Raw genomic sequence first — 52480 nt, 5'->3', positions numbered from 1 at the left:
TTTCGTTTTCCTCTCATTTCCTAACCAATCTATCAATGAACTTTCCGTGTTTTGCGGGGTGCAAATGTAACATCTGTTTTCAAATCTCACAAGCTTTTTGAAATCTTTTTTTGAAAATAAATTTTCGCCTTGATCTCGTATGCTTGTCAGTATTTCAGTGAACGTCTATCGCTGTTGCGGGTGCAAAAGTAGTCTCTTTATTTACATTCACAAGCTTTTTCCTTATATAATTTCAATGTTTTTCAAAACTTTCCCTTAACACTCTGATAACACTAAACTTAGAACTTTGTCCTTTTTATGATTTCTAGGAATTTTCCTTAACCAGATATACTTTTCGCAATAATCATATCCAATAAACACCCATTTTTAAAGACTTCTCTGCTTTAACGGGTATTTAATGACTTGTTTATAATAAGCCCGTTTTGGGTTGGATTACCACAAGAACACTAAGACACGAAGCTTGTTTTCGAGATTTATTAGTTCTCATCAAGATACTAAGCTCGAATTCCTTTTTTTTTTAATCGTGCAATCCCGATCGCTCGGAAGCAAAGGTGCTAAGTTTTTCCTTTTGGAGCATTTTTATCATTCTTTAAACCACATGCTCTTATGAAAACTATTGAGCCTCGATAGTAGTGGAAATCCTTTTGTGTCCGCCGCGGCGGACACAAAAGATCGGAACGGATAGCGGGAAATAGCTCCTAAACCAAAATCAAATTACAAATCCGAAACTCCAAATTCCAAAATTGCTTGTTCTTATATAGAATGAAATAAAAAACCCATCAACTAAAGTGACGGGTTATGAATTTTATGAATTACTAATCAAAACGAATGGCTTTGACTGGTGAGATTTTCGTTATTATATAGGACGGAATTAATAGGACAACAAAACAAACTGTAATGGTAAGTAAATTTAGCAAGGCGATATATCCCCAGTTTAGATAGACCGGTGCCTGGTTGACGTAGTAGTTTTCAGGATTTAACTGAACCACTCCAAATTGCTGCTGAATCAACAATATTGCGATGCCAATTAGGTTACCCCAAAACAATCCTCGTATAATAAGATAGAATGCGTTATATAAAAATATTTTGCGAACTGTCCAGTTGTTTGCGCCCATTGCCTTTAGGATTCCGATCATTTGGGTGCGCTCTAATATAAGCACTAATAATGCGACAACCATATTTATAGTAGCTACTAAGATCATAACCCCGAGAATAACGACGATATTGAAATCGAACAATTGTAGCCAATCAAAAATATAGCTGTATTTTTCGATGATGGTTTTTGTGTCTAAATTCGATGATGTTTGATCGTATACCTGAATTCCTGTTGTTTTGATATTATCGAAGTCTTTGACAAATACTTCAAAAGCTCCCACCTGATCCGGAGTCCATTTATTGATTCGCTGAATATGACGAATATCTCCTATTATATAGGTGGCATCGAATTGCTGAAATCCCGAATTGAAAATACCCGCAATTTTGAATCGACGGCTGTTTGGCATTTTGCCCTGTTCTTCTTTAATAAAGAAAGTATTGAAATTATCTCCTACTTTTAAATTAAGACGATCTGCGAGAAGTCTGGAAATTAAAACTTCTTCGTTTAGAGTTTTAGAAAAATCAGGCACTTTACCATCGACAATATATTCTTCTATATTATTCCAATCGTAATCTCCTCCTACTCCTTTGAAAACAATTCCTTCAAAAGCATTTTCGGTTCTAATAATTCCGGCTTTACTTGCGATGGCCTGAATATGGCTTACCTCCGGAACTGATTTGAAATTGGGATAAAAATCCTGTTTTTTTGAAATTGGCGTCAAAGTGACCTCAGAATTGTTATTATCAAAATTTGATATTATAATCTGGCCATTGAAAGCTGAAACTTTATCACGTATTTTTTGCTGCAACCCGATTCCGGTAGCAACTGAAACTATCATCATAATAATACCAATGGCAATGGCCGAAATGGCAATTTTTATAATTGGCGCTGATATACTGCTTTTATAGTCTTTGGCAGTAATAAGTCTTCTGGCTATGAAATATTCTAAACTCAAATTTTAGTTGTCTTTTATTAATTATCATTGGACTTTATTGATCCGAATCAAAAATACATTTTAAAAAGTAAAATTGAATGGCTTCTAAAAACAATTACAAAAGTTTTAAACCCTTATAACGGAAGTTTCTTTTTCATCTCTTCTACTATATTAAATGCCGCAGGACAAATGGCAACATTTTTCAAGGTAAGATCCGCAATTTGATGAAACTTTTTACGATCTGTATGCGGGAATTCTCTACAAGCCTTTGGCCGAACATCATAAATCATACAATAGTTCTCGCTATCCAGAAAAGTACAGGGAACACTTTTTAGCACATAATCTTTGTCTTCATCTACTCGAAGATATTGCTCAATGAATTGCTGTGGTTTCTGTTTGAATGATTTTGAAATTCGTTCGATATCTGCCAGAGTAAATAATGGCCCGGTTGTTTTGCAACAATTGGCGCATTGCAAACAATCTGTCTTTTTAAATTCGGCGTCATGCAAATCCTGCATTACGTAATCTAAATTCTTAGGTTGTTTCTTTTTCAGCTTATCGAAATACTTTTTGTTTTCGATATGCTTATCTTTGGCTAACTTATTTAAGTTATTTAAAATTTGTTTCAAGTTTACTTTTTAAAGTTGATATGCAAAATTAAACAACTTTAAACTTGAAACCCTAAACTTTGAACTAAAATACAATGAAAGATCTATTTGGGAAGGCGATGTTCGACTTTCAAACCAATAATTCGCCTGAAGATATCATTACAGAAACTACCATTTCTGAAGAAGACGAAATGAGTGTAGATTATTTATTCCGTTCTTATAACCAAATGCCTAAACTCGAGCAAAAAGCACTGCAATTGGCAAGTGGTAAAGTATTAGATGTTGGGTGCGGCGCAGGAAGCCATAGTTTATCCCTGCAAAATGATCGCAATTTAGACGTGACATCAATAGACATTTCAGCAAAAGCTATTGAAACTTGCAAACTTCGCGGCGTTAAGAATGCAAAAGTTCAAAATATACTAGATTTTGAAGGCGAAAAATTTGATACCATTATTTTATTGATGAATGGTGTTGGTATTTTTGGTAAACTGGAAAATTGCAATACATTTTTATCTAAGCTAAAGTCTCTTTTGAATCCGGGCGGACAAATTTTACTGGATAGCTCTGATATCATTTATATGTTTGATGAAGATGAAGACGGGGGAAAATGGATTTTGTCTAATAATGATTATTACGGAGAACTTGTTTTCAATATTTCGTATAAAGGAGAAAAAGAAGAACCTTTTGACTGGTTGTATTTGGATTACAACACACTTCAAAATGCAGCTGCCGCAAATGGATTAAATTGTGAGCTTATTTTAGAAGGTGAACATTATGATTATTTGGCTAAACTTTCGATTTAAAATTAAAAATTAAGGATCATGGAAGCATTAGATTTAGAAAAATTAAAATATCCGATAGGAAAATTTGAGTTTCCAACGGAATTTAGCCCTGAATACATTTCTGATAAAATTCATGAGATCGAATCTTTTCCTGAGAGATTGAAAAAAGAAACGATACATTTAACAGATGAACAATTAGATACGCCATATCGTCCGGATGGATGGACTGTTCGACAGGTGATGCATCATTGTGCCGAAAGCCATATGAATTGTTACATTAGAATAAAATGGGCTTTGACAGAAAATAATCCGGTAATAAAACCATATGATGAAAATTTATGGTCGTACTTGCCTGATAATTTAAAGATGCCCATTGAGCCGACTTTAACCCTGCTGGAAGGATTACATTTTAGACTTGCTTTTATTATGAAGAATTTGTCTTATGAAGATCTGGAAAAATCTTTTATTCATCCTGAAAACAATTCGGAATATAAAATAAAACTACTGATTGCCACATACGCCTGGCACGGCAATCATCATTTGGCACATATTACTACTTTAAAAAAATATAAAAACTGGAAATAAAAAAGCTGTTTCTTTTTTACACACTGTATATTATTTATCCTAAATAAAAAATCTCTTCGCTTGAAGAGATTTTTTTATATCCTTTAAGGAATATTCAAATATTTATGCGTTTGAAGTGAAACCCTCCACTTTGGATTGTTCATTACATAATCAACAATCAATGGCGTCATCTCTTCTTTTTTACTCCATTCCGGCTGAAGAAACAAAATTGCATTGTCGTTGACCAGCTCTGCTTGTTCTTCTGCAAAAATAAAATCGTGCTTGTTGTAGATAATCACTTTCAATTCATGCGCATTATCATACACCGTCTGTGTTGGTAATTTATTTTTTTTAGGCGAAAGACAAATCCAATCCCAAGTACCTGTTAATGGATAGGCTCCTGAGGTTTCGATATGAACTTTTAAATTTCTGTTTTTTAATTCCTGAGTTAACAAACTCATATCCCAGGTCAAAGGTTCTCCACCAGTTATTACAACAGTGTCTGCATGAGTTGCGGCATTATTTACAATTAAATCAACACTAGTTGGCGGATGTAATTCTGCATTCCAGCTCTCCTTCACATCACACCAGTGACAACCAACATCACAACCTCCAATTCGTATAAAGTAAGCGGCCGTTCCTGTATGAAAACCTTCTCCCTGAATGGTATAAAACTCTTCCATCAAAGGTAACATAGCTCCTTTATTTACTTCTAATTGTATTTCTTTTGATAACATTATTTCATTTTAAAGTGCAAAGATAGTCAATTAAATACGGAACAAAAAAAACCGATAGTTCAAAGAACTACCGGTTTTATATTTCAATAAAAGATCTTATACTATTTTAAAGCTTTTACAGATTGTGCAGCGTAAGCATTTGCAGGATCTAAAACTAAAGTTTTATTGAAATATTCAATTGCTTTAGCTTTATCAGTATTTGCATAACTAGCACCAATACTATTGTAAGCTTCTACTACTTTTTTAACTGTAGCAGGTTTTGCTAATTCCTCAGGACCTTTTGCAGTTGTTTTAGTTACATACTCTTCGTAGTTTTTGATAATCAAATCGTCTTTCTCAAGTAAGTTATTGATTCTTCCTTTGTATAAGTATGCTTCATCATAAGTTGGAGAAGCTTCTAAAACTCTGTCAAAAGCACTTTCAGCTTTTGCTAAAGCAGCAGCATCCGGAGCACCATCTTTTTTATTTGCGTTAGCATAATAAAGTGAAATACCATAATACACATTGTCATCTAAATAATTTTTAGATTCTTTGTTATTAACTGCAAGTTCAAAAACAGTTGCAGCTTGTGCAAATTGTTTTTTACCAAACAATGCTTTCCCTAAATCAGCAAGTTCTTCAACTACCAAAGGCTCTAATTCAATTGCTTTTTTAATATCAGCAATACCAGCATCAAAAGCAGCCTGATCTACAACTCCTTCAGCATTTGTTCCTTTTTTAATTTTTGATAATCCTAAATACAAATAATCTCTACCAATTACTTTGTTTGAAGGTACTTTGATAAAATCTTCGATAGATTTAATTGCTACATCAACATTTCCGTTTTCGTAAGCAGCATACCCTAAATATCTGTAGATTCTTGGGTTTACTTTATCCTCAGCAATCATTTTGTTTGCTACAGTCTCCAAAGTTTTGTAATCTTTTACTAAGATCAAGAAATCTGCGTGACGCATTTTAGAATCTAAAGAGTAATCTGTTAGACTTAAGTATTTCTCATAGTTTGTAATTGCATTTTGCATATTCACTTTAGCGGTAGATGTTTTGTTTCTTCCCCATTTGTAATATGTTTCAGCTAATTCTCTGTAAACCGGACCGTAGTTAGGGTTGATCGCGATAACTTCATTAAAAGATTTAATTGCTTCTTCGTATGATTTAGCTCCTTTTAATAAAACTCCTAATTGCATTTTTGCTCTTAAAAGAGTTGGATCAGCAGTAAATGCATCACGGTAAGCTTTGTAAGCATCATTTTGATTGTTTGAACCGTAATAAGCATCACCAATTGTCAAAAGAGCGTTTGCATTTTGAGGCTCGATTAATAAAGCACGTTTCAAAACAGCAATTGCAGCTGGATAATCAGGATTATTAGAGTTAATGTAAGCTCTACCGATGTAAATAAACTCTTCTACATCTTTACGTTTCATATCTTTTGTCGCTAAACCAAAGTTAGCCTGAGCAGCAGCAGCATTCTTATCATCAAGATCTATCTGACCTAATCCGATATAATTTAAACTTTTCTTATCAGATGCCTGTAATCCGTTTGCGTAATAAATTTTCGCTGAATCAACAATACTTTGATTTAAATATATATTACCTAAAACAAAATTAGCTTCTCCGTCAGAAGGTTTTGCCTTGATGATTGTTTTAAGCAAAGACTTTGCTTTTTGAAATTGCTCAGCATCGATTGCCTTTTTAGCTTCTTTGATGTCTTGCGCTTTTGCAACAGTAGCTGAAGCAACTAAGGCAAGACTAAAAATTTTAAATTTATTCATCTTTAATTGTAATTAATTTATTCTTTATCTTTAATAATTTGACTTCTAATCTTAAGATTTCTTCCTGGAGTTCTCACAGGCAATAATCCTGATTTTAAAACAATACGTTGTCCGATGTCTCCTGAAATGAATGAAGCAAAGCCCATTCCTAAACCGGTATAACCCTGACAATTTATAATAAACAAATCACGTGCCAAAGGATATTTCTTTTCACCAAGATCATTTTGGGTAGGACTATAATATCCGTCACCATTTAGACCTTTTACACTCATCACATTGATCTTTTTAACGATGTCAAGCATATTTGGAGATGGCTGATACAACCAATTTACTCCAACTACTCCAATCATACCATCATTCTCAGACACGAATTTAATAACTTCGTCGTTAGTTTTAAAAGAAAAAACGTTTTTTGATGGAATATCTTTCACCTTTGCCAATTCTTTCATGTATCGAACCGTACTTGAATTTGGATTATCAAAAACAAGTCCTTTAATTCCAGAATCTGATTTACCCTGCAAAAAATCAATCACGGTTTTCAACGCAATTAATGTATCATTATTGCTTTTATTAGTAACAAAAGCAATTGCATCTGATGCAAAAGGCGTTACTCTAGGATTAATCTTGCTTTTTTCAAATCTTGTTTTCTCTTCCTGAGTCAAATCTCTGGTGGTAACAACAACTTTTGCTTTTTGATTTAGCAAATCATTTATAAGCTCAGCTTCAGATTTAGGCTTTAGTGAAATCTTAGCATCATAGTAAGTACCTTCAAAAACAGCCACCATATCTTCTACAATAGGTTTTATTGTTTCATCGACAGTAATATCTATTGATCCTTTTAAAATTGTTTCATTCTCAGCTTCATTTTTACTTTTTTGGTTACACATGGCAAACAAAAAAACAAAAACTATCAAACCTACAATTTTACCATATTTGAACATAATTATTCTGCGTTTGAATTGATTAATCTTAAAAAACGAATTCCTGAATATACGATCAATAATCCGCCAAAAGCATATCTGTATTTAGGTTCCATATCCAAAGGAAGTTTCTTCCAGAACATAATCATTAAACCCAGTACAAGATATATTAAAAAAAACATTATTCCTAAAACAAGAAGAAATCGCTCTTTGAGCGATTTCTTCTGAATATTATTAAGCTTATCCTTTAACATTATTCTGCAGATTGAATAGTAATAGGAAGCGAGTAAAGTACCCTAACTTTTTTACCATTTTGTTCGCCGGGAGTCCATTTTGGACATTTTTTAAGAACACGAATTGCTTCTGCTCCTGTACCGTAACCGATATCCCTTAAAACTTTAATGTCGGTTAATGAACCGTCTTTTTCAACTACAAAAGTAACATAAACTTTACCTTTTAAACCTTCTTCTTCCGGAGTCTTGTAATTATTTCCTACGAATTTGTAGAACTTCTCAATTCCTCCAGGGAAATCTGGTTTTACTTCGATACCTGCAGTATTATAAACATTGTTATCTTCCTGAATGATCTCAGTAACTGGTCCTTTACCAACTGGCTCATCAACAGTTAAAACTGCATCCGGATCTCCTTTGATAGTTTCGTTACCTACTTTTTTATCTTTAAGATCCACAATTTTTGGTGGGTCTTCAGTAATTTCATTTGCTTTGGCAACTACCGGTTTCACAAACTTAACCTGGTCCACTTTTGGTGGTGGTGGTGGTGGTGGTGGTTGATTTGGCTTAATTTCCTCTTTTTTAGGAGGTAATTTTACTGTCGCGATTTTAATATCGTTGTTTACCACTTCTTCTTCAGAATCTGGTAAAAAGCTTGCAATAAGAGGAGCTGCAACAGCAACGCTAAAGATAAGCGAACCAATGATAAGAGCTTTTACAGTAGTCTTACCGTTAGATTTTCTTAACTCATATGCACCATATATCTTATTACGCCCTTCGAATACGATATCAAGCCACTGATTTTTAATTATATCTAATTTCATATTTCTTGATTATTAAGGATTAAAACAAGATTGCTCTTATTTTTTATCTATCAATTTCGTTTCTTCTGGACTAAACTCAGGAACAATAGCGTAAGTCTCTACACCTGAAATCGCCATTTCATCCAAAATATCAACCAAATTTCGGTAATTTGATTTTTTAGTTGGCTTGATAATAACTATAATTCCATTTTTAGGTTTCCCTAAAGCTGTAGAATAAGCTAAAACTGCTTTTTTCTGAGTTAATAATTCTTTACGAATTCCGTCTTTACCATAGGCAATATCTTTAGGTCCAATTTTAGGAGCCGAAAGTAATCCCATGTAATAAACCATTTTATTGTCTGGACCAAGCATTACAGTCATCGTACGATTTTCATCTACTTTTGTATCCTTAGGATCTTTATCATTAGGATCTTTATCTGGCAGAGACAAATCCATCGCTTGAGGTTTTGACAACGATGTGGTTAACATAAAGAACGTGATCAATAAGAATGCCAAATCCACCATTGCCGTTAAATCGACCTTAGAATTCTGCTTTTTACTTCTTACTTTACCACCTTTTCCGCCACCACCGTCGCCGGTATTTAATTCAGCCATTTTAGTGTATATTTTTTAATTAAAAGTCTTTTCCTCTCGTACCTGTAACTAAGTTAAAGGAATTGATTTTCTGATCTTGTAAAATATCCATTATCTTTTTGATTTGTGGATATTGTTCTTTAGCATCACCTTTTATTGCAATTTTCAATTCTTTATCATCAAGATCGATCGAAGCTCTTCTTGAAACCAAAAGCCAGTCTTTTAATTGATTATCTAATGAATCTATTGGAATTCCAGGTTGATTTGCTTTTGTTCTGTCAGCCGCTTTCAGATCGATGATTTGTTTCAAATTTGTCAATGGCACACCAAAGTCATCCATTAAAGCAAATTTAGTTTTATCGTCTTCTGTAAAAGTCACACCGTATTTTGCCCCCATACCTTCAAGAGTTCTTTTACGAATCTCTCTACCTTTTAGGTCAAAAAACACTTTGCTTTTTCCATCTGCACCTTTTCCTATTGTAATGATAGCTAAATCCGAATCAGGCAATTTAGTCTGAGCAACAGAAGAAGGCATATCTACAGGAAGTGCTTCTGGCACTTTAGCAGTAGCGGTCAAAATAAAGAACGTAAGCAAAAGGAACGCAACATCACACATGGCAGTCATATCTGTCGATGTTGACTTTTTTTTCATTTTTATTTTAGCCATTATCTTTTATTTTATTTTGATATAATTAATTGTAATTAATACTAATCAAAAATTAATTATTGTTTCAAACTTCCTCTGAATCTTCTGTAAGTATTTACAATTGTAGTACCAGCCTCATCGATAGAGTAAGTTAAATCATCAATTTTAGCAGTAAAGAAGTTATAAGAAACGATCGCTAAGATTGAAGTAGAGATACCTGTTGCAGTGTTGATAAGTGCTTCAGAGATACCTGTTGCAAGAGCAGCCTGGTCTGGAGTTCCAGCAGAAGCTAAAGCACCAAACGCTTTAATCATACCTGATACAGTTCCTAATAATCCTCCTAAAGTTCCTAATGATACTAAAGTAGAGATAATAGTCATATTTTTTTCTAACATTGGCATTTCTAATGAAGTTGCCTCTTCGATTTCTTTGTGGATTACTTCTGCAGCCTCTTCACTGTTGAAACCTTCTTTTTTAACATCTTGGTATTTTACCAAAGCCGATTTAATTGCATTTGCAACTGAACCTTGTTGTTTGTCACATGAAGCGATTGCAGCCTCGATGTTTCCTTCTTTAATGTTTCCTTGTACATTTTTCATAAATGTATCTAAGTTAGCTTTACCAGCAGCTTTACCAATAACGATAAATCTTTCAATAGAAAACACAACAACCATTAAAAACATACCTAATAATACCGGTACGATAAAACCTCCTTTATATACTTGACCTAATGTATTGATCGGGTGACCTGTTTCTGGATTACCTCCTTCGAAGTTAGCAGCATCTCCCATGATAACTTTCCAAATAAACACCCCAACTAAAATACACGCTACAATAATGATTCCTGTAATCATTCCTCCTCCATTTGAAGTGCTTTCTTTTTTAACTTTAACGTTTGCCATTTTTTTTAATTTTAATAGTTTTAAATAATTTTTATTTTTTAGTTATATTTAACTTGTAGAGGAGCAAATTTATACGTTTAGTTTAAATAAAAAAACTTTTTTTAATTTAATTGAATGAAATTTAACGTCAATTTAAAAAATATCTCATTAAATTGCCGCCGTCATTTTTTTGATAAAACAAAAAACAGGGCTATTAATGGGAAAATTACAACGTTTTAGTAAATATTCAAACATTCCGTTGATATCTTCTTAAAAAGTTGCGAAATTATTTTTTATATAATTTTCAACCCTTAAAAGCTTTTTCTTACTAAAAAAAACGAATGCAAAATGTTAAAAAACCAAGCAATACTCTTATAATCATCTAAATTACAAATAAAACATGAATAAAAAAGACAATTTCATTCAAGATATAAACAATGGTTATTCCTCTAAAGGCGATAGTATAACTCTGGGCGGAGCCATTCTTGACGGAGAACCGCTTGCTGAAGCTCATGTCAAAATCCCGCTAAAAACTTTAAATCGTCACGGACTTATAGCCGGCGCAACCGGAACCGGAAAAACAAAGACTATTCAGGTTTTTTCTGAGCAATTGTCAAATGCCGGAATTCCTGTTTTAATGATGGATATAAAAGGGGATTTTAGCGGAATTGCAGAAGAAGGAAAGGAAGAAGGTTTTATTACAGAGCGACATGCTAAAATAAATATCCCTTATAATGTTGCTTCTTTTCCGGTTGAATTAATGTCTTTATCCAAACAAAACGGAGTTCGTTTAAGGGCTACAGTTTCTGAATTTGGCCCTGTTTTATTTTCCCGAATTTTAGATCTTAACGATACTCAGGCGGGCGTTGTTGCAGTTATTTTTAAATATTGCGATGACAACAACATGCCGTTGCTGGACTTAAAAGACATCAAAAAAGTAATCAATTATATTACCGAAGAAGGCAAAGACGAAATCTCTGCCAATTATGGCAAAATTTCGACGGCAACAACAGGGACTATTTTAAGAAAAATAATAGAATTAGAACAACAGGGAGGCGATATCTTTTTTGGGGAACTATCTTTTGAAATTGATGATTTAATGCGAATTGATGAAAACGGAAAAGGATACGTAAACATCATTCGATTGACTGATATTCAAGACAAACCAAAACTGTTTTCGACTTTTATGCTGAGTTTATTGGCCGAGATTTATCAGCAAATGCCGGAGAAAGGAGATGTGTCGCAACCAGAATTGGTGATCTTTATCGACGAAGCGCATTTGATTTTTAATGAAGCCAGTAAAGTTTTATTAGAACAAATTGAAACGATTGTAAAACTGATCCGCTCCAAAGGTGTTGGTATTTATTTTGTTACTCAAAACCCTATGGATGTTCCTAGCGGTGTTTTGGCACAATTAGGTCTAAAAATCCAACATGCTTTAAGGGCTTTTACTGCAAACGATCGTCAGGCGATTAAAAAAACAGCAGACAATTACCCTACTTCACAATATTATAAAACAGATGAATTGCTAACGAGCTTAGGAATTGGAGAGGCACTGGTTACAGCACTTAACGAAAAAGGAATTCCAACCCCGCTTGTTGCTACTATGATGCGTGCACCAATGAGCCGAATGGACGTTCTGACTTCTGATGAAATCGAAGCCATTAACAGCAAATCAAAGCTAGTAAAAAAATATGCCGAAGAAGTTGACCGTGAAAGTGCCTATGAAATACTAAACAAAAAAATTGCCGATGCAGCTCAGGCCAGCGCACAACAAGAACAACAAGCGCCTACAAAATCATCAAAAGCCGAACCAAGCACGACAAGTGTAGTGACAAAATCAGTTTTAAAAGTCGTAACGAGCGCTACTTTTATCAGAGGTGTTTTTGGAGTCTTATCAAAAATATTTAAAAAGTAAATTCAATTACGATATCAAAACTCAATTAGAATAGCAAAAATCAATAGCAATTACAATATTAAAAATCAATTTAAAATTTGAGATTGATATTGTAATTGATTTTTGATATTACTTCTGCAATAACTCTAAAATCTTATTGTCTATTTCGGACGTGTTCCAGATATTTTCAATATTATCCAGTTTTAGGATTTCTTCCATAATTGCGTTTTGAAAATCCCCAATGGCCAAAGCTTCGGCATATGGGCGATCACTAAAAGTTACGCGGCTGTAAAGCGGAATCCATTTATCAGGATGTTTATCAGAAAATGCTTTTTCTATTTTCTTTTGTAATAAGAATTTTTCATCAGCTGTTTTGGTACTCATTTCCATGAAATTTCGGTAAGATAGCTCTGCAATGGCATCAGCATTTGGCTTACGTGAAATTTGATATTCAGAGAAAATCTTCTTCCAGTTGTCTTCGTACTTTTCGATCATTTCGTTTAGAACCGTAATATCTTCAAAACCGGCATTCATTCCTTGTCCGTAAAACGGAACAATCGCATGACAGGCATCGCCAATTAAGGCAATTTTATCTTCATATGTCCAGGGAAAACATTTCATAGTTACCAAAGTACTGGTTGGATTTTTAAAAAAATCTTCTGCCAGTTTCGGAATCACTTCAATCGAATCCGGGAAGTTTTTCTCAAAGAAATCCTCGACCATTTTACGATCTGTAAGCGATGCAAAAGAATTTTCACCTTCAAACGGCATGAATAACGTACAGGTAAAACTTCCGTCAAGATTAGGAAGCGCAATCAGCATATATTCACCACGAGGCCAAATATGAAAAGAGTTTTTATCCAGTTTATGCGTCGCATCGGCATTTGCCGGAATATTCAATTCCTTGTATCCCATATTCAAAAATTCCTGCGAATAATTAAACATGCTCTGGCGTTGCATTCTATGACGAATTCTTGAAAAAGCACCATCGGCACCAAAAACCATATCGTATTTTTTCTCCTCCCACTCGCCTCTTTCGGTTTCGCCAATATGCAAAGTCGCATCACTTAGCGTTACATCCCAGATTTTCTGCTCAAACAAAAATTCGGCTCCTGCTTGTTCAGCAAGATCAATCATTTTCCGGTTTAAAGCTCCTCTGGAAATTGAATAAATCGACTCGCCTTCCTGGCCGTAGTTCTGAAAATTGAGTTTATCAACCAAATGAATCGCACGTTTGTCCATCGGAATCGCGATTTCACGAACCGAATCGCCAACACCAACGCCATCAAGAGCTTTCCAGCCACGGTTAGACATAGCAAGATTTATAGAACGACCCGAAAAATTAATTTTGCGAATATCAGGACTGCGATCATAAACATGAACGGTGTGACCTGCTTTTTTGAGATAAATTGCCAATAGTGATCCTACCAATCCAGAACCTACAACAGCAATTTTTAGTGGAGTTTGCATCAAGAAAAATCTAAATATAAGATCGTAAAAATAAGTAATAAATACACAAAAAGCTTTAAAATAAACCAAATATTTAGACTTATTCGTTATTATTATTTAGGTATGACCCGGCCGAAAAAAGCGGGTCGGGCTATCCGCTATATTCCCAATTAACAAAACTACCGCTAAAAAGCCTTGTTTTTCTAAATCGGGAGATACCGCTCCTATCCCTCATGCAGCATTAGTTTTCATAACAAATTTGCGTTTTTATAGATTTATTAGAAATCCGAAAAAGCCTACTTTCGCTTGATGAGAAAAAAATTAAGCCCACAGATTTGACGGGTTGAACGGATTTTCGCAGTTTTTTTTATTAAAACCTAAAGCACATCGCTAAAAAAAATTCCGTGTCCATCTGTTCAACCAGTAAAATCCGTGGGCAATAAACGAACTACTTCAATCAAATAAATACCATGAATAGCGAACTATTACAATCTGATATCATTCTTGAAAACGAAAAAGTATTACTACTTCCATTTGAAAACGAAAGAAACATCGAACTCAAAGAAATCATTTTTGATGATGAAATCTGGAAATTCATGGGAATGTATATTAGAAATGATGCTGATTTCGACAATTATATCAAAAACACCTTAAAACAAAAGGCAGACGGAATATGTTATCCGTTTTTAATTATAGATAAAGCAACCAATAAAGTTGCCGGAAGCACACGTTACGGATACCTCAATCACGCAAGCCAGAAATGCGAAATTGGCTGGACCTGGTACGGAAAAGATTTTCAGGGAACAGGTTTAAACAAAGCCTGCAAATACGAATTACTAAATTTTGGTTTCGAAAACATTCAATTTAAAAGAATACAATTTAGTGCTGATCTTGAAAATAACAGATCTCAAAGAGCTATAGAAAAACTAGGCGCAGTAAAAGAAGGAATCTTTAGAAATAATTATGTAGACTCTGAAGGGAAGAGTAAAGATGATGTTTATTATAGCGTGATTTTGGAGGAATGGGAGAAGACAAAGAGAGATTATTTTGGGGAATTCATATAAAATCTCCTTCTGTGCTTTTTAGACAAAAAAGAGTACTTTAGCTTACTTCAAAATTTTAAATCACTTAAATACGGTTTTTTATATCATATTTATAATCAAAATTCTAAGCATGAAAAAAATTACCTTCTTAATATTCATCGTAATTGGAACAATTTGCTATTCAAAATACAAAATTGAATTGAACATCAATCCAAATGATAGTTTAAAAATTATAAAAAAGGTAATAAAAAATTACGAAAATGGCGTTCTCCAAAATGAAGAAGTAGTCAAGTACACTTATGAAAATGATTTGGTCTCGAAAATAGTAACTACAACCGACAACAATATTATAACAAATGAAACTACAATAAAATATGAAAATGGAAAATTAAAAGAAATGTATAATATTTTTCCATTTGCAAAGATTAAAAAAGGCAATAAAATCATGACACAAATGGAATCGATTATAAATGTTGTTTACAATTATGAAAACGATTTAATAAAAAACGCCATAGGTTATCAAAATGATAAAATAACTCATGTCGATAATTTTATTTACAACGCAGACAAACAGCTTGTAAAAAAGCAAACTAAAACAGAAGGAATTTCGAACCGGGAAACAAAATACACTTATAATAAAGAAGGTAATCTTTTAAAAGAAAAAGAATCGGAATCCAATGAGTATTATAAATACGACGATAAAAGAAATCCATTTGATTTAGTATTTCCGCAAGCTTATTTAAAAATATATCAGATTTCAAAAAATAATATTAAATCTTGTAACTGGAATAGCAATTCGTATACTTATGAATATGAATATAATTCCGACAACTATCCGATTAAAATCATTAAAAAGAATGGGAGAAAAATTGAGAATGAAACAATAATTGAATATAGTAAAGTTTAATAAAAGTTTAACGAACAAACCCAAATGCAATTATACTCCGAACATTACGTAAGTCAAAAAACTGAAAGGTTCGTCAATAAAATTTGGTGTCTTGACAACAGCATCGGCGAAAGCCTGATCGAGAACAAACTTGTTTTACCCAATGGCTGTTTTAACCTTGCTATTGTTAACGGAAATGCCATCGAAGTTCATACGAGTAAAAAAAAATATACTATGAGCGAAGGTTTTTACTTTTGTTCGCAAATGACCAATAAAGTTTTGGTTAATATTCAGCCTAAAACTAAAGTTACCATAATCCAATTACACGCCTGGACACTTTCGATGTTTCCTCATTACGATCTGAGCAATTTTACAGATGCTATTGTTACAATTGATGCTGCCGAATTACCTTTTCAAACTAAAATCGAAACTGATATAAGCATTGATATTTCGGTATTATTAAATACAATTAATTCTTATTTTGAAGAATTAAGTGATGCACATCCCAATAAAAATGCAATCGAAAAGATCTGCGAAATCATCAAACTTCAAAATGAAGAAATTACGGTTTCGGAAATAGGAAAAAATCTAAATGCTTCGCAAAGATCGCTTCAAATTAAATTTAAAACAGCGACTGGGCTTACCATCAAAAATTATATTCAGACCCTGAAATTCAGAAAATCAGTAGATCAAATGGTGAATTCTGATTTAGAGAAATTGAAACTTACTGATGTTGCACTTTATAACAAGTATTTTGACCAATCACATTTTATAAAAAAGTTTAAAGACGTCACCAAAACAACTCCAAAAATGTTCAATTCTGATTCTTATTTTCTTTCAAAAAAAAGATAAGATTTCGCATTTGTACAATTTCACGAGCAATGTTTACCGTACTATTGCAAAATCATCAATCAATCAAAATCAATCAAAAATGAAAATCAACAACTCATTTTTCCAGTTAAAAGCAATTTTAGTTGGCATACTACTGCTCCAATTCCATATTGGATTTTCTCAGGAAGAAAAAAACTCTGAACTCTACAAAACTATTATGTCAAGAGACAGCCTTCTTTTTAATGTTGGCTTTAATACTTGCGATATAAAACAATTTGAAGACTTATATACTACCGATTTTGAGTTTTATCATGATAAAGACAGTGTTTCAGACAAAGCCAAATTCTTATACAATCTGAAGAACGGGATCTGTTCACCAACAAGAAAATATAATTACCGCAGGGAATTAATCGAAGGAAGTACCGAAATTTATCCATTGTACAATAAAAATGGAATTTTATATGGTGCAATACAAATGTCAACCCATCGTTTTTATGAAAAATCACCCGGTAAACCAGAAGAACCAGGGAGTTTTGCTAAATTCACTCATCTCTGGTTGTTACAAAACAAAGAGTGGAAATTATCACGATCACTTAGTTACGATCATAAAATGATTAGCACGACCACAGATAAATCGAATCTTTTTGATAATGAAGCTGCAACCGAAAAATGGCTGAAAGAAAATAATGTTCCCACTCTTGGAATAGGCATTATCAATAACGGAAAGCTTCAACAAATAAAAGTATTTGGCGAACTTAAAAAAGGTATTACAGCTCCTTACAATACCATCTGGAATGTTGCTTCGTTGACTAAACCTGTAACAGCAGTCGTAGCTTTGAAACTGGCAAGTGCAGGAAAACTCAATTTAGACGAGCCTTTGTACAAATACTGGACGGATCCCGATATTGCAAATGACCCCAACACAAAACTATTGACGGCAAGAATTGTTCTAAGCCATCAAACGGGTTTCCCGAATTGGAGATTTATGAACGAATCCCGCAAACTTGACTTTAAATTTAAACCCGGAACAAAATATCAATATTCCGGAGAAGGATTTGAATACTTGAGAAAAGCACTTGAAAAGAAATTCAACAAAACGCTACCACAATTAGCAGATGAATTAATTTTTAAACCACTAAAAATGACTGATACTAAATTTGTCTGGAACGATATCACCGATGTTTTAAGATTTGCTATTGGTTACGACAACAAAGGAAATGCCTACGAACCTACTAAGAATAAAACGGCAAATGCCGCCGATGATTTACTAACTACAATCGAAGATTACGGAACATTTTTATGCAGCGTAATGAACAGCGATGGGTTAAGTAAAAAAGTGTTTGATGAGATGACATCGCATCAGGTTGAAACCAAGAAAAACAAATATTTTGGGCTGGGTTTCGAAATATATAATCTGGGAAATGACAATTATGCGCTATCACATGGCGGTGCAGACCAAGGCGTTCAAACCATTGTTTTATTATTACCAAAAACGAAACAAGGCTTAATTATTTTTACCAATGTAGATGACGGTTACAAAGTTTACGAAAAAATAGTGAATCATTATTTGGGCGAAAACGGAAAGAAAATAATTGAAATTGAAACGAAGTAAAATGGACACGAACAAAGACACAACGATGAACCCGATGATAAATGTAATAATGCTTTTTATCTTTTTTCTAAGCAGGCAAGCAGTGGCTCAAACGAATAGTGAAGTTATCAAGACGGATCTTTTAAAAAGTGAAATCATTAAGATGGACAGTTTGCTTTTTGATGTTGCCTTTAACCAATGTGATGCTGCACAATTTAAAAAAATAATAGCTGACGATGTTGAATTTTATGACGACCGTTTTGGTTTGAACGTTTCGAAAGAAAATGAAATAAAATCATTGGACGCAAAATGCAGCAGACCCGAAAAACTAACCCGAAAACTAAATTCCTGTACTATCGACAAATTGGGCGATTTTGGCGCCGTACAAATAGGCGAACATACTTTTTATGTTGATGGCAAACCGGAAGGAACGGGGAAATTTATTCATATATGGGAACTCAAAGATAAGGACTGGAAATTGAAAAGAATTGTTAGTTATGAGCATAGACCTGTCAAAAAGTAATTTTTGGTCTGTGCCCTGATCTTCATTATTTTGATTAAAATGAAAAAAAATGGTTTATCCTGAAACTTAATTAAAAATTAGTCGTCTAACCCAAAGGCGCCATCTTAATCACTCGTGATTATAAAGTTTCAATCATCAATCAAAATCGATCATTAAACCATAATTAACTAATCAATCATTATGAGAAAATCAATCAAACTAATTGTTCTTAGCATTTTGCTTCAGTTTTTTGCCCTAAATATTTCTTTTGCACAGGACAAAGCAAAACAAATTGACGAACTTATTGGCAAGTACAATCAATACGGCCAGTTTAACGGTTCAGCCCTTGTGGCCGAAAACGGAAAAGTAATTCTAAAAAAAGGATTTGGTTCTGCCAATATGGAATGGAATATTCCTAATGAGCCCGACACGAAGTTTAGATTAGGCTCTATCAGTAAACAATTTACAGCTTTCCTGATTGTAAAATTAGCTGAAGAAGGCAAGATTAAATTAGATGTTCCTATTACTACGTATTTACCTGATTATCCAAAAGCAACTGGTGATAAAATAACGATTCATCATTTACTTACCCATACTTCAGGTATTCCAAACTACACTTCTCTTCCTAATTTCTTTAAAGATAATAGCCGAAATCCTTATACTCCTGAAGAATTTGTAAAAACATTTTCGAATTTAGCACTTGAATTTACGCCTGGTGAGAAATTCAATTACAGTAATTCAGGCTATTTTTTATTGGGATACATTATAGAAAAAATCTCGGGAAAATCGTATGAGCAATATTTACAGGAAACCATTCTTAATCCATTAAAAATGGTAAACTCCGGTTACGATCATGCAGATGTTATTTTGAAAAACAGAGCTTCTGGTTACGAAAAAAGAGGAAAAAAAATCAGAAATGCTCCTTACCTTGACATGAGTATTCCGTATGCTGCGGGTTCATTATATTCTACTGTCGAAGATCTTTATCTTTGGGATCAGGCGCTTTATACCAATAAATTACTTTCATCAAAATCAATGGAATCTTTATTTAATTCTTATATCAAAGCCGGAAAAGGATCTTACGGTTACGGATGGTTTATCGAAGAAGCTGACGGAGCAACAGGCAAAGTAAAAGTTATAGAGCACGGTGGCGGAATTAACGGATTTAATACTATCATTTACCGAATTCCAGGAGATAAAAATCTAATCGTTTTATTAAACAATACAGGTGGAACGGTTTTAAATGAAATCAGCCAGTCTATTCGTGCTATTTTATACAATCAGTCGTTTAAAGCACCTAAAATGTCTTTAGCATTTGAATTACTGGATAGTTTCTCAGAACAAGGAGTTACAACTGGTTTAAATACATATAACAAACTTAAAAATGATCTTGTTTACGCCATTTCTGAAGGAGAAATGAATAGAGTGGGATACGAACTGCTTCAAAACGGAAAAACTAAAGAAGCCATAGAGGTTTTCAGGATAAATGCCGAAACGTATCCAAAATCAGGAAATGTTTATGATAGTTTGGGCGAAGCTTATCTAAAAGACGGCAACAAAAAATTAGCCATTACAAACTATAAAAAATCTTTAGAACTTGATCCTACCAATGACGCCGGTAAAAAAGCATTAGAAGAACTTTTGAAAAAATAATAGCCAAAAAGAGCCAACGCTCAATAGCGGTAATCTTTATCTTACCAACTCCGATAATTCTGGTTTTGAGCCAAAATTATTGGAGTTTTTTTATTTTAAAAGTGTTTTTCCAATTCGGTATTTAGTATAAAAAAACTATTTTAGCGCTGCCCAAAAAAACAATTTTAAAAACCCAAATCAAACTGATTTACAACTTTTAAAGCTGTAAATACTATTTATTTAACCTATGAAAAAATTAAAGATGCAACTTCTAGTATCATTACTATGCCTGTTTATTCCAATCATTGGTAATTCTCAAACAGCTGCCAAAACAGTTCCAATGCCAACTCAGCAAAACAAAATTATCATTGACAAAATTGTTGAAGCCGCACATTACAAAAACTATGTTGTTGATTTTTGCCTGGAAACCATAAACGAAGCTGCCCTTAAAGAAAAATGGAACGATCAGAAAACAGTCGAAATAACCGAAACCATCAATTATAAAAATTTCAGGGACGCCGTCTATAATATGTTCGCGTTTTACAACGAAATAGAATTAGAAACACTCTTAAAAACATACAAACAGGATACGGCTTACCAAACCTCAAACGTTATGATTTCTAATGATGCTCTAGGGTATAATCTGGAGATATTTGCGAATGATATTGTTCGGGGAAAGTATAAATAGAGGTTCAAAGTTGCAAAGGCTCAAAGAGACAAAGGTTTTTTCTTAGGTTCTGAGATGCTAAGTTGCTAAGGTTCTAAGTTTTTTTTTAAAAGAAGGTTCAAAGTGGCAAAGGCTCAAAGAGACAAAGGTTTCTTAGATGTCGAAATCTTTGTCAAAGTTTAAAACTTTGACAAAGATCCTTACAGTCAAACTATTTACATAAAGCTTTGTGTTCTTTATGACAAAGTCACAAAAGGTTAAAAAACTTTGCGAATCTTTGCGTAAAAAAACTTTGCGCGCTTTGCGGTAAAATCACACAAGCCAAAACACACAAACCGATAACCTGAAACTTGAAACCTGAAACAAAAAACTACTTCTTCTCCGGTTTAAAAACCAACTTAGTCGACGTTTTTATAATCTCCTCTTTATTTAATTTCATTTTTCTGAATTTCCCTGCATTGTACATTTCTGCCTGATCGCCGTAATGTTTGCTGAACGGATTTCCGGATTGTCCGGTTGGCAAGATACTCCAGCTACTTTCTATATCTGAGAAATCAACGACTCTTCGGGTTGATGGTCCGCCTTTTACATAATATTTTCCTTCTTTGTTAAATCCGAAGAATTGATTATTTATGACTTCATTTGATCCCGGAGCTGCAAAAGGCCCCACATCAAAAAGTTTACGTAACGCAGCTATTTTCCCTAACGGATGTTCGTGTTCTACCGTATGTACTTTTCCCCAATTCCAGTCGGCAGCCTGATCGCCTAATTGTTCCTGAAGTTCTTTTACAGATTGATGAAACGCTTTTGAAACAATTTCGGCTCTGGTTTCTTTTACATTTTTGGTTTTAATATCATCCCACCAAACCGAATTTTCATTCTCAATTTGTCTGGCAATAACTTGTTTCCCTAAACTGGTTCCTAAAAACAGATTAAAATTATCTTCTCCCATTTCATCTTCAAAAGTATTTTTTAGATATAAATAAATCCATTTATTGTAAATCGTCGATCCAACATCTTCCAGATTATTCGTTCCTTTCCATGATTTCAAAGCCGTAATTACTTCTTTTTCTTTTGGCGAAAGCGAAGCAATATTTACATTCGAAATTAAACTCTGAACTACTCCCGGAGCGATTGGAGAAGTATTGTCAAAAATCATTCTACTGATTGCTTCTTTATCCCAATCTGATTTTGCATCCATTAAAGCGGAGATTCTTTTAGCGCGATCTTCTGGCAAATAATATCCAGGATACAAATAACCATCGATAGCTTCCGGCTGATTATTGGCTGAATAAACATAACCCCATTTTGGATTTTCGGCCGATGGATTTTTAGAAAAATCAAGATATTCTTTGATATCATCTTTCCCACTTGCTCCATCCAGAATAAGAAACGAATTCACGCCTTTATCATGTTTATAAAGTGTTCCTGTTGCCCACCAAGCCACATTTCCTTTAGCATCGCCATACATTACATTCAATCCCGGCGCTGCAACCAATTGAACTGCTTTCCTGAAATCTTCCTTGCTTTTAGCGTGCGAAAGTCCATAAACCGCATCCAGAATCTGAATAGGCTGTTGGGTATAAATCCAGGACATTGCAATCGGATTTTTTCGGTCTAAACGTTCCAATAAATCATTCATAATCGGTCCGTGTCGGCTTGATTTTACCGTAAGCACCACATCCGATGTATCTTTTACTTTAATTGTTTTTCTTCTGGTTTCATACACTGCAAAACCTGTTGGAGTCTGATATTGGTTTGCATCTCCTGCTTTATTCTTTTCCTGATAAAAATCGATATCATCATTTTCGAACATGGTTAATCCGTAGGCGTAATCACGATTGTGTGCCAATAATGGGTACGGAGTTCCGGCGAGATAACACCCATACAATTCAAATTCCGGAGTAATTAAATGCGCCTCGTACCAGGTTGCCGGTTGCGAAAAACCAATATGCGGATCATTGGCAAAAATCACCTTTCCGCTTTTGGTTTTATTTGGTCCTGCTACCCAACTGTTACTTCCTACAAAGGGCGGAATTGGAGAGTTATCCAATAATGCCGCTACCGACTTTGCAATTGTCGTATATTCTTCAATATCTTCTTTAGAACTCTTAATTTGTGTGGTATTAAATTCTCCTTCGATTCCTAAATCTTTCAAATATTCTGCTCCATATTTATTGCGAATATCTGTCAATAAAGGATCTGTTTTTTGAGCCATTGCAAAACTGAAAGACATGTATCCGAAAATGTTATAAACGTCTTTTATCGTGAATTTTTCTTTTTTAACGCCTACCAAAGTAAACTCAATTGGCGTTGTGCCTTCTTCCAGATATTGATTAATTCCATCTAAATAGGCCAATGTCATTTTATAACTCTGACTGTTTTTATCTAATTTGGCAATGGCTTTCGCCGAAGCTTCTTCGATACCAATTCCGGAGAAAAATTTATCATTTTCAAGCGCTACAGATCCAAAGATTTCTGATAATCTTCCGGGAGCAATTCTTCGAAGCAATTCCATTTGCCATAATCTTTCCTGCGCATGAACGTATCCTAAAGCCGTCATGGCATCTTTTTCAGAATTGGCATAAATATGAGGCACTCCAAAATCATCAAAATAAACAGTGGTTTCTTTCTCAAGGTTTTTCAATTGTACTTCACCTTCATATTTGGGTTTCAGATGAAAAATATAAGCACATAAACCAATTCCAAGAATAACAATCAATACGAATAAAACCAGTAGAATTTTTTTAATTTTTCTCATATTCAAAAAAAGTATTAGGATAAATGATTGGGTAATGATGTAACTTTAAGACAGAATCCTGTAAAAAACATCGCTTTTAAAACTCTAAATTTATGTATTTAAAATCAATACTATAAATGTCAATCTATAAAAAAATAGCGATCGGAGTAATTTCTTTGTTTCTTTTTGTGATTTTAGCCAATATTGGTCTTAACTATTGGATAAAAAAACAATTACCCATAATTGTAAACGAGAAAAACAAAACCGTATACAACATTCATTATGAAAAAATTGAAGTTTCGCTTATTTCACGAAATATTCATGCCACGACATTATTAGTAAGCCCTAAAAATCAACCAAAAGATAGCAAAAACGGGCTTTTCTCTAAAATAGAATCCATAACGATCAAGCATTTTAATATTTGGGATCTGGCTTTTAATGATATCATTCAGGCCGAAAGTATTATCATCAATAAACCTCGTGTGATTTTATACAAAAAAGGAGAAAAACTTATAAACGACAGCAAAAGCATAAATAATGAAATCGTTGAACCTTTTAGAAAAATAATTTCGGTTTCGAATATCTATTTAAACGACGGAACTGTAGATGTCGTTTCTCTGGATAGTGAAAAACCAATTTTAAGCATTAAAAAAATAATACTGAAACTTGAAGGTATATTATTAACTGACGCGACATTAAAAGAAAAAATTCCCCTTCGTTATAAAAGCTACGCGTTAGTAATCGACAGCTTGTTTTATCGTGAGAGCGCTTTTTACCATATGAATATTGGAAAAATAAGTACTGAAAAAAGCTTTCTAAAAATTAATAATTTCTCCTATATTCCGCAACTTAGCCGCAAAGAATTTGTAAAACATCTGGAGAAAGAAAAAGACATTAACACTCTAAAATTTGATTCGGCTCACGTCGAAAAAATGGATTGGGGCTTCAAAAACGACCGCTTTTACTTCAAAGCAAATTCTTTGATAGTAAATCATTTTGATGCGAATATTTATCGCGGCAAAATGCCTAAAGATGATTTGAGCAAAAAATACCTTTACAATCATTTACTACGCAACATTAAATTTCCGCTACAAATTGATACTATACAAATTTTAAAATCGAAATTAGTTTACGAAGAGGAAAAAGAATTTGAGAAAGGCCCGGGTATTCTAAACTTTGATCGTTTTAATATGCAGGTGACTAACGTAAAAAGTGGTTTTGGATTAAAAAAAACTGCCGATGTTAAGATTAAAGTAAATTGTATTTTCATGAAAAATTCTCCTCTGGATGTAGTTTGGAGTTTTAATGTGTTAGATAAAAAAGACAGTTTTCATATTCAGGGAACAATATCCAACTTTGATGTTGCCGCTATGGGAAGATTTAGCAAACCTTACATGAATGCTTCATTTACAGGAGTATTTAACAAGTATCGTTTTAATTTTTATGGAAATGACAATATAGCTAAAGGAAATGCCTCATTGGATTATGACGATCTAAAAGTAAAATTATACAAAAAGAAAAATCCTGAAAAAGAAGCCAAATTAAAATCAGCAATTGTAAATTTATTGGTTAAAGATGACTCAGAAGAAAAACCAAAAACCGCCGATGTTGAGCTAGAAAGAATTAAGGAAAAGTCATTTTATAATTTTCTCTGGAGAAGTATAGCGGAATCTTTGAAGAAGATTTTGATTTGATATTTTTATATTACGATTTTTTTTAGCCACGAATTTCACGAATTAGCACGAATTAATTATATACATTATTCCTCGTAATATTGAAGTCTATAGGATTGTGCAAAACTTTGACAAAGCTAGCTAAGCAGTATGTATTCCCGGAATAAAAAAATTGTTAAGTAACGTAATTAATTGCTTAATAATAATAAGTGGAAATTCGTGAAATTCGTGGCAAACTTTTTAGTCATCATATAATTTTCAACCATTTTAAAACCTGACAATTATCAGTTTTTTTAAGGATAAATTTTCCAACATTTGCTTTTATTTTTAATTTAAAAACAAATGACAAAGCCACCTTTACACACTTTTCATATTCCTGTAATGGGACTCGCCTATACAATCGACAGCCCAATTCGAGTAGCGCAATATGGAATTTCATCTGTAGTTTCTATAGCCGATGATGATTTAATTGAAAAGATGCGTAATTTTTATAGCACAAAATTCAATTTTCCTTATGAGGAAATAAGTCAAAAGTTTCAGGACTACAGAGCCGAAAGAATTACGTCATACCTTAATTTAGTTGACAAAATTGTAAAAGAAAAATTCGACAATTTTAAAACTGAATTAATCGAAAGCAAAACTGCTTTAGAAAATTATATGGCGATGTTACCCAATACATCAGACATAAAAAAGGGATTTCAAAATTTATTAGATGATGGAATTTCTTTTAAAGAAAACATTCAGAATTATATCGAATCGCATCTTTATCCCGGAGAAATCGATGTGAATATCATGACCAAACTGGATAAAGATAATTTTGATAAAAACGAACAGCTTCCTATTGAATTTAATGATGCTCATGCTGCTTTAAGAGGCTTTGCTAGAAGTAATCTTGAATCATCGGTTGTACTTTCTGCGGGAATGAATCCGAGATTGTTTAGTTATTTTGAGAATTTTTCAGATTTTTTGCCGAATCTAAATAATGAGCTAAAAAAGAAAATCACCTTAAAAGTAAGCGACTTTAGATCAGCGATGATTCAGGGCAACTTTCTAGCCAAAAAAGGACTGTGGGTTTCTGAGTACAGAATCGAATCCGGATTGAATTGCGGTGGGCACGCTTTTGCTACAGACGGTCTTTTATTAGGGCCAATATTAGAAGAATTTAAACAAAAAAAGGATCAGCTTGTTCAATCTGCACACGAGTTGATGACAAAAGTATTACAGCAAAAACAAATTTATGCTCCTGAACATCCTTTACCGCTTAAAATTACGGTTCAGGGCGGCGTAGGAACTGCTGAAGAACATGAATTTTTATTAGATAATTACAAAGTAGATTCTGTTGGCTGGGGATCTCCATTTTTATTGGTTCCGGAAGCTACTTCTGTAGATAAAGCTACTCGTGAGTTATTGATGGATGCAAAAGAAGAAGATTTATATCTAAGCCATATTTCGCCTTTGGGAGTTCCGTTTAATACTTTAAGAGGAACTACCAACGAGATTTTAAAACAAAAAAGAATCGACCAGAATAAAGCCGGAAGTTCCTGCCCGAAAAAATTCCTGGCTTTAAGTAAAGAATATGATCCGCACGGAATTTGTACTGCTTCGAAAAAATTTCAGGACCATAAGCTTGAAGAATTAGAAAACGTAAAAGACACCATGTCATCTAAAGCTTTTGAAAAAGCAAAATTTGCGATTACCGAAAAATCATGTTTATGTGTTGGTTTGGCAAATGCGTCGTATTTAGAGAACGATATTAAAATAAAAGGGCAAGCGCAGGGAGTTGTAATCTGTCCTGGGCCAAATATGGCTTATTTTGACCAAGAAGTTTCATTGTCTGACATGGTGGGTCATATTTATGGAAATAAATCGATTCTAAGAACCGAAAACAGGCCGAATTTATTTGTGAAGGAATTAAAAATGTATGTGGATTATTTTAGAAATGAAATAGACAACATTTCCGGAGATATTACCAATGCACAGCTAAAAAAGTGGAATACTTTTAAAGCCAACATTCTGGAAGGAATAGAATATTATAATACTTTACTTTCTCCTGCTTTATACTTTAAACAGGATTTAAGTACAATTAAAAAAGATTTTGATTTTTATAAATCCGAATTATCTAACATAAAAATACCGACCTTAGAATTAGCTTAAAGTCAAAAACCCCGATTTAGATTTAAATCGGGGTTTTTATTTATATAGAAATTGTTCTACTCTTTTTTATTTTTGCTATCGATAACAGCACCAGTTCCGGTTCCTAAAGCAGCACCGGCCAGACCACCAATAATGGCTCCTTCGCCTTTTTTCTTACTCACAATTGCTCCGGTTGCAGCACCGACTCCGGCACCAATTACAGCACCTTTAGCAGTAGCACTCCATCCTTTTTTCTTTTTGGTAGTTGTGGTAGTGGCAGTTCCGTCTGCTTGTTGTTGATGTACTACTACAACTTTTTGAGTTTCTACTTTTTGTTGCTCTACCTTTTGCTGTTCTTTAAGGTCAGCCATTTCAGTTTTCATTGAATCAATAACTCTTTGTTTATCAATTTCAACTTTCATCGAATCAATGCTAGCTTGTTTAGCTTTATTAATGTCTTCTTTTCCTTGGTTCTGACAAGAAACAATTGATAAAGCGGCGAATAAAATATATAAGGCTTTCATGATTTTGTTTTTTAAAATTATTACACTACAAATTAAAGAACATTCGTTTTGTTGAAGTTACATAATTTAGGCTAATGGTTACAGAATTTAAAGATTGTCGTCTAAATGAGACACGGATGAAACGGATTGCTAAAGCAAGTCGCGGATTTAGAACGGATTTTTTTTAAGCATTGTATATAAAAAAATCTCGCAAAGTCGCAGAGTCTCAAAGTTTTTCTCATTTTATGTCATTTCGACGAAGGAGAAATCTTCACGAGAAGCTCGACAAAGATTTGATTCTCGTTGCGGAGTTACTTGCGAAGATTTCTCCTTCGTCGAAATGACATAAAATGAGAAAAACTTTGAGACTCTGCGACTTTGCGAGATTAATTAACTTTTACTTTCCTAAAATTCCTTTTTTCAGAATTTGTCCAAAGTCGTACATATCTTCATATGAACAATATAAAGGAACTGGCGCCAGACGAATTACATTAGGTTCACGCCAATCTGTGATGACTCCGTTTTTCATTAAATAATCAAACAAACTTCTTCCTTCTCCGTGTAAAAAGACAGACAATTGTGATGCTCTTTCTTGAGGATTTGAAGGTGTGATGATTTCGAAATTTCCTTTTACTTCTTTATCTATTTCATGCAAGATAAATTCTAAGTATGAGGTAATATGATCTCTTTTTTTAATTAAGGCATCCATTCCAACCTCAGCAAACATTTCTACAGATGCTAAATAAGGTGCTAAAGAAAGTACGGGCAAATTACTAATCTGCCAACCATCGGCTCCATGAACCGGATCGAAAGTTGGTTCCATTTTAAAACGGCGCTCTTTGTTATGCCCCCACCAACCTGCGAAACGAGGTAAATCAGGGTTGTTATGATGTTTTTCGTGTACGAAACATCCAGACGCATTTCCTGGTCCTGAATTCATGTATTTATAACTGCACCAGGCCGCGAAATCTACATTCCAGTCATGAAGCTCCAGTTTGATGTTTCCGGCAGCGTGTGCCAAATCCCAACCTACCTTTGCTCCTGCTTTTTGTCCGGCTTCAGTAATCGTTTTAATGTCAAAAACTTGTCCGGTATAATAATTTACTCCGCCAATTAAAACCAAAGCCAGTTCATCTCCAACTTCTTCAATTTTAGCGAGAACATCTTCCAGACGAATATTGTGTTCTCCCTCGCGACGTTTGATTTCGACAATTGCATCTTCTGTTTTATATCCATGAAAATGCACCTGGCTCTGAAACATATACTGATCTGATGGAAATGCTTTTTCTTCGCAGATAATTTTATAACGTTTGCCTTTTGGCTGATAGAAAGAAACCATCAATAAATGAAGATTCACCGTCAAAGTATTCATTACCGTAACTTCTGATGGCAAGGCTCCAACAATTTTACTTAATGGTTCTGCGAATCTTTCCTGATAATCCCACCAGGGTTTCTCAGCATAAAAATGACCTTCGACAGCAAGATCTGCCCAGTCATTCATTACTTCATCTATATATGCTTTGGTGCGTTTTGGCTGTAAGCCCAGCGAGTTTCCTGTAAAATAAATTACTCTTTTATCATTTACCTTAGGAAAAATAAATTGATCCTGATACTGATTTAATGTGTCTTGCGAATCAAGCTCTCGTGCGAATTCGCGTGTATTTTGAAAAGTCATTGTATTTGTTTTGAATCGTAAAAATAACAACTTTTAAAATATATTACTGAAAATTAACATGTTTTAAGTTTTCAGTCACAGTCACAGTTTTCAAGATTCAAACTGGGACTGTAATCTGAGACTGGGACTAAAACAAAAAAACCCACCATTGCTGGCAGGTTTTTGTATTTTATCTGAATATCTAATTAGATAATCAACATTGCATCTCCGTAAGAATAGAATTTGTATTCTTCTTTGATTGCTTCATCGTATGCACGTTTCATTAAATCATGTCCACAGAAAGCAGAAATCATCATTAATAATGTTGATTTTGGTGTGTGGAAATTGGTGATCATACAGTTTGCAATACTAAAATCGTGAGGAGGGAAAATAAATTTATTTGTCCATCCTTCGTAAGGATTCAAAGTATTTTGAGATGAAACTGAACTTTCGATAGCACGCATCGAAGTTGTTCCAACAGCACAAATGCGTTTTTTCTTTGCTTTTGCCTCGTTTACAATATCACAAGCCTCTTGTTTGATGATCAATTCTTCAGAATCCATTTTGTGTTTAGACAAATCTTCCACCTCAACCGGGTTAAAAGTTCCTAAACCAACGTGAAGTGTAACTTCAGCAAAATTGATTCCTTTGATTTCTAATTTTTTCAAAAGGTGTTTTGAGAAGTGTAAACCTGCAGTTGGTGCAGCTACAGCTCCTTCTTCTTTTGCATAAATAGTTTGGTATCTTTCAGCATCTTCAGCTGTTACTTCTCTACTAATGTATTTAGGAATTGGAGTTTCTCCAAGTTCTGTCAATTTGTTTCTGAATTCTTCGTAAGAACCGTCATATAAAAAACGTAAAGTTCTACCACGAGAAGTTGTATTGTCGATTACCTCAGCAACTAACGAATCGTCATCACCAAAATAAAGTTTGTTTCCGATACGGATTTTTCTAGCCGGATCAACTAAAACGTCCCAAAGACGTTGCTCAGAATTTAATTCTCTTAATAAGAAAACTTCAATTCTTGCTCCTGTTTTTTCTTTGTTTCCATACAAACGTGCAGGGAAAACTTTAGTATTGTTAAGAATCAAAACGTCTCCGTCATCAAAATAATTGATAACATCTTTAAACATTTTGTGCTCTATAGTTTGTTTTTGACGATCGATTACCATTAAACGAGATTCGTCTCTGTTTTCTGCCGGGAATTCTGCTAAAAGTTCTTTCGGTAAATTAAATTGAAAATGTGATAATTTCATTTGAGAAAGTTATGAGTTATAGATTTTCAATCAGGATTATTTGAAGACCTGATTTTTAATCTTGTGCAAATATACGATTGTGAGATAGGCGTTGTCAAGTGTTTTGATGTTTATTTTCAAAAGTCGTTGATTTAGTGGTGTTTTGGTGACATAAAAAAATGAGATTTCACCATATAAGTGATATAAGTTCATTTAAATCAGGAATCTTTAAAAATTGCTGGTGTTTTTATTTGGTTAAAGCCAAGAAGTTTGCGCATAAAAAAACCTCCGGTTAAAACTGGAGGCTATGTATTTTTTTCGCCACGAATTCACGAATTAATTTGAAAATGAAACTTAAAAATAATTCGTGAATTTGTGGCTATCTTTTTCTATTACAATTCTGAAATTTCGAAGTTTAATTCTTTCAGGTCATTCCAGAAATCAGGATACGATTTAGAAACGACTTCAGCATCTTCAATAATAATCGGCACTTTTAAGGCTAAAGGTGCAAATGCCATTGCCATACGGTGATCATTGTAAGTTCCTATTTTTATATTATGATTGATATTTTCTGAAGCTACCAAAGTCAGACTATCGTTCGTTACCGAGATATTGGCACCTAATTTTGTCAATTCAATTCTAAGTGCTTCAAGTCTGTCTGTTTCTTTAATTTTCAACGTATGAAGACCAGTTAAATGGCAACCAATTCCCAGACCTAAACAGGTTACAACAATGGTTTGTGCAATGTCTGGCGTATTGTTTAACTCGAAGTTTACGGTTTCGTATTTAAAATTCTCTTGTTTTACCAACGTCATTTTATTGTCCTGAAACGTAGTCTGAACTCCTAACTTTTCATAAAGCGAAACCAATTCAGAATCTCCTTGTAAACTATTTTCTTTATAACTACTCAATGTGATGGAAGCTGTATCGGCCAAAGCCACTAAACTAAAAAAGTACGATGCTGAACTCCAATCTGATTCTACAACCATTTCTTTCGAAGCTACTTCAGCTTTTGGATAAACCTTAATCACATTTCTTTCAAAACTAGTCTGAATATCTAAATCGTTTAGCAAAGCCAAAGTCATTTTGATATATGGAATCGAAGTAATCTCTCCTTCTAAAGTCAACTCTAAACCATTTTCTAATTTTGAAGCTATAAGTAAAAGTGCCGAAATATACTGGCTGCTTACATTTGCTGCCAAAATAACTTTTGAAGCAGTTACTTTTTTTCCTTTGATTCTGATTGGTGGATAACCTTCTTCTTTTTCATAAGAGATTTCCACTCCCAATTGTCCCAAAGCTTCAACTAAAATTTTAATCGGACGTTCCTGCATTCTGCTTGAACCAGTCATTACCACTTCACGGCCTTCGTTTACCGCAAAATACGCAGTTAAAAAACGCATTGCTGTTCCTGCATGATGAATGTCTACAATTTCGTCATTACCAATCAGGGCTTTTTGCATTACCTCGCTATCATCGGAGTTTGATGTATTCGCCAGTGTTACATTTGGGAACAATGCTTTTAACAACAATAAGCGATTGGTTTCGCTTTTTGATCCTGTTACTGCAATTTGTCCTTGTAAATTATGTTGAGTTGTTTGAAGTAGTAAATTCATTTTTTTAATGGTAAATTGAAATTATGAATTATGAATGGTTAGAAACGTAATTCGCCACGCAATTTACCACTCCCCACTCATAATTCAAAATTCAAAACTCATAATTCAAAACTTATGAGTGATATTTCACAATTATTTCAATTTATCGTTGTTTTTGTGACGATCCTTGTCTCGAACTGATTTTAAATCCATTTTTTTATCAAAAGCGGCTTGTAAATCTATTCCGGTTTGGTTGGCAAGACACAAAACTACAAAAACAACATCAGCCAGCTCTTCGCCCAGATCTTTGTTTTTATCACTTTCTTTTTCTGATTGTTCCCCGTAACGACGGGCAATAATTCTGGCTACTTCCCCTACTTCTTCCGTAAGTTGCGCCATATTTGTCAATTCATTAAAGTAGCGAACACCGTGTTCTTTAATCCAGGTATCTACATCAAGTTGTGCATTTTTCAAGTTCATAGCTATACTCTTTTTAAAACATTTTTTTCATTTTGACTCCTGATCATCTTCCGGAAAGATCTCTTAATCCATTGTATTGATCTGCTGCAAAAATACTATTGTTAATTTCTTTTGAACTACTTATTTAAATTTTGTTTTCTTCGTTGAAAATATTTTAAATCTTCTTTAGAACTATTTTTTCAGATTCTTTCGCAAGTATAATTTTGTAAAATTCTTTTAATCCTTCGTATTTTTCTATTGGAATTATAACTTCATTCATTTGATGAACAACTGTCATTTGTATTTGATTTTCGCTGAAAGAGCTATTAAATTTAAATATTCCAGAGCCATCTTCTGTACTTACAACAGTAGATTGAGGTAAATTTTCGACTGTATAATTGTCAGGAATTTTTATGCTTATGGTATATTTTTCCAGAAATGGAAATCCAAAATCTACCGGATATTCTCTTTTCTCCTGCTTGAACGGATTTTTTTCATTTAAAAAAAACAGCATCGGATTGAGATAAATTTTTTCTCCGATAATTTCTGAGAAATTCGAACCTGCAAATGAAAATGTTTCTGAAACAGGTAATAGAAGATCATTTTGGTTGGTTCTGCTATACTCGCTTAATTCGATCTTGTTATGGTCGTTTTCGAATTTATCTAAATAGGCTTCTTCTGTTTCATTAAAGACAGTGTTTCTAAAATTGAAAGCATTATAATTTGAATATTGTCTTCTGACTTTTCCTTTAATTTCGCCCTTTTCGATAATTTCATAACTCATTGAAACAATATGATCTGATACTTTTTGTGGCATTAAATCAATTTCTTCTGAGGTTCCGTTTTTGCGAATTAACCGTCCAATCCAATTTAAATCCCTCAGGGGTAAAATATTTACTGTAGAAAAAGGATCTGTTGCATCCAGCAAAACTCTTCCGCCTGGTGTTTCTACACTTGCAATTACATAATTAAAAGCATTTGTATTCGGAAAAAAAGCAATTCCGTTAGATCGTGTACTTATCAAAACAGGATTAGCTTCCAGACCTGCAGCGCGCAACATGGCTGTCAGAATAAAGTTAACGTCTGCACAATTACCGCTTTTTTCTTTGTAGGCTTTTCGAACACCTTTTTCCCATCCGTATCCACAAGTGTTATTCCATTTTACATTTGATTTTACGTAATCCAGAATTACCTTTATTTTATCATCCGGATTTATTTTATCTTTTAAGATCAATTTCAAATCGTCTTCAAAATAACTTTCTTTTCTTAATTCCGGACCAAAATTTTCGAAGTCATAAATTGTTTTGGCAACGGCTTCCCAATTAGAAGAAATCGTTTTATAAAGTTGCCCTGGTATGCTTATGGTTTCTAACTCATGCAAAACACCAGAACGATAATTGTTAATATTGTTTACAAAAACCTCTTCTTTTAATGGCGGCAAATCTTTAAGAATATAAGTCGTTTCCATTGCTGGATAACCATAGGTTTTAGCAATATCAGTAGTTACTTTTGGAGTAAAAAGACCTTTTATCATTCTCTTAAATTGAAATGAATTTGGAATTGTCGTTTTAAACTCAGTATAATTAACCGGAATATCTTCTTGAAAGTTCCAATCCTGAATATACAATGATCCTCCGTAGTTTTTAATCTGATATTCTATCACCGATCCTTCTTTTACATCTGGAAATGTGATTTTTTTAATCCAATAATTACTATTGATCTTATCCAGAAATTCTCCTTCCGGCTTTAATTTAGATTTTACAATTTTTCCGTCTATTAAATTATAGGTATATACATCGGTTATACTTATTTGATTTGCTTTTCCTGCCGGAGCACCAACCTGAATTGTAGCCCAATTATAACCCTCTTTTTTATAAATTTTGATTCTCTTTTTGACAATGTTTTCCTGATTGCCGTGATCTCCAATTGAAACGACTCCTTTCCTAAATAAAACAGAGGCTACCGCGCCTGAATCCTTTGGATGTATTTTTTCTTCGAGCTCTGCAATAGTTACTTTCCCTAATTCATAAGTTTGAGCTTTTATTTTAGATAATCCAAAAAACAAAAAAGCAACTATTACTAAGCTTTGAAACTTCATATTAGATTCTTTTTAAAACAATTTTTTCTGTTTGTTTTGCAATCATAGTTTTATAATATTCCTTTAGCATTTCGTACTTTTCAGTAGATACAATTGCCTCGTTAATTTGATGCTGAATAATTATTTGCAATGAGTTTCCTGCTGGAGCAATATTAAACCTAAAACTCCCTAAATTATCCTCCATATTAATAATCGCTGGCGCAGGTAAAACTTCTGTTGTAAAACCTTCAGGAATTTGAAGAGTTATGTTGTATTTGTCTGTAAAAGGAAATCCAAAATCGACCGGGTATTCTCTCACATCTTGCTTGAAAGGATTTTTTTCGTTTGTAAAAAACAACATAGGATTTACATAAATTTTCCCACCAATAACATCGCACAAATTATTTCCAGTAAATGAATATGTTTCCATTGTAGGCAACAATAATTCTTTTTCGTTTGTTCTTGAATAGTCGCTAATTTCTATTTTGTTATTACTATTCTCCAGTTTTTCTAAATACTCTTCTTCTTTAAATCCATTAATGTTTTTTCTTGTGATCATAGCATTATAATCGGTACATTGCCTTCTTGTTTTTCCTGTTACCTTTCCCTCTGGATCAATACTATAACTCATAAAAACAACGTCGTTTGATGATTTTTTAGGCATCAAATCCACCTCTTCAGAGGTTCCGTCTTTTCTAATCAATCGACCATACCAATTTAAAGCTCTAAGTGGTAAAATGTTAGGCGTTGAAAATTTATCAGAGGCATCTAATAAAATACTTCCGTTTGGAGTTTCAACCGCGGCAATAACATAATTAAAAGCAGTTCTGTTTGGGAAAATTGAGATTCCGTTAGAACGTGTACTTACCAAAACCGGATTTGCGGTTAAGCCTGCGTAACGCAACATAGCGGTTAGCATTAGATTGATATCAGCAATGTTTCCTGTTTTTTCTTTGTATGCTTTTTTAACACCATTATCACAGCTATATCCTAAATATTCATTCCATTTTACATTTGCTTTTACATGATCTAAAACCACCAATATTCTTTCTTCGCTTGTATTTTTCCCTTCTAATTTCTTTTTCAAATCCTCCTCAAAATATCCGGTCTTATTCAACTCAGAACCAATATCCTTATAAATTGTATGCACCACTGACTCCCAATCTACAGAATACATTTTCACCTCTGCCTGTGGAAATTTTGTTAGTGATAATTCATGCTGAATACTTGAGGTATAATTATCAATATTATTCACATAAGCTTCCTCTTTCATCGCCGGGAAATCTACAGCAAGATATGTAGTCTGCGTTTCTTTATAATCTACTTTACTTGTAGAAAATGTTGTTTTGGTATGTATATACTCACTATCTCTATCTTTATTTGTAAAAACAATAGATCTTTGATTTGTAACTTCAGTTTTCTTAGGAAAAGCATATCCCTTTTGTCTTGCATTAAAGACATAATATTCTGGAATATAAGTTGAAAACTCAGAATAATTCACCGGAATACTGGTTTGAAAATTCCACTCTCTAATCATCTGACCATTTGGGCTTTTTATCGTATAGCTAAATTCAATAACAGAACCTTCTTTGACATTAGGCATTGTTATTTTTTTCTGACCTCTAAATTTATCTACAACTTCATCAAAAACTCCTTCGCTCTTTAGTTTTGTCTTTTCAATTTTACCATCAACTAAATTATAAGTAACCGCATCAGAGAAATTTACTTTCTCTTTAAAATCAGGCTGGTTGTAATACCAAACATTTTGATTTGCCCAGTCGTAGCCCTCCTTTTTATAAATTTTAATTCTGGTCTCTACTTCTGCTACGGTCACAAAACCATTATTTACATCATATTCTATTCTGGTTCTTCCCTTTTTATACAAAATTGCGGCGACTGCCGATGAATCTTTGGGATGTACCTTTTGTTCTAATTCTGCAATGGATACTTTTCCTAATTTAAATTCCTGCCCTTTTACATTCGTAATAAACAGCAATAGAAGTGAAAGACTAAAAAGTTTGGTAATTTTCATTCGTTGGTTCTGGTTTTAATTAGTTTTTAGTTAAAATAATTTTGGCGTTATCGTTTCTTGAAACCTGCTCCATAAAAAGACGGTATTCATCGTATTCTTTATTAGAATATTTCCCTTTATTTAAAAACATAGAGCGTTTGTACATCAGTTTATTGTTTTCTTTTTTGATGATTTCGGTTTTGTATTCTCCAAATTTTCCTTTCAATTCAAAATTTGAAGGCAAAAATTCTATCGAAAAACCTGCTGGTAAATTAATTTCGATTTCATCTGTATCTAAATATCCACGCTGAATTTGAAATGGATTTTTTCTATTGCGGATTCTCTTTATATTCCCGGAAGTTTGATTGAAAGCGTCTACCGTAAAAATCATTTTATTAGCAGAAATTGACGCATAGTTTATTGCACTTACTTGTACATTTTCAGTAAATTGTACATTTTCTTTGTTATTGCTAAAAGTTATTTTTCCTAATTTCAAATTATTGATATTACTCCAATAGTCTTTATAATGAGATTCCTTTTCTGTTGGCTGTAATGTTTCGATTTTAGTTTTCGAACTGTATTGAGAACCTTCTGAAGTTATTATAATCGAGCCGAAAAAATTGCCGTTTTCGTCTATCGTATAAGTTCCTTTATCTATCTGGGTATTTCCAATATCTTCATACACTTTGGTTCTCACGATTTCTCCGCCTTCCGGTTTAATAATCAAAACATCACGATCATCTGTAAAAGTTCCCTGATATCCAAAAGGATCATCCTGACTTGTACATTCTAACCATGTATAATGATTTCCATTTGGAACAGCCAAAATCATGTGATTTCCCTGCATCGAAACAAAATCAGACTGAATATTTGATTTGTAGCGATCTCCATATAAAATAGTATTGTACGACGGAACATCTACAACCTGTAAAAGCGCCTTTGTATAATTAGATAATGCCTTACAATCTCCGTAACCTAAACGATCTACATCACTGGCAAGCATTGGTTTCCAACCACCAATACCTACAGCAATATTTACATATCTTGATTTTTTTTGTACATAATCGTAAATGATCTTTGCTTTTTTTATAGGATCTTTTTCATCTCCAACTAGTGCTTTTATTTTAGTTTTTGTTTCTTCAGGCAAAGTAGTTGTTCCTGTTAAGATTTTATCACCATACCATTTACCAAATGCTTCCCATGTTGTGGCAGTACCATCAACACCTTCTAAATGAAATTTTTCTAAGCCCATCATTACTTTCGGAAAAAGATCATCAGTAGACGGACTATAATCTTCTACTTTTCTGGCTAAAATATTAAGAGCAACATAACTTAGTTTTGTATCGGTATCAATAGTTTTCTTTATATTAAAGTCAGAAAAAGAAAACTCCTTCTTTTTAAATCCAAGATCATTTGGAAAAGAAACATTTAAAATACATTTCTCGACACTCAGATTATAATCACTTAAAAAATACCATCGGGGTGTAAAAGCAGTAGTTGAACTTTCGATTTCGCTGGCATAAACAACAGTAAAAGGATATGAAATTGGAGTATAATCTAAATAAAGTACACGGTTATCCGAAAAAAGAGTACTACCGCTGACTGCACTTTGATCCTTAAAATCTTTTCGTTTTATTTTTTTGATTTCTTTGCCCGATATATCATAAACAATTGCTTCGATACTTTTTACTCCTGTTGATTTATCATAGTGCTGATAAGCACCAATATCGCTAAGACCTTTTTCGTTTAATACCGTCACAACTCGCTGTACTTTGATATTCATGCTTCTCTGCGAAACAATAGCAATATCCATTTGATCCAAACGAACAACAGCATTGGCATTCTCTTTAAGACTATCAGAAATCGCTGTTACAGCATATTCGCTCTTTTGAGCTGAAAGAATAAGGGGAAATAAGAAAAAAAATAATCCCGAAAAAGTAAATTTCATTAGTAAGTAATTTCGCCAAATATATATTATTTTTAGAAATTTTTAACACTCGTCTAATGATTTTTTAATCTTTGTTTTTGCTGTCAATTAAAATCGTTACAGGCCCGTCATTTAAGAGACTAACCTTCATATCAGCACCGAAAATTCCGGTTTGCACTTTTTTATTGAATTCTATTTCTAAAGATTTTACGAAATTCTCATACATTGGAATCGCAAATTCGGATTTTGCCGCTTTTATGTAAGACGGTCTGTTTCCTTTTTTTGTAGAAGCGTGAAGCGTAAACTGACTCACGACAATAATATCGCCGTTGATATCCTGAACCGAGCAGTTCATGACATCGTTTTCATCGCCAAAAATTCTCATTTTAATGATTTTCCCCACCAGCCAATCAATATCTTCCTGAGTATCCAGATCTTCAATTCCCACCAAAACCAATAAACCTTTTTGAATATCAGCTACTTTTTTTTCATCAACTGTAACTGATGCCTGGGAAACTCTTTGAAGAACAACTTTCATATGAATTGTGAATTATAAATTGTGAATTATTTAGCCACAGATTACACGGATTAAAGATTTTAAATTCTTAGCGTTAGATGCACTGCTGTGTATCTCTACATTCAAACTTTGTCGATAATTTTTGATTTGGAATTTGGACCCGAGCGTTAGCGAACAGGCGAAGCAATTTTAAGAAATTGGAATTTATTTTTTATTTCCTCAATTCATCACTCGCTTTACGATCTTCATCATACGAATCTGTACGATAATTTTCGTCGTCGCCTTCTAAGATCTTTAAGTAACTATTGTAACGTGACCAGGCGATCTCGTCTCTCTCTAAAGCAGCTTTTATAGCGCAATGAGGTTCTTCTTTATGCAGACAGTTATTGAATTTACACTGATCTTTTAATTTGAAAAATTCAGGGAAATAACCACTGATTTCTTCTTTCTCCATATCGACGATTCCGAAACCTTTAATTCCTGGAGTATCGATAATTTTGGCATTAAAAGATAAATCATACATTTCGGCAAAAGTAGTCGTGTGCTGACCTTGTTTACTGGCTTCTGAAATGGTTTTGGTTTTAAGATGTAAAGATGGCTCCATCGCATTTACCAAAGTCGATTTTCCAACACCTGAATGTCCTGAGAACATGCTTACCTTACCAATCATCATTTCTTTTAATTCCTCAACACCTTTCATTTCGGTAGAAGAAACACGAAGACATTTATACCCAATTTGCTGATACACGTATTGCATATACAATTGATCTTCTAGCGTTAGCTCATCAAAAGTATCTATTTTATTAAAAACCAAAATTGTTTCGATATTATAGGCTTCAGCAGTTACCAAAAAACGATCTATAAAGTTGAAAGTTGTGGGCGGATTATTTATCGTAATCAATAAGAATACACGATCAATATTCGACGCGATAATATGCATTTGATGTGATAAATTAACCGATTTACGAACGATATAATTCTTTCTTTCGTGAATATTAAAAATCGTTCCGGTCAAGGCATCAGAGGTTTCTTCGAGTTCATAATCGACAATATCACCTACAGCAATAGGATTGGTGCTCTTGATACCTTTCATCCTAAACTTCCCTTTCATACGGCATTCTATAAAATCGCCATTTTCAGATTTTACAGTGTACCAACTTCCTGTAGATTTATATACGAGTCCTGTCATTCTTTAATTTTAGGTTTTTGATTTTAGATTTTAGATTGCTCTTCGAACTAAAAAATAAAAGGCAAAATTACGTTTTTAGAATTGAACAACGCAACTTCGCCTTTTAAAATTAAAAAACTGACTCTAAAACTGACTCATTTACCAAACAATTTCGGCTAAAATTTCATTTTCTTTGATTTTTCCTAACTGAATTGTCTTTAAAGCTTTTGTAATCTTCCCTGCTCTTGTAGTATAAATTTCTACCATAACGCTTGCAGGACCACTTTCGGTTAACTCTCTTTCGCCAAAATAATTAGTTTTAACTTGATATTTTCCTTTAAGAGCATTTCGAATTAAATATTGTTCCGGCCCATAACCTTCTGTAAAATCTTTTGAGAATCTTGCTCCTGCTTCTGTTTCGGTATGACTGTAGTAACATTCTTCTCCATTTGGTTCAATAACATGTAAATCAAGATCGACATCCATTTGGTTCCAGCTCATAATTATTCTGATATCAACCGGCATTTTCTCCAAATATTTTTCATCAAGTTTACCTGTTTTCAAACCTTTGTGTTGGATTGTTAATCGATTAATATCCATTAAAATAATATCTTCTACACCTTCGTACTGCCCCCTCATTTCTCCGTAATAATTTACTTCCAGTGCTTTAATCAATTCATCAAAAGCATCCTGATACTTTCCTGCATCTTCCAGAGCCAATGCATAATCTCTTAGACTCTGTGGTTCGTGCGCTCTCCATTTAGCAATTTGTTTTGCTGTATATAATGCATCCTCATAAGATTTCCATTGACGTAAAGTATAGGTAAGCGTTTTATAAAGCTGATGATTTTCCAAACCTAAATCGGCAATATTACTAATTACCTGCAATGCTTTTTTAGTGTCTCCCTGATTGTAGAAAAAATGTGCTACATCAAAATAAAAACTCGGGTTTCTTTCCTGCGTTTTTCTTAATTCAAAATACAATTCGTACTGTTTATCTTTTGGTGCCGATGCTAAAGCTTTAAGATATAATCGATCCGGATTCCAGGTTTTAGGCTGATTTTCGATTACATTAGAATCGCTACTTTCTACAATCAAATCTTTTTTAGCATCTTCACTTAATAAAATTTCTTTATTTAAAGTTGTATCACCTTCTGTCGCTTGACTTATTTGAACTCCTGCAACTTTACCCGCAAGCGCCTGGGATACATTGGTGTTTTTAGAAATATTCTCAGACGAAATTGTTTGTACAGAATAAGAGACCTCAGCTTTTTTAACCGTTCCATAACCTACAACAGTCACTTCTTTTAACTCAGATTCTGCTTTTTTGTCTGAAGACTCTACAGCTGCCGAAGCTTCTTCCACTATATTCATTACAGGTCCTGAACCAACTGGCTCATCAACTGTCATCACAGCATCAGCATCGCCTTTAATACTTCTGGATGACGTTACAACAACAGATTCTAATTGTACTGAATTCTCTCGCAATACTACTGTAAACTTATTATTCATTCCTCTATTCAACTGATAAGAGTCAAAACCAATATAACTAAAGTTAAGCGTACTATTTTCGGCTGCTATAATTACAAATTTACCATCAAAATCAGTATAAACTCCTTCTCTTTCTCCTCTTAATGTTACAGTTACACCCGGCAAAGGTATTCCTTGCTGATCTAAAACAGTCCCTTCAACTTTACCCGCTGCAACATTTGTACTTCTGGTTGAAACTGGACTTGCACTTCTGCGTGAATTTCTGCTTAACGTATTATTAACTAATCTTCTATTTTTTTGAACTTTGGGCTTTGGCAACGGTTTTGGAATTGAATATTTGATATCTTTTTTCCACCAATTATTTAAACCTTCAAAATAACTTTCAATACTTTCCCAATTATTCTTTTGTTGCGCCAGATTATTAACGTTTTCCTGTTTTTTAATTCTGTCAAATTCAGCACGCAATTCGGCCGGCGCTATAATATCGTAAGAAATATAATCCCGAATATCTTCCAGAACAATCAACGAGGTATTCTTGGTTATAATGCCATATTTCTTTCCTAAAAGTTCAATTTCATCAGCATTTTTAGCATACTGAAAATCAAGATTGGCTATTTTTTTCTGCGCCCAAAGTTTTTCAACATTCACATCATTTGTATTTTGAACAGCAGCATCCAGCGTTATTTTTCGCTCTAAAACAGCTTCATTATTATAACCAAATAATAAGGTGACTTCATTTTTTGGATTCAAAGAAATTCCTGAAAAACTAAAACTTTCTGAAACCGAAGTCCCTTCAATAGGAAACAAATCGCTCACAGTATAGTTTTCTTTTATTCCTAAAAACTTCAAATTTGTATTTACCAATTTATCTAAAGCATTTTCTTGATTTACCTGATTTAAGTTGATAAAATTACCGCCTGTTTGCATTGATGAATAGTTCAAGAAAGAAAAATCAGCAGAAACGGATGAAGTAATAGTATAAAGAGGCTTTTTAGTTTTTGGCAAAACGTTGTCACTTAAAGACGAAAATCCGTCAGAAAAAAACAAATATTCGTCGTTATTCATAAAGTTTATTTGTGAAAAACGAGTTCCTCCATCGTATTTGGTATTTTCTAAAACAGCTTTTAATGCTCCCCAGTTTCCGTTGGTAATTACGTATTCATTTTGCTTTTCAAAACCATAATTTAAAAAATACAAAGTAACTTTTGTGTTTTTTATTTTCTGAAAATAAGCATCAAGCAAAGCCAATTCCTTTTTGAAATCTCGTGTTTTACAACTCAGTGAATTATCCCAAATTAAACCAATCGAAGCTGGATTTTTCTTGGCTATTTTATTTCCTTCGATAAAAGTATTTCCGTAAAAATAATGCTGTCCGCCAACATTCTGCATGATAACACTTGGCGTATTTTGTTGAATTGGAATTTTAAAAACTAATTTTTCAGAAGGCTGATAATTTTCTTTTTTGATGGAAGTCTGAAAAGATTGATTCCATTTTGAAAAAGCAATTTCATCACCGGAATTCTCGGCCACTGTTGGTGATGCTGCAGTTCCTAAAACCGAAACATTCATTTCAAAATTATCCAGTTTTTTAGGATAACGACTCACTAATTGATACGCCAGATTCTCTTTATCAAAAGCAGAAAGTTCTTCTTCGTAGCCAATGATTACAGTTCGTTCTCCGTTCGGCATCAACGGATAAATTCTGGTTCTGAAATTATTTCCGTCTACTTTCTCCAGTAATCCCGGGTCGACACGACGATGCTCGATCGCTTCAAAAACCTGTTTCCCTTTATTTTTATTTACCGGAACGGCTTCACGCATTTTACCATTAATATCAATAGCATATCTAGAAACCGAAACATTTTCGGGCAACGGAAAAATAAGTTCCGCCTCCATCTGGCGGGCTCCTGAATTAAAGAAATGCATTTCGGCAGTGGTGTAAGCAATATTTCCCACCACTTTTACATTCACAATTAGTTTATTCATTCTAACCTTTTCAGCTTCATCACCTTTTACTGTAAGTTCGGGGCTTTGTGCAAAGGATTTTGTTCCTAAAAACAATATCAAATAAAATAACATTTTCAAGTTTACTTGAAAAATTCCTGGCTGAGACAAACATAATTTTGATTTCATAACACGAGAGTTAAGGTTCTATAATTGTATAGAGAACATAAAATCTAAAAAGGTTGGAATGGGTTATAAAAAATTTAAACCATATAAGTTATATAAGAAAATATTAGCCTAAGATTAAAATTAAAAACCTTGTAAAATATAGCCCACGGGTTTCAACCGTGGGGACAAAGATTATAAATATGCAATGCGCTCACAAAAGATTGCGAACATGCATTGCGTCTCCACGGTTGAAACCGGGGGCTATGTTTATATATAAAATCCTGATTTACAACTTTTAAAAAAAATAAAAAATCTCCAACACTTTTTGTACAAAGTGCCGGAGATTCTTAAAAAAAAACAATCTATTTTTAAATAATGCTATAAGAAAATTTTAAAAAAGTTTTAATAAAACTTAAATTAACTTATATCACTTATATGGTTTAGAAAAAATTATGCATTGAAAATTTTCTCCTGGTGACCAATACTTTCCTGGTGAATTGCTTTGAACATTCTTAAAACGAACTCTTCAGTAAGACCTTTTTTCTCACCTTCAAGAATCATTTTTCCTAAGATTTCGTTCCAACGGTTGTTTTGAAGAATTGCTACGTTTGCATCTTTTTTCACCTGACCAATTTCGTCAGCTACTTTCATACGTTTTCCTAATAACTCTAATAAATTAGCATCAAGAACGTCTATATTAGCTCTTAGTTTAGTCATTTTTGAACTGTACTCATCTGTAGTATCATCTGTTTTTCTAATCGTCAAATCTTTAATGATTTGTTTCAAAGCATCAGGAGTAACTTGTTGAGCAGCATCAGACCAAGCGTTGTCCGGATCGTAGTGCGTTTCGATAATCATACCATCGTAATTCAAATCTAAAGCCTCTTGTGTTACTTCGAAAATCATTTTACGATCTCCTGTAATGTGAGATGGATCGATAATTAATGGTAAATCAGGGAATTTATTTTGCAATTCGATAGCAATTTGCCATTCCGGGATATTTCTGTATTTTGTTTTCTCGTAAGTAGAGAAACCTCTGTGAATAACTCCTAATTTCTCGATTCCAGCCATGTGTAAACGCTCAACACCACCTAACCATAAAGCTAAATCAGGGTTTACAGGGTTTTTAACCAAAACGATTTTATCAGTTCCTTTCAACGTATCAGCAATTTCCTGAACTGCGAAAGGGTTTGCAGTTGTACGGGCACCAACCCATAAAACGTCGATATCATGTTCTAAAGCCAGTTTACAATGCGCTGCAGTTGCAACTTCAGTACCCATTAATAAACCTGTTTCAGCTTTTGCTTTTTGTAACCATTTCAAACCAATTTCTCCAACACCTTCAAATCCTCCCGGACGCGTTCTTGGTTTCCAGATCCCTGCTCTGAATACACTAACTTTTGAATCTTTCAATTCGTGAGCAATTTTCAATACCTGATCTTCTGTTTCTGCACTACATGGTCCTGCTATCACAAGTGGGTGATTTAAATTGAAATCTTCTAACCACTTTCTCATTTCTTTCTTATTTTCCATCTTAATTTTAATTTATTTCTTAGTTGTTGTTAATCCGTTTAATATTTCTTTGATTTTATTCGTGCTTTCCATTTCTTCAAAAATGGCATTGTAATTTTCGTCTTTTAACAAATCCCTAAACCGACTCAGATTTGAGATATATTCTTCTAATGTTTCGATAACATGTTCCTTGTTCTGCTTAAAAATTGGTGTCCACATTGCAGGAGAACTTTTTGCTAAACGAACCGTACTTTCAAATCCACTTCCGGCCATATCAAAAATATCCTGCTCGTCTTTTTCTTTGTTCATTACCGTTTTCCCGAGCATAAACGAACTAATATGCGACAAATGCGAAACGTAAGCAATATGTTTGTCGTGCGAAGTTGGGTCCATATATCGAATCCTCATTCCTATTTCGCTAAAAAGCTTTAACGCCTTTTCCTGCAATTTAAAAGTGGTTTTTTCCACCTCACAAATAATGTTTGTCTTTCCTTTAAACAAACCTCTTATCGCTGCCGAAGGTCCTGAGAACTCCGTTCCTGCTATAGGATGCGTTGCAATAAAATTTCTTCTTTTTGGGTGACTGGCAACAGCATCACAAATTGGTTTTTTAGTCGAACCTACTTCAAAAACAATTGTTTTATCTCCAACTAAATCCAACACTTTAGGTAAAACCACCAGCGCCACATCCACAGGAACCGAAACAATTACAAAATCAGCATCGGCCAATTCTTCAAAACTTCCTGCCTGATCAATAACACCTAAATCAATTGCTTCCTGCAAGTGTTTTTCATTATTGTCTATTCCAAAAATAGTGGCATCAGGATGTTGGTCTTTGATGTCCAGCACCATCGAACCGCCTATTAACCCTATTCCTATTACGTATACTTTCATAATTCTTTTTATTAGAAGTAAAGCTTCTTTATAAATTCCAAAATTTTAAAATTCCAAATTCCAATTGGAACGGGCTTCGACTTCGCTCAGCCTGACATTCTAAAATCTAAAATTTAAAATCGGTCAATCGCTTCTTGTACTTTTTCTTCTTTCACACACAACGAGAATCTGATATATCCTTCACCATTACTTCCGAAGATTGTTCCCGGTGTTATGAAGATATGTTTCTCGTATAATATTTCGTCAATGAACTTTTCTGCTGATTCAATTCCTTCCGGCAATTTTGCCCAGACAAAAAGCCCGACTCCTTCTTTATAAACTTCGCAGCCTAATTTTTCTGCTAATTTTTCTGTTAATTCTCTGCGGCGTCTGTAAATTTTGTTTTGGTCTTCGAACCATGATTTATCACAATTCAACGCTGCAACAGCACCTTTCTGAATTCCGTAGAACATTCCGCTGTCCATGTTGCTTTTTACTTTTAGAACTGCATCGATAATTTCAGGATTTCCTAAAACCATTCCCACTCTCCAGCCAGCCATGTTGAACGTTTTACTAAGTGAATTCAATTCTAAAGCCACTTCTTTTGCGCCTTCAACCTGCAATAAACTCATTGGGTTATCATTCAAAACAAAACTATACGGATTATCATTAACCAATAATATGTTGTGTTTTTTAGCAAAAGCAACCAATTTTTCAAATAACGCTAAACTTCCTCTTGCTCCTGTTGGCATGTGCGGATATCCCAGCCACATAATTTTTACTTTCTCGAGCTCTAATTTTTCCAGAGCTTCAAAATCCGGTTCCCAGGCATTTGTTTCTTTCAGATCATAATAAACCGGAACTGCTCCCACCAAATTAGTTACCGAAGTATACGTTGGATAACCCGGATTCGGAATTAAAACGTGATCACCTTCATTTAAAAATGCAAGCGAAATATGCATGATTCCTTCTTTCGAACCCATTAAAGGCAAAATCTCATTATTCGGATTTAATTCAACACCAAACTGATTCTGATAAAAATCTGCCATCCCTTTTCTCAATTCCGGTAATCCCTGATAGCTCTGATAACCATGCCCGTTTTCATCCTGAATTGCTGCGGCAACCGCTTCAATTACTGCTTTCGACGGACTCAAATCAGGGCTTCCAATTCCCATATTGATGATAGATTTTCCTTCAGACTGCAGTTGACGAACTTCTCTCAATTTTGAGGAGAAGTAGTATTCTTCAACTGTATCTAATCTTTTTGCTGTTGTAATCATTTTTAAATTTGCTTTAGGCTTTAAGCTGTATGCTTTAGGCTTTTTTTTATTTTATAACTTTTCGGGCTTCGACTTCGCTCAGCCTGACAATTGGAATTTCCTTTTTTTAAGGCTTAGTATTCTTATATTCTCCTAATACTTTAAAATATTCTGCCATAATATTCAATAACGATTTGGCTTTTGCAAAATCTTCGTATTTCTCAAATGTCACATCTACGAAAAATGAATATTTCCAGGGAGTTTCAATTTTTGGTAATGATTGAATTTTTGTCAAATTCAGTTTACAATCGCTCATGACATTCAAAACTGCTGCTAAACTTCCTCTTTTGTGATCCAATTCAAATTTGATTGACGCTCTGTTGATTTCGTTTTCAGGCAAAAATGAATTTTGCTTTTTGATAATCACAAAACGGGTCATATTGTTTTTGATCGTTTGAATTTCCGGCGCAATAATATCAAGATCATACATTTCTGAAGCTACTTTACTTCCAATGGCAGCAATTCCGGTTAATTGTTTTTCCTGAATTCTTCTTGCTGTTTCAGCGGTATCTTTGTCTTCAACCAACTTAATGTTCGGATATTGTTTTAAGAAATCCATACATTGTAAAATTGCCATTGGATGCGAATGAACTTCTTTTACATCTTCAATTTTCTGCCCTTTCAGCGTCATTAAATTTTGACTAATATTTAGATAATGCTCTCCAATGATGTGTAAATTATTCTTATCAATCAAGGCATAATTCGGAATAATTGGCCCTGCAATCGAATTTTCTATCGCCATTACTGCCTGATCAGATTTTCCTGAAAGCAGGCTATCAACCAATTCTTCAAAAGACAAACACTCATCAATAGCCACATTTTCAGAGAAATACTCTTTCACTACCTGATGATGAAAAGAACCTTTAATACCTTGTATTGCAATTTTAGTTGTCATATATTCAAAAAAAAATCCTGATTTTCATCAGGATTGTATATTAGTTTTATTTGTCTTTTAAATTTTCTCAAATAACCATAGCACAATCCTCACTTCTACTAAAGAAGAAATAAAAAGAGTTGCTAAAATAAAAACGGTTATTAGACATTTTGTTTGTGTTTTTCAATAAATTCTCTGCGAATGTATAAATTAATTTCAGTGCACCAAAAAAAATATTGCATTTTATGAAACAAAAAAGGATTTCTTAACAAATTTAGCAGGTTTTGTATGATAATATAAAAATATGGACTTAAAATGAGATATTTACAATGGGGTTTTCTAAGATGCTAAGATTCTGAGTCGCTAAGTTTTTAAGTTTTTCACTTATCGCTTAATCTTTTGTCCAATTTTTAGGATAACGAGAAGTATGAAAAACACCGATAACAATTATTTCATCTTTTTCAAACCGATAATGAATTCCATAAGGGAATCTTGATATAAATCTAATTTTTACATTTTTACATTTTTATATTTTTTCTGAAAAGCATTCGGGTTTCTTGAAATTTCATCAAGTCCCGCTTCCAGACAAAGTTCAAAATCATACGAAAGTCCTATTCTTTGTTTTTCATACCAAATAATAACATCTTCAACATCAAATAATGCTTCTTTGACAAACCTAATTCTATGCATTATCTAATCGATCTTAAATGAGCCTTAAGCTCATCCCAAGTATATAATTCAGTTTTTCCCTCTTCTAAATTTTCAATACGAATATCAAATTCTCTCTTCACATCATCAGAAACTTCTAAATTCTCTTTAGAAACACTATCCCACAATTGTTCTGCCAAAACAATTTTTTCAGCATTACTATATTTAGATAAATTTTTGATTTCCATATTTTCAGTATTACTAATATTATCAATGTAACAAATTTAACAAAAATTACGATGCATTGAGTTTAATAAGAAAGCACATTTTTTTCGCCACGAATTCACGAATTAGCGCAAATCATTGTGGTTATTTAATTCAAATTTCACAAATTATAGATTCAAATAATTCGTGAATTCGTGGCTAGCTCTTACTCAAAAGAGTCCCGAAACAGGTTTATTCGAAATACCAATTTTAGAATAATCGAAATTCATTTTTTGTTGCAATAATGAAGCATACACACTTCTGAAATCAATTTCATATTTTAAATCACCATTATCAAGATTAGATAAATCCGGATTATTACCTAAAATTGTTCCTTTGTTATTTCCTCCAATTATAAACATTGGCGCAGCAGTTCCGTGATCGGTTCCGTTTCCGTTGTCTTTTACTCGTCGCCCAAATTCAGAGAATACTACTATTGTAACATTTTGAAGCAATTGTGCTTGTTTTAAATCTTGGTAAAAACTGTACAAGGCATTATTTAAATCGGCTAATTTTTTCTCGTGAATCGCAAGTTGATTGTCATGTGTATCAAATCCGCTAAGCGAAGTGTAATAGACTTTTGAATTTAGATTTCCTTTGATCAATCGGCCAATCCATTCTAAGTTTTTAGATAACTCGGTTTTAGGATAACTGATTTCTGATTTTGATTTCGCCAGGGCTTTCTGAATTTCATCTGATCCTTCGGTAACGGAATTGGCTATTTTTCGAACAAAATCTAATTGCGGATTATCTGATAAGGTTACATTTTCTTCTTTTTCTGATTTTACTTTGAATCGGTTTGGATCTTTTACCGTTATCGAATTAGGCTCTAATCCTCTTAATGCAAGATTATCGATCGAATCCAGATTGATTCCTGCCGTTGCCTGATGCCCGTTGCATTGCAAATCGAGATAACGTCCCAACCAGCCTTCGTTGATGTATTTATTCGAATCAGCTGCGGTTTGCCAAATTTCCTGACTGCGAAAATGCGACCGAATTGGTTCCGGATATCCAACATTCTGAATCACGGTTAAATCTCCGTTTTGCTGCATTTGAGCAAAATCTTTTAACGAAGGATGAAATGCCATTCCGTTATTTTTTCCGATCACGACATCTTTATTCAAAGCAATTTTAGTCCGTAAATCATAATACAACGGATTGTCGTACGGAATAAAAGTATTCAATCCGTCATTTCCTCCATTCAATTGTACAAACACAATACATTGCTCCCCGCTAACCAAATTATTTTGCGTACCAAAAGCGTGTAAAAAATCAGGAAGTACCAGCAATCCACCGGTAAAAGTTCCTGTAAGCGTTAGAAAATTCCTTCTGTTCATAGCTGTAGTTTTCTAAATTAATTGATATTCGGGCAATTTCGTGATATAATCAAAAAGTCGTATTACGGCAAAATTGGCGTGTGCTTCTTTTGGGTCAAAATCGTATTTCAGTAAATTCTCCATATCCTTTTGCATGGAATCATTTACTTTGAATAATAATCTGTTCGATAATTCTGTAATAATGGTTTTATTATTTCCCTCTGGATTAAAGTCTATTTTTACATCGATTTTCTCCAATTCTGTCTTTGGTTTATCTGTGTCCGAAGTCATGGTATTCAAAATTTTTCTGGTAATACTTCTTCCGCTGCAAAGCAAATCTGAGGTATTGTTGCGTTGCAAATAAATCTGAGAGGTCAGCCAAGAATTTCCGCCATCCCAACCTTTTACATTAACTTGATTATACAAATCCATTCCTTGTTGTTTCAGGAAAAACATAACTATACCGTCATCAAGATCATCAATATGCAATTCATCCAAAAGCTGTAAAATATAAACCAGCGGATCTTTAATTTTAGTTCCTGAATTCTCTTTTTTATATTCTTCGGTAAAAATTTTGGTTAGTAAAGGCTGTATTTCAAACTTTACTTTTCTGAAATAATCGCCGTAATAGGTCACTAATTCTTCTGACGGATGATCATAAATAAACCATTTTAGAATTTTTCGGGTTATGAGATACGGAATATTCTTTTGCTCAAAAATAATATCGACGAGATCATCTGAGTTCCAATTTCCAGTTTTACCGAAATACGTTTTATTGGTATTGTCCTGTGCAAGGCTTCGATAAATTGCACCATCATCTCCGTAGTTTAATCCGGCTAGAGCTCTTGCGCCTTCTTTGATATCATTTTCGGTATAATTTCCAATTCCAATTGTGAATAATTCCAGTAATTCCCGACTTAGATTTTCATTATATTTTCCTTTTTTGTTATCGACATTGTCAAGGTATTTGACCATTGCATTCGATCTTACGATTTGCTTGGTAAGTTCTTTGAAGTTTCCAAATGCATGTTCGCGCAAAATCATATTGTGCTGGTAAATCCAGTAATTGACTTTTACTTTTTGGGTTGTAGAAACAAAATGATTGTGCCAGAAACAAACCATGTTTTCACGCAACGGAAATTCGTCATTTCGCATTTTACCAATCCACCATTTTTTTAATTCAACTGCGGAATAGATTTCTTTTTTTTGAATCTTTTTCTTTTCTTCTTTATCAGCAGTTTTTATCGCTTCTCGCAGTTCTTTGAGTTCGATTAATGTTTTGGGATCGTCATTTAAAAAAGCAGGAAGTTGTGTATC

43 protein-coding genes (1 of these 43 running past the window's edge) are annotated in these 52480 nt (G+C 33.6%); 12 read left to right on the top strand and 31 right to left on the bottom strand.

The window, feature by feature from the left end; genetic code table 11:
- Positions 1-815: 815 nt before the first annotated feature.
- Both GIY83_RS22410 and GIY83_RS22405 read right to left on the bottom strand, forming a co-directional pair.
- Positions 816-2051 (bottom strand): ABC transporter permease, encoded by a 1236-nt coding sequence (locus GIY83_RS22410; protein WP_208683550.1) that lies wholly within the window; start codon positions 2049-2051, stop codon positions 816-818.
- A gap of 113 nt (positions 2052-2164) precedes the next feature.
- Positions 2165-2659, bottom strand: coding sequence for a YkgJ family cysteine cluster protein (locus GIY83_RS22405; protein ID WP_208683548.1), 495 nt, complete (start codon positions 2657-2659; stop codon positions 2165-2167).
- A gap of 74 nt (positions 2660-2733) precedes the next feature.
- Here GIY83_RS22405 and GIY83_RS22400 point away from each other — a divergent pair, with 74 nt between their 5' ends.
- Entirely contained in the window at positions 2734-3441 is a 708-nt protein-coding gene (locus GIY83_RS22400) for a bifunctional 2-polyprenyl-6-hydroxyphenol methylase/3-demethylubiquinol 3-O-methyltransferase UbiG (protein ID WP_194617807.1), read from the top strand.
- A gap of 18 nt (positions 3442-3459) precedes the next feature.
- Positions 3460-4005: a YfiT family bacillithiol transferase gene (locus GIY83_RS22395; protein WP_208683540.1), complete on the top strand. Its 546-nt coding sequence runs from the start codon at positions 3460-3462 to the stop codon at positions 4003-4005.
- An 83-nt stretch (positions 4006-4088) separates the two neighbouring features.
- Here the strand turns inward: GIY83_RS22395 and GIY83_RS22390 are convergent, their stop codons facing one another.
- The 8 genes from GIY83_RS22390 to GIY83_RS22355 form a co-directional block, all read right to left on the bottom strand.
- Entirely contained in the window at positions 4089-4721 is a 633-nt protein-coding gene (locus tag GIY83_RS22390) for a 7-carboxy-7-deazaguanine synthase QueE (RefSeq protein ID WP_208683537.1), read from the bottom strand.
- A gap of 101 nt (positions 4722-4822) precedes the next feature.
- A complete protein-coding gene (locus GIY83_RS22385) occupies positions 4823-6490 on the bottom strand; it encodes a tetratricopeptide repeat protein (protein WP_208683535.1) in 1668 nt (555 codons plus the stop codon).
- Between the two features lie 17 nt (positions 6491-6507).
- A complete protein-coding gene (locus tag GIY83_RS22380; RefSeq protein WP_208683533.1) occupies positions 6508-7431 on the bottom strand; it encodes a PstS family phosphate ABC transporter substrate-binding protein in 924 nt (307 codons plus the stop codon).
- Between the two features lie 2 nt (positions 7432-7433).
- Positions 7434-7664 carry a hypothetical protein gene (locus tag GIY83_RS22375; protein ID WP_194617802.1) on the bottom strand — a complete coding sequence of 77 codons (231 nt, stop codon included), beginning with the start codon at positions 7662-7664 and terminating at the stop codon, positions 7434-7436.
- Positions 7664-8464: an energy transducer TonB gene (locus GIY83_RS22370; RefSeq protein WP_194617801.1), complete on the bottom strand. Its 801-nt coding sequence runs from the start codon at positions 8462-8464 to the stop codon at positions 7664-7666. Before GIY83_RS22370 ends, GIY83_RS22375 begins: the two co-directional genes overlap by 1 nt.
- A 36-nt stretch (positions 8465-8500) precedes the next feature.
- On the bottom strand, positions 8501-9058 hold the full coding sequence (locus GIY83_RS22365) for a biopolymer transporter ExbD (RefSeq protein ID WP_208683531.1): 558 nt from the start codon (positions 9056-9058) through the stop codon (positions 8501-8503).
- Between the two features lie 19 nt (positions 9059-9077).
- The gene (locus GIY83_RS22360; protein ID WP_208683528.1) at positions 9078-9704 is read right to left on the bottom strand and encodes a biopolymer transporter ExbD; all 627 of its coding nucleotides are present in this window, start codon (positions 9702-9704) and stop codon (positions 9078-9080) included.
- A 56-nt stretch (positions 9705-9760) separates the two neighbouring features.
- Positions 9761-10585, bottom strand: coding sequence for a MotA/TolQ/ExbB proton channel family protein (locus tag GIY83_RS22355; protein ID WP_065448545.1), 825 nt, complete (start codon positions 10583-10585; stop codon positions 9761-9763).
- 379 nt (positions 10586-10964) lie between these two features.
- On the opposite strand from GIY83_RS22355, the gene GIY83_RS22350 reads away from it, so the two are divergent.
- On the top strand, positions 10965-12482 hold the full coding sequence (locus tag GIY83_RS22350; protein ID WP_208683526.1) for a helicase HerA-like domain-containing protein: 1518 nt from the start codon (positions 10965-10967) through the stop codon (positions 12480-12482).
- Between the two features lie 108 nt (positions 12483-12590).
- Here the strand turns inward: GIY83_RS22350 and GIY83_RS22345 are convergent, their stop codons facing one another.
- A complete protein-coding gene (locus tag GIY83_RS22345) occupies positions 12591-13931 on the bottom strand; it encodes an NAD(P)/FAD-dependent oxidoreductase (protein WP_208683524.1) in 1341 nt (446 codons plus the stop codon).
- Between the two features lie 449 nt (positions 13932-14380).
- Between GIY83_RS22345 and GIY83_RS22340 the strand changes: the two genes are divergently transcribed.
- From GIY83_RS22340 to GIY83_RS22310, 7 genes are all read left to right on the top strand, one after another.
- The gene (locus tag GIY83_RS22340; protein ID WP_208683521.1) at positions 14381-14974 is read left to right on the top strand and encodes a GNAT family N-acetyltransferase; all 594 of its coding nucleotides are present in this window, start codon (positions 14381-14383) and stop codon (positions 14972-14974) included.
- A 109-nt stretch (positions 14975-15083) separates the two neighbouring features.
- Complete coding sequence (locus GIY83_RS22335; protein WP_208683519.1) at positions 15084-15860, top strand: hypothetical protein; 777 nt, start codon at positions 15084-15086, stop codon at positions 15858-15860.
- Positions 15861-15884: 24 nt separating this feature from the next.
- Positions 15885-16691, top strand: coding sequence for a helix-turn-helix transcriptional regulator (locus tag GIY83_RS22330; RefSeq protein ID WP_208683517.1), 807 nt, complete (start codon positions 15885-15887; stop codon positions 16689-16691).
- A gap of 79 nt (positions 16692-16770) precedes the next feature.
- Positions 16771-18282, top strand: a complete 1512-nt coding sequence (locus tag GIY83_RS22325; RefSeq protein WP_208683515.1) for a serine hydrolase — start codon at positions 16771-16773, stop codon at positions 18280-18282.
- 1 nt (position 18283) lies between these two features.
- On the top strand, positions 18284-18784 hold the full coding sequence (locus tag GIY83_RS22320) for a nuclear transport factor 2 family protein (RefSeq protein ID WP_229029156.1): 501 nt from the start codon (positions 18284-18286) through the stop codon (positions 18782-18784).
- 180 nt (positions 18785-18964) lie between these two features.
- Positions 18965-20416, top strand: a complete 1452-nt coding sequence (locus tag GIY83_RS22315) for a serine hydrolase (RefSeq protein ID WP_208683513.1) — start codon at positions 18965-18967, stop codon at positions 20414-20416.
- A gap of 241 nt (positions 20417-20657) precedes the next feature.
- A complete protein-coding gene (locus tag GIY83_RS22310; RefSeq protein ID WP_229029155.1) occupies positions 20658-21083 on the top strand; it encodes a hypothetical protein in 426 nt (141 codons plus the stop codon).
- A 349-nt stretch (positions 21084-21432) separates the two neighbouring features.
- Here the strand turns inward: GIY83_RS22310 and GIY83_RS22305 are convergent, their stop codons facing one another.
- Positions 21433-23823 (bottom strand): penicillin acylase family protein, encoded by a 2391-nt coding sequence (locus GIY83_RS22305; RefSeq protein ID WP_208683511.1) that lies wholly within the window; start codon positions 23821-23823, stop codon positions 21433-21435.
- A gap of 116 nt (positions 23824-23939) precedes the next feature.
- Here GIY83_RS22305 and GIY83_RS22300 point away from each other — a divergent pair, with 116 nt between their 5' ends.
- Both GIY83_RS22300 and GIY83_RS22295 read left to right on the top strand, forming a co-directional pair.
- Entirely contained in the window at positions 23940-25496 is a 1557-nt protein-coding gene (locus GIY83_RS22300; RefSeq protein WP_208683510.1) for a hypothetical protein, read from the top strand.
- A gap of 321 nt (positions 25497-25817) precedes the next feature.
- On the top strand, positions 25818-27629 hold the full coding sequence (locus GIY83_RS22295; protein WP_208683507.1) for a hypothetical protein: 1812 nt from the start codon (positions 25818-25820) through the stop codon (positions 27627-27629).
- 56 nt (positions 27630-27685) lie between these two features.
- Here the strand turns inward: GIY83_RS22295 and GIY83_RS22290 are convergent, their stop codons facing one another.
- The 19 genes from GIY83_RS22290 to GIY83_RS22190 form a co-directional block, all read right to left on the bottom strand.
- A complete protein-coding gene (locus tag GIY83_RS22290; RefSeq protein WP_194617786.1) occupies positions 27686-28132 on the bottom strand; it encodes a YMGG-like glycine zipper-containing protein in 447 nt (148 codons plus the stop codon).
- A gap of 376 nt (positions 28133-28508) precedes the next feature.
- Positions 28509-29786, bottom strand: coding sequence for a kynureninase (gene kynU / locus GIY83_RS22285; RefSeq protein ID WP_208683504.1), 1278 nt, complete (start codon positions 29784-29786; stop codon positions 28509-28511).
- A gap of 185 nt (positions 29787-29971) precedes the next feature.
- Positions 29972-31021 carry a tRNA preQ1(34) S-adenosylmethionine ribosyltransferase-isomerase QueA gene (gene queA, locus GIY83_RS22280; RefSeq protein ID WP_065448560.1) on the bottom strand — a complete coding sequence of 350 codons (1050 nt, stop codon included), beginning with the start codon at positions 31019-31021 and terminating at the stop codon, positions 29972-29974.
- A gap of 371 nt (positions 31022-31392) precedes the next feature.
- Positions 31393-32616: a 3-phosphoshikimate 1-carboxyvinyltransferase gene (locus GIY83_RS22275; RefSeq protein WP_208683503.1), complete on the bottom strand. Its 1224-nt coding sequence runs from the start codon at positions 32614-32616 to the stop codon at positions 31393-31395.
- A 132-nt stretch (positions 32617-32748) separates the two neighbouring features.
- A complete protein-coding gene (locus tag GIY83_RS22270) occupies positions 32749-33075 on the bottom strand; it encodes a nucleotide pyrophosphohydrolase (RefSeq protein WP_007811153.1) in 327 nt (108 codons plus the stop codon).
- A 154-nt stretch (positions 33076-33229) separates the two neighbouring features.
- Positions 33230-35152, bottom strand: a complete 1923-nt coding sequence (locus GIY83_RS22265; RefSeq protein WP_208683502.1) for a transglutaminase domain-containing protein — start codon at positions 35150-35152, stop codon at positions 33230-33232.
- 1 nt (position 35153) lies between these two features.
- A complete protein-coding gene (locus tag GIY83_RS22260; RefSeq protein ID WP_208683500.1) occupies positions 35154-37163 on the bottom strand; it encodes a DUF3857 domain-containing protein in 2010 nt (669 codons plus the stop codon).
- A 19-nt stretch (positions 37164-37182) separates the two neighbouring features.
- Positions 37183-39090 carry a DUF3857 domain-containing protein gene (locus GIY83_RS22255; protein WP_208683498.1) on the bottom strand — a complete coding sequence of 636 codons (1908 nt, stop codon included), beginning with the start codon at positions 39088-39090 and terminating at the stop codon, positions 37183-37185.
- A 64-nt stretch (positions 39091-39154) separates the two neighbouring features.
- Positions 39155-39607, bottom strand: coding sequence for a D-aminoacyl-tRNA deacylase (gene dtd / locus GIY83_RS22250; protein WP_208683496.1), 453 nt, complete (start codon positions 39605-39607; stop codon positions 39155-39157).
- Positions 39608-39797: 190 nt separating this feature from the next.
- Positions 39798-40775 carry a ribosome small subunit-dependent GTPase A gene (gene rsgA, locus GIY83_RS22245; protein ID WP_208683493.1) on the bottom strand — a complete coding sequence of 326 codons (978 nt, stop codon included), beginning with the start codon at positions 40773-40775 and terminating at the stop codon, positions 39798-39800.
- 138 nt (positions 40776-40913) lie between these two features.
- Complete coding sequence (locus GIY83_RS25030; protein WP_229029154.1) at positions 40914-44378, bottom strand: VIT domain-containing protein; 3465 nt, start codon at positions 44376-44378, stop codon at positions 40914-40916.
- Between the two features lie 429 nt (positions 44379-44807).
- Positions 44808-45890, bottom strand: a complete 1083-nt coding sequence (locus GIY83_RS22225) for a bifunctional 3-deoxy-7-phosphoheptulonate synthase/chorismate mutase type II (RefSeq protein ID WP_029270594.1) — start codon at positions 45888-45890, stop codon at positions 44808-44810.
- A gap of 12 nt (positions 45891-45902) precedes the next feature.
- Positions 45903-46763 (bottom strand): prephenate dehydrogenase, encoded by an 861-nt coding sequence (locus GIY83_RS22220; RefSeq protein ID WP_208683491.1) that lies wholly within the window; start codon positions 46761-46763, stop codon positions 45903-45905.
- A 113-nt stretch (positions 46764-46876) separates the two neighbouring features.
- Positions 46877-48022, bottom strand: a complete 1146-nt coding sequence (locus GIY83_RS22215) for a pyridoxal phosphate-dependent aminotransferase (RefSeq protein WP_194617778.1) — start codon at positions 48020-48022, stop codon at positions 46877-46879.
- A gap of 106 nt (positions 48023-48128) precedes the next feature.
- Complete coding sequence (locus GIY83_RS22210) at positions 48129-48956, bottom strand: prephenate dehydratase (RefSeq protein WP_194617777.1); 828 nt, start codon at positions 48954-48956, stop codon at positions 48129-48131.
- 489 nt (positions 48957-49445) lie between these two features.
- Positions 49446-49625 carry a type II toxin-antitoxin system RelE/ParE family toxin gene (locus GIY83_RS22205; protein ID WP_194617776.1) on the bottom strand — a complete coding sequence of 60 codons (180 nt, stop codon included), beginning with the start codon at positions 49623-49625 and terminating at the stop codon, positions 49446-49448.
- Positions 49625-49831, bottom strand: a complete 207-nt coding sequence (locus tag GIY83_RS22200; RefSeq protein WP_194617775.1) for an addiction module protein — start codon at positions 49829-49831, stop codon at positions 49625-49627. The genes GIY83_RS22205 and GIY83_RS22200 overlap by 1 nt, the downstream gene beginning before the upstream one ends.
- A gap of 186 nt (positions 49832-50017) precedes the next feature.
- A complete protein-coding gene (locus GIY83_RS22195) occupies positions 50018-51184 on the bottom strand; it encodes a DUF1501 domain-containing protein (protein WP_208683489.1) in 1167 nt (388 codons plus the stop codon).
- Between the two features lie 12 nt (positions 51185-51196).
- Positions 51197-52480, bottom strand: the 3' portion of a protein-coding gene (locus tag GIY83_RS22190) for a DUF1800 domain-containing protein (protein ID WP_208683487.1). It continues 114 nt past the right edge of the window; the window shows 1284 of its 1398 coding nt (coding positions 115-1398); its start codon lies beyond the right edge, outside the window; it ends in the stop codon at positions 51197-51199.

The organism is Flavobacterium sp. SLB02, assembly GCF_009664855.1.
Taxonomy (GTDB): Bacteria; Bacteroidota; Bacteroidia; order Flavobacteriales; family Flavobacteriaceae; genus Flavobacterium.
This window is presented reverse-complemented; position numbering and strand designations above follow the sequence as displayed.

Bases quoted from the DNA above. Each gene is read 5' to 3' on its own strand.
- GIY83_RS22315 (WP_208683513.1), top strand. From the start codon at position 18,965: ATGAGAAAATCAATCAAACTAATTGTTCTTAGCATTTTGCTTCAGTTT.
- queA (WP_065448560.1), bottom strand. From the start codon at position 31,021: ATGAAATTATCACATTTTCAATTTAATTTACCGAAAGAACTTTTAGCA.
- GIY83_RS22355 (WP_065448545.1), bottom strand. From the start codon at position 10,585: ATGGCAAACGTTAAAGTTAAAAAAGAAAGCACTTCAAATGGAGGAGGA.
- GIY83_RS22260 (WP_208683500.1), bottom strand. From the start codon at position 37,163: ATGAAAATTACCAAACTTTTTAGTCTTTCACTTCTATTGCTGTTTATT.
- GIY83_RS22305 (WP_208683511.1), bottom strand. From the start codon at position 23,823: ATGAGAAAAATTAAAAAAATTCTACTGGTTTTATTCGTATTGATTGTT.
- GIY83_RS22395 (WP_208683540.1), top strand. From the start codon at position 3,460: ATGGAAGCATTAGATTTAGAAAAATTAAAATATCCGATAGGAAAATTT.
- GIY83_RS22320 (WP_229029156.1), top strand. From the start codon at position 18,284: ATGGACACGAACAAAGACACAACGATGAACCCGATGATAAATGTAATA.
- kynU (WP_208683504.1), bottom strand. From the start codon at position 29,786: ATGACTTTTCAAAATACACGCGAATTCGCACGAGAGCTTGATTCGCAA.
- GIY83_RS22300 (WP_208683510.1), top strand. From the start codon at position 23,940: ATGTCAATCTATAAAAAAATAGCGATCGGAGTAATTTCTTTGTTTCTT.
- GIY83_RS22335 (WP_208683519.1), top strand. From the start codon at position 15,084: ATGAAAAAAATTACCTTCTTAATATTCATCGTAATTGGAACAATTTGC.
- GIY83_RS22350 (WP_208683526.1), top strand. From the start codon at position 10,965: ATGAATAAAAAAGACAATTTCATTCAAGATATAAACAATGGTTATTCC.
- GIY83_RS22295 (WP_208683507.1), top strand. From the start codon at position 25,818: ATGACAAAGCCACCTTTACACACTTTTCATATTCCTGTAATGGGACTC.
- GIY83_RS22270 (WP_007811153.1), bottom strand. From the start codon at position 33,075: ATGAACTTGAAAAATGCACAACTTGATGTAGATACCTGGATTAAAGAA.
- GIY83_RS22310 (WP_229029155.1), top strand. From the start codon at position 20,658: ATGCAACTTCTAGTATCATTACTATGCCTGTTTATTCCAATCATTGGT.
- GIY83_RS22385 (WP_208683535.1), bottom strand. From the start codon at position 6,490: ATGAATAAATTTAAAATTTTTAGTCTTGCCTTAGTTGCTTCAGCTACT.
- GIY83_RS22290 (WP_194617786.1), bottom strand. From the start codon at position 28,132: ATGAAAGCCTTATATATTTTATTCGCCGCTTTATCAATTGTTTCTTGT.
- GIY83_RS22265 (WP_208683502.1), bottom strand. From the start codon at position 35,152: ATGAAGTTTCAAAGCTTAGTAATAGTTGCTTTTTTGTTTTTTGGATTA.
- GIY83_RS25030 (WP_229029154.1), bottom strand. From the start codon at position 44,378: ATGAAATCAAAATTATGTTTGTCTCAGCCAGGAATTTTTCAAGTAAAC.
- GIY83_RS22200 (WP_194617775.1), bottom strand. From the start codon at position 49,831: ATGGAAATCAAAAATTTATCTAAATATAGTAATGCTGAAAAAATTGTT.
- GIY83_RS22390 (WP_208683537.1), bottom strand. From the start codon at position 4,721: ATGTTATCAAAAGAAATACAATTAGAAGTAAATAAAGGAGCTATGTTA.
- GIY83_RS22255 (WP_208683498.1), bottom strand. From the start codon at position 39,090: ATGAAATTTACTTTTTCGGGATTATTTTTTTTCTTATTTCCCCTTATT.
- GIY83_RS22195 (WP_208683489.1), bottom strand. From the start codon at position 51,184: ATGAACAGAAGGAATTTTCTAACGCTTACAGGAACTTTTACCGGTGGA.
- rsgA (WP_208683493.1), bottom strand. From the start codon at position 40,775: ATGACAGGACTCGTATATAAATCTACAGGAAGTTGGTACACTGTAAAA.
- GIY83_RS22215 (WP_194617778.1), bottom strand. From the start codon at position 48,022: ATGATTACAACAGCAAAAAGATTAGATACAGTTGAAGAATACTACTTC.
- GIY83_RS22330 (WP_208683517.1), top strand. From the start codon at position 15,885: ATGCAATTATACTCCGAACATTACGTAAGTCAAAAAACTGAAAGGTTC.
- GIY83_RS22375 (WP_194617802.1), bottom strand. From the start codon at position 7,664: ATGTTAAAGGATAAGCTTAATAATATTCAGAAGAAATCGCTCAAAGAG.
- GIY83_RS22220 (WP_208683491.1), bottom strand. From the start codon at position 46,763: ATGAAAGTATACGTAATAGGAATAGGGTTAATAGGCGGTTCGATGGTG.
- GIY83_RS22400 (WP_194617807.1), top strand. From the start codon at position 2,734: ATGAAAGATCTATTTGGGAAGGCGATGTTCGACTTTCAAACCAATAAT.
- GIY83_RS22225 (WP_029270594.1), bottom strand. From the start codon at position 45,890: ATGGAAAATAAGAAAGAAATGAGAAAGTGGTTAGAAGATTTCAATTTA.
- GIY83_RS22275 (WP_208683503.1), bottom strand. From the start codon at position 32,616: ATGAATTTACTACTTCAAACAACTCAACATAATTTACAAGGACAAATT.
- dtd (WP_208683496.1), bottom strand. From the start codon at position 39,607: ATGAAAGTTGTTCTTCAAAGAGTTTCCCAGGCATCAGTTACAGTTGAT.
- GIY83_RS22340 (WP_208683521.1), top strand. From the start codon at position 14,381: ATGAATAGCGAACTATTACAATCTGATATCATTCTTGAAAACGAAAAA.
- GIY83_RS22205 (WP_194617776.1), bottom strand. From the start codon at position 49,625: ATGCATAGAATTAGGTTTGTCAAAGAAGCATTATTTGATGTTGAAGAT.
- GIY83_RS22345 (WP_208683524.1), bottom strand. From the start codon at position 13,931: ATGCAAACTCCACTAAAAATTGCTGTTGTAGGTTCTGGATTGGTAGGA.
- GIY83_RS22370 (WP_194617801.1), bottom strand. From the start codon at position 8,464: ATGAAATTAGATATAATTAAAAATCAGTGGCTTGATATCGTATTCGAA.
- GIY83_RS22360 (WP_208683528.1), bottom strand. From the start codon at position 9,704: ATGGCTAAAATAAAAATGAAAAAAAAGTCAACATCGACAGATATGACT.
- GIY83_RS22325 (WP_208683515.1), top strand. From the start codon at position 16,771: ATGAAAATCAACAACTCATTTTTCCAGTTAAAAGCAATTTTAGTTGGC.
- GIY83_RS22380 (WP_208683533.1), bottom strand. From the start codon at position 7,431: ATGTTCAAATATGGTAAAATTGTAGGTTTGATAGTTTTTGTTTTTTTG.
- GIY83_RS22365 (WP_208683531.1), bottom strand. From the start codon at position 9,058: ATGGCTGAATTAAATACCGGCGACGGTGGTGGCGGAAAAGGTGGTAAA.
- GIY83_RS22210 (WP_194617777.1), bottom strand. From the start codon at position 48,956: ATGACAACTAAAATTGCAATACAAGGTATTAAAGGTTCTTTTCATCAT.